This window comes from Paraburkholderia phosphatilytica, from assembly GCF_003443895.1.
GTDB classification, from domain to species: domain Bacteria; phylum Pseudomonadota; class Gammaproteobacteria; order Burkholderiales; family Burkholderiaceae; genus Paraburkholderia; species Paraburkholderia phosphatilytica.
Map to the genome: position 1 here is coordinate 1 of NZ_QQOA01000005.1, position 55637 is coordinate 55637.

At 65.4% G+C, this 55637-nt stretch carries 56 protein-coding genes and 1 tRNA gene (1 of these 57 running past the window's edge); 31 read left to right on the top strand and 26 right to left on the bottom strand.

Annotation, left to right across the window (positions count from 1 at the left end):
- The first annotated feature begins 252 nt into the window (after positions 1-252).
- Positions 253-579: a hypothetical protein gene (locus DVS29_RS06935; RefSeq protein ID WP_118179708.1), complete on the top strand. Its 327-nt coding sequence runs from the start codon at positions 253-255 to the stop codon at positions 577-579.
- Between the two features lie 125 nt (positions 580-704).
- Here the strand turns inward: DVS29_RS06935 and DVS29_RS06940 are convergent, their stop codons facing one another.
- From DVS29_RS06940 to DVS29_RS06960, 5 genes are all read right to left on the bottom strand, one after another.
- Positions 705-938, bottom strand: a complete 234-nt coding sequence (locus tag DVS29_RS06940) for a (2Fe-2S)-binding protein (RefSeq protein ID WP_118179709.1) — start codon at positions 936-938, stop codon at positions 705-707.
- Positions 939-1128: 190 nt separating this feature from the next.
- The gene (gene murI / locus DVS29_RS06945) at positions 1129-2007 is read right to left on the bottom strand and encodes a glutamate racemase (RefSeq protein ID WP_118179710.1); all 879 of its coding nucleotides are present in this window, start codon (positions 2005-2007) and stop codon (positions 1129-1131) included.
- A gap of 60 nt (positions 2008-2067) precedes the next feature.
- Positions 2068-2547, bottom strand: coding sequence for a bacterioferritin (gene bfr / locus DVS29_RS06950; RefSeq protein ID WP_118179711.1), 480 nt, complete (start codon positions 2545-2547; stop codon positions 2068-2070).
- 240 nt (positions 2548-2787) lie between these two features.
- Positions 2788-4323, bottom strand: coding sequence for a fumarate hydratase (locus DVS29_RS06955; RefSeq protein ID WP_118179712.1), 1536 nt, complete (start codon positions 4321-4323; stop codon positions 2788-2790).
- Between the two features lie 51 nt (positions 4324-4374).
- Positions 4375-4980, bottom strand: coding sequence for a TIGR00645 family protein (locus DVS29_RS06960; protein WP_118179714.1), 606 nt, complete (start codon positions 4978-4980; stop codon positions 4375-4377).
- Between DVS29_RS06960 and DVS29_RS37235 the strand changes: the two genes are divergently transcribed.
- Positions 4910-5200 carry a hypothetical protein gene (locus tag DVS29_RS37235; protein WP_164707857.1) on the top strand — a complete coding sequence of 97 codons (291 nt, stop codon included), beginning with the start codon at positions 4910-4912 and terminating at the stop codon, positions 5198-5200. The two genes, DVS29_RS06960 and DVS29_RS37235, sit on opposite strands and share 71 nt — an antisense overlap.
- Here the strand turns inward: DVS29_RS37235 and DVS29_RS37240 are convergent.
- On the bottom strand, positions 5128-5292 hold the full coding sequence (locus DVS29_RS37240; RefSeq protein ID WP_164707858.1) for a hypothetical protein: 165 nt from the start codon (positions 5290-5292) through the stop codon (positions 5128-5130). The two genes, DVS29_RS37235 and DVS29_RS37240, sit on opposite strands and share 73 nt — an antisense overlap.
- Before the next feature lie 388 nt (positions 5293-5680).
- On the opposite strand from DVS29_RS37240, the gene acs reads away from it, so the two are divergent.
- The 6 genes from acs (at position 5681) to DVS29_RS36825 (ending at position 11399) form a co-directional block, all read left to right on the top strand.
- Positions 5681-7663: an acetate--CoA ligase gene (gene acs, locus DVS29_RS06970; protein ID WP_118179716.1), complete on the top strand. Its 1983-nt coding sequence runs from the start codon at positions 5681-5683 to the stop codon at positions 7661-7663.
- A 103-nt stretch (positions 7664-7766) separates the two neighbouring features.
- On the top strand, positions 7767-8123 hold the full coding sequence (locus tag DVS29_RS06975; RefSeq protein ID WP_118179717.1) for a DUF4212 domain-containing protein: 357 nt from the start codon (positions 7767-7769) through the stop codon (positions 8121-8123).
- Between the two features lie 21 nt (positions 8124-8144).
- Positions 8145-10181, top strand: a complete 2037-nt coding sequence (locus DVS29_RS06980; RefSeq protein WP_118179719.1) for a sodium:solute symporter family protein — start codon at positions 8145-8147, stop codon at positions 10179-10181.
- A gap of 94 nt (positions 10182-10275) precedes the next feature.
- Positions 10276-10366: transfer RNA gene (locus DVS29_RS06985), tRNA-Ser, on the top strand.
- A gap of 102 nt (positions 10367-10468) precedes the next feature.
- Complete coding sequence (locus DVS29_RS06990) at positions 10469-10825, top strand: hypothetical protein (RefSeq protein ID WP_118179720.1); 357 nt, start codon at positions 10469-10471, stop codon at positions 10823-10825.
- A gap of 103 nt (positions 10826-10928) precedes the next feature.
- Positions 10929-11399 (top strand): hypothetical protein, encoded by a 471-nt coding sequence (locus DVS29_RS36825; RefSeq protein ID WP_124800606.1) that lies wholly within the window; start codon positions 10929-10931, stop codon positions 11397-11399.
- An 82-nt stretch (positions 11400-11481) separates the two neighbouring features.
- Here the strand turns inward: DVS29_RS36825 and DVS29_RS06995 are convergent, their stop codons facing one another.
- The 5 genes from DVS29_RS06995 to DVS29_RS07015 form a co-directional block, all read right to left on the bottom strand.
- Positions 11482-11736: a hypothetical protein gene (locus tag DVS29_RS06995; RefSeq protein WP_118179721.1), complete on the bottom strand. Its 255-nt coding sequence runs from the start codon at positions 11734-11736 to the stop codon at positions 11482-11484.
- Entirely contained in the window at positions 11729-11971 is a 243-nt protein-coding gene (locus DVS29_RS07000) for a hypothetical protein (RefSeq protein ID WP_118179722.1), read from the bottom strand. The genes DVS29_RS06995 and DVS29_RS07000 overlap by 8 nt, the downstream gene beginning before the upstream one ends.
- Positions 11964-12191, bottom strand: coding sequence for a hypothetical protein (locus DVS29_RS07005; RefSeq protein WP_124800607.1), 228 nt, complete (start codon positions 12189-12191; stop codon positions 11964-11966). Before DVS29_RS07005 ends, DVS29_RS07000 begins: the two co-directional genes overlap by 8 nt.
- A 194-nt stretch (positions 12192-12385) precedes the next feature.
- Entirely contained in the window at positions 12386-12832 is a 447-nt protein-coding gene (locus DVS29_RS07010; RefSeq protein WP_118179725.1) for a hypothetical protein, read from the bottom strand.
- Between the two features lie 102 nt (positions 12833-12934).
- A complete protein-coding gene (locus DVS29_RS07015; protein ID WP_118179726.1) occupies positions 12935-13150 on the bottom strand; it encodes a hypothetical protein in 216 nt (71 codons plus the stop codon).
- Positions 13151-13249: 99 nt separating this feature from the next.
- Between DVS29_RS07015 and DVS29_RS07020 the strand changes: the two genes are divergently transcribed.
- From DVS29_RS07020 to DVS29_RS07030, 3 genes are all read left to right on the top strand, one after another.
- The gene (locus DVS29_RS07020; protein ID WP_118179727.1) at positions 13250-13489 is read left to right on the top strand and encodes an Arc family DNA-binding protein; all 240 of its coding nucleotides are present in this window, start codon (positions 13250-13252) and stop codon (positions 13487-13489) included.
- A gap of 66 nt (positions 13490-13555) precedes the next feature.
- The gene (locus DVS29_RS07025; protein WP_118179728.1) at positions 13556-13834 is read left to right on the top strand and encodes a type II toxin-antitoxin system RelE/ParE family toxin; all 279 of its coding nucleotides are present in this window, start codon (positions 13556-13558) and stop codon (positions 13832-13834) included.
- A gap of 37 nt (positions 13835-13871) precedes the next feature.
- Complete coding sequence (locus DVS29_RS07030) at positions 13872-14174, top strand: HigA family addiction module antitoxin (protein WP_118179729.1); 303 nt, start codon at positions 13872-13874, stop codon at positions 14172-14174.
- A gap of 333 nt (positions 14175-14507) precedes the next feature.
- Here DVS29_RS07030 and DVS29_RS07035 read toward each other — a convergent pair whose 3' ends face one another.
- The 5 genes from DVS29_RS07035 to DVS29_RS07055 all read right to left on the bottom strand — a co-directional run bounded on the left by DVS29_RS07035 (position 14508) and on the right by DVS29_RS07055 (position 16678).
- Positions 14508-14867 carry a DUF2280 domain-containing protein gene (locus tag DVS29_RS07035; protein ID WP_118179730.1) on the bottom strand — a complete coding sequence of 120 codons (360 nt, stop codon included), beginning with the start codon at positions 14865-14867 and terminating at the stop codon, positions 14508-14510.
- Between the two features lie 22 nt (positions 14868-14889).
- Complete coding sequence (locus DVS29_RS07040; RefSeq protein WP_118179731.1) at positions 14890-15084, bottom strand: hypothetical protein; 195 nt, start codon at positions 15082-15084, stop codon at positions 14890-14892.
- Positions 15068-15475 carry a DUF5681 domain-containing protein gene (locus tag DVS29_RS07045; RefSeq protein ID WP_124800608.1) on the bottom strand — a complete coding sequence of 136 codons (408 nt, stop codon included), beginning with the start codon at positions 15473-15475 and terminating at the stop codon, positions 15068-15070. The genes DVS29_RS07040 and DVS29_RS07045 overlap by 17 nt, the downstream gene beginning before the upstream one ends.
- A complete protein-coding gene (locus DVS29_RS07050) occupies positions 15462-16124 on the bottom strand; it encodes a hypothetical protein (RefSeq protein WP_118179733.1) in 663 nt (220 codons plus the stop codon). Before DVS29_RS07050 ends, DVS29_RS07045 begins: the two co-directional genes overlap by 14 nt.
- A gap of 92 nt (positions 16125-16216) precedes the next feature.
- Positions 16217-16678 (bottom strand): hypothetical protein, encoded by a 462-nt coding sequence (locus DVS29_RS07055; RefSeq protein ID WP_118179734.1) that lies wholly within the window; start codon positions 16676-16678, stop codon positions 16217-16219.
- A 112-nt stretch (positions 16679-16790) separates the two neighbouring features.
- Here DVS29_RS07055 and DVS29_RS07060 point away from each other — a divergent pair, with 112 nt between their 5' ends.
- Both DVS29_RS07060 and DVS29_RS07065 read left to right on the top strand, forming a co-directional pair.
- Complete coding sequence (locus DVS29_RS07060) at positions 16791-17117, top strand: hypothetical protein (RefSeq protein ID WP_124800609.1); 327 nt, start codon at positions 16791-16793, stop codon at positions 17115-17117.
- A gap of 318 nt (positions 17118-17435) precedes the next feature.
- Positions 17436-18272: an alpha/beta hydrolase gene (locus DVS29_RS07065; RefSeq protein ID WP_118179736.1), complete on the top strand. Its 837-nt coding sequence runs from the start codon at positions 17436-17438 to the stop codon at positions 18270-18272.
- 8 nt (positions 18273-18280) lie between these two features.
- On the opposite strand, the gene DVS29_RS36830 is transcribed toward DVS29_RS07065, so the two are convergent.
- The 4 genes from DVS29_RS36830 to DVS29_RS07085 all read right to left on the bottom strand — a co-directional run bounded on the left by DVS29_RS36830 (position 18281) and on the right by DVS29_RS07085 (position 21855).
- Positions 18281-18562 (bottom strand): hypothetical protein, encoded by a 282-nt coding sequence (locus tag DVS29_RS36830; protein WP_124800610.1) that lies wholly within the window; start codon positions 18560-18562, stop codon positions 18281-18283.
- Positions 18563-18711: 149 nt separating this feature from the next.
- Positions 18712-19032 carry a DUF4148 domain-containing protein gene (locus tag DVS29_RS07075; RefSeq protein WP_118179738.1) on the bottom strand — a complete coding sequence of 107 codons (321 nt, stop codon included), beginning with the start codon at positions 19030-19032 and terminating at the stop codon, positions 18712-18714.
- A 58-nt stretch (positions 19033-19090) separates the two neighbouring features.
- Positions 19091-20776 (bottom strand): ATP-dependent DNA ligase, encoded by a 1686-nt coding sequence (locus DVS29_RS07080; RefSeq protein ID WP_118179739.1) that lies wholly within the window; start codon positions 20774-20776, stop codon positions 19091-19093.
- Positions 20773-21855, bottom strand: coding sequence for a ligase-associated DNA damage response exonuclease (locus tag DVS29_RS07085; protein WP_240655498.1), 1083 nt, complete (start codon positions 21853-21855; stop codon positions 20773-20775). The genes DVS29_RS07080 and DVS29_RS07085 overlap by 4 nt, the downstream gene beginning before the upstream one ends.
- Positions 21856-22027: 172 nt before the next feature.
- On the opposite strand from DVS29_RS07085, the gene DVS29_RS07090 reads away from it, so the two are divergent.
- The 3 genes from DVS29_RS07090 to DVS29_RS07100 all read left to right on the top strand — a co-directional run bounded on the left by DVS29_RS07090 (position 22028) and on the right by DVS29_RS07100 (position 25258).
- The gene (locus DVS29_RS07090) at positions 22028-22594 is read left to right on the top strand and encodes a DUF3005 domain-containing protein (RefSeq protein ID WP_118179741.1); all 567 of its coding nucleotides are present in this window, start codon (positions 22028-22030) and stop codon (positions 22592-22594) included.
- A gap of 478 nt (positions 22595-23072) precedes the next feature.
- Positions 23073-23867: a type IV pili methyl-accepting chemotaxis transducer N-terminal domain-containing protein gene (locus DVS29_RS07095; RefSeq protein WP_118179742.1), complete on the top strand. Its 795-nt coding sequence runs from the start codon at positions 23073-23075 to the stop codon at positions 23865-23867.
- Positions 23864-25258 (top strand): MFS transporter, encoded by a 1395-nt coding sequence (locus DVS29_RS07100; protein ID WP_118179743.1) that lies wholly within the window; start codon positions 23864-23866, stop codon positions 25256-25258. The genes DVS29_RS07095 and DVS29_RS07100 overlap by 4 nt, the downstream gene beginning before the upstream one ends.
- Positions 25259-25282: 24 nt before the next feature.
- Here DVS29_RS07100 and mdtD read toward each other — a convergent pair whose 3' ends face one another.
- On the bottom strand, positions 25283-26683 hold the full coding sequence (gene mdtD / locus DVS29_RS07105) for a multidrug transporter subunit MdtD (protein WP_118179901.1): 1401 nt from the start codon (positions 26681-26683) through the stop codon (positions 25283-25285).
- Between the two features lie 104 nt (positions 26684-26787).
- On the opposite strand from mdtD, the gene DVS29_RS07110 reads away from it, so the two are divergent.
- Together DVS29_RS07110 and DVS29_RS07115 are read left to right on the top strand one after the other, a co-directional pair.
- A complete protein-coding gene (locus tag DVS29_RS07110; RefSeq protein ID WP_118179744.1) occupies positions 26788-27648 on the top strand; it encodes a LysR family transcriptional regulator in 861 nt (286 codons plus the stop codon).
- Between the two features lie 229 nt (positions 27649-27877).
- Positions 27878-30229 (top strand): EAL domain-containing protein, encoded by a 2352-nt coding sequence (locus DVS29_RS07115; protein WP_118179745.1) that lies wholly within the window; start codon positions 27878-27880, stop codon positions 30227-30229.
- A gap of 102 nt (positions 30230-30331) precedes the next feature.
- Here DVS29_RS07115 and DVS29_RS07120 read toward each other — a convergent pair whose 3' ends face one another.
- A complete protein-coding gene (locus tag DVS29_RS07120) occupies positions 30332-30652 on the bottom strand; it encodes a hypothetical protein (protein ID WP_118179746.1) in 321 nt (106 codons plus the stop codon).
- Positions 30653-30969: 317 nt separating this feature from the next.
- Here DVS29_RS07120 and DVS29_RS07125 point away from each other — a divergent pair, with 317 nt between their 5' ends.
- Entirely contained in the window at positions 30970-31197 is a 228-nt protein-coding gene (locus DVS29_RS07125; protein WP_118179747.1) for a hypothetical protein, read from the top strand.
- A gap of 153 nt (positions 31198-31350) precedes the next feature.
- Positions 31351-31533: a CsbD family protein gene (locus DVS29_RS07130; RefSeq protein ID WP_118179748.1), complete on the top strand. Its 183-nt coding sequence runs from the start codon at positions 31351-31353 to the stop codon at positions 31531-31533.
- Between the two features lie 444 nt (positions 31534-31977).
- On the opposite strand, the gene DVS29_RS07135 is transcribed toward DVS29_RS07130, so the two are convergent.
- Both DVS29_RS07135 and DVS29_RS36835 read right to left on the bottom strand, forming a co-directional pair.
- Entirely contained in the window at positions 31978-32781 is an 804-nt protein-coding gene (locus DVS29_RS07135) for a bestrophin-like domain (protein ID WP_118179902.1), read from the bottom strand.
- Between the two features lie 259 nt (positions 32782-33040).
- Positions 33041-33268, bottom strand: coding sequence for a hypothetical protein (locus DVS29_RS36835; protein ID WP_124800611.1), 228 nt, complete (start codon positions 33266-33268; stop codon positions 33041-33043).
- Positions 33269-33529: 261 nt separating this feature from the next.
- Between DVS29_RS36835 and DVS29_RS07140 the strand changes: the two genes are divergently transcribed.
- Positions 33530-35002, top strand: a complete 1473-nt coding sequence (locus DVS29_RS07140; RefSeq protein ID WP_118179749.1) for a circularly permuted type 2 ATP-grasp protein — start codon at positions 33530-33532, stop codon at positions 35000-35002.
- Positions 35003-35089: 87 nt separating this feature from the next.
- Entirely contained in the window at positions 35090-36151 is a 1062-nt protein-coding gene (locus DVS29_RS07145) for an alpha-E domain-containing protein (RefSeq protein WP_118179750.1), read from the top strand.
- Here DVS29_RS07145 and DVS29_RS07150 read toward each other — a convergent pair.
- Complete coding sequence (locus DVS29_RS07150; protein WP_240655507.1) at positions 36148-37410, bottom strand: zinc-binding metallopeptidase family protein; 1263 nt, start codon at positions 37408-37410, stop codon at positions 36148-36150. The genes DVS29_RS07145 and DVS29_RS07150 overlap by 4 nt on opposite strands.
- 245 nt (positions 37411-37655) lie before the next feature.
- Here DVS29_RS07150 and DVS29_RS07160 point away from each other — a divergent pair, with 245 nt between their 5' ends.
- From DVS29_RS07160 to DVS29_RS07170, 3 genes are read left to right on the top strand one after another with little or no spacing between them, the layout of a single operon-like run.
- Positions 37656-41222, top strand: coding sequence for a transglutaminase family protein (locus tag DVS29_RS07160; protein ID WP_118179903.1), 3567 nt, complete (start codon positions 37656-37658; stop codon positions 41220-41222).
- A 41-nt stretch (positions 41223-41263) separates the two neighbouring features.
- Complete coding sequence (locus DVS29_RS07165; RefSeq protein WP_118179751.1) at positions 41264-43888, top strand: circularly permuted type 2 ATP-grasp protein; 2625 nt, start codon at positions 41264-41266, stop codon at positions 43886-43888.
- A complete protein-coding gene (locus DVS29_RS07170; protein ID WP_118179752.1) occupies positions 43885-44802 on the top strand; it encodes a transglutaminase family protein in 918 nt (305 codons plus the stop codon). The genes DVS29_RS07165 and DVS29_RS07170 overlap by 4 nt, the downstream gene beginning before the upstream one ends.
- 147 nt (positions 44803-44949) lie before the next feature.
- Here DVS29_RS07170 and DVS29_RS07175 read toward each other — a convergent pair whose 3' ends face one another.
- Positions 44950-45111 carry a DUF1328 family protein gene (locus tag DVS29_RS07175; protein WP_118179753.1) on the bottom strand — a complete coding sequence of 54 codons (162 nt, stop codon included), beginning with the start codon at positions 45109-45111 and terminating at the stop codon, positions 44950-44952.
- 1262 nt (positions 45112-46373) lie between these two features.
- On the opposite strand from DVS29_RS07175, the gene DVS29_RS07180 reads away from it, so the two are divergent.
- The 6 genes from DVS29_RS07180 to DVS29_RS07205 all read left to right on the top strand — a co-directional run.
- Entirely contained in the window at positions 46374-49067 is a 2694-nt protein-coding gene (locus tag DVS29_RS07180; protein WP_118179904.1) for a bifunctional glycoside hydrolase/polysaccharide deacetylase family protein, read from the top strand.
- Positions 49068-49104: 37 nt separating this feature from the next.
- On the top strand, positions 49105-50076 hold the full coding sequence (locus DVS29_RS07185) for a hypothetical protein (RefSeq protein WP_205962412.1): 972 nt from the start codon (positions 49105-49107) through the stop codon (positions 50074-50076).
- Positions 50060-53314 (top strand): tetratricopeptide repeat protein, encoded by a 3255-nt coding sequence (locus tag DVS29_RS07190; RefSeq protein WP_240655499.1) that lies wholly within the window; start codon positions 50060-50062, stop codon positions 53312-53314. The genes DVS29_RS07185 and DVS29_RS07190 overlap by 17 nt, the downstream gene beginning before the upstream one ends.
- A gap of 102 nt (positions 53315-53416) precedes the next feature.
- Entirely contained in the window at positions 53417-53959 is a 543-nt protein-coding gene (locus tag DVS29_RS07195) for a penicillin-binding protein activator LpoB (protein ID WP_118179754.1), read from the top strand.
- Positions 53960-54022: 63 nt separating this feature from the next.
- Positions 54023-55453: a PelD GGDEF domain-containing protein gene (locus tag DVS29_RS07200; protein ID WP_118179755.1), complete on the top strand. Its 1431-nt coding sequence runs from the start codon at positions 54023-54025 to the stop codon at positions 55451-55453.
- 55 nt (positions 55454-55508) lie between these two features.
- Positions 55509-55637: the beginning of a tetratricopeptide repeat protein gene (locus tag DVS29_RS07205; protein WP_118179906.1), read on the top strand. Its footprint extends 876 nt past the window's final position; only the first 129 of its 1005 coding nucleotides appear in the window; the start codon lies at positions 55509-55511; its stop codon lies beyond the right edge, outside the window.

Here is a 55637-nt window from a genome sequence, read left to right on the forward strand (position 1 = left end):
CGGAGCGGGCGGAGCCGGCGGTGGCGGCGCGGGCGTCGTGATCGCGTTCGGCGACGGCGCGGCGGCAGGCGGCAGCTCGCGCACCACGGGCTTCGGCGTCGGGCGCGGCTTGGGTTTTGCGTGCTGCTGCGGGGGCGTCGGCGTGGGCGGCGTGGGTGTCGACTGAACGGTGACCGGCGCGGCCACGGGCGTGGGGCTCAGCAGCTCGGCCGTGATCGTGCGGGATTCAGGTGCGACGGGCGGACGCTCCGGATGCGCGAGGAACACGGCCGCCAGCAACGCGACGTGAGCAAGCGCGACGGCCGTCACAGCGACCCCGGTGCGGCGCGTCAGGCGATGGTCTGGGTGCGGCTCGAAGCCGTCTGGAATGGATTGCGTAGCGTGCATATCAGCGTCGACGGACAGCAGCGGACACGGCGGCGACGCGATGCGTCGCCGGCCGCGTCGCGCGACTGGACGTCAAGTTCGGAAAATCAGCAGGGAGATACAGAGGGTCGTCACGAATCCAATCAGCAGTTCCATCTCGGGCTCCTCGAGGAGAAAGAAGGTTGCTGGCTGGCCTCGCGGCTGGCTTGCTGACGGCAGGGAACGCAGCGCCGCGGAATGCGGCGCACGTGCGCGGTGCTACAACGAAATCGGGACGGCGGGCGGTTCGCTACGGATGGAGGCGGAACCGCGTCGCCGGTTGAAGGCGCGGATGCCGCTCAGGCGGCCTGGCGCGCGTAGAACGTCAGCGGTACCGCCTGGCCTTGCTCGACGCCGCAGTGGCTCGCGCAGACGCCGCTCTCGGCCATGAGTTCGCGCACGGTGGCCTCGCACTTGCCGCAGCAGGTGGCGACGCCGAGCTCGAACTGAAGCTCGTCGAACGAATCGACGCCTTCGTCGATCGCGGCCCGGATTTTCCGGTCGGACACGGACTTGCACACGCAGACGATCATGGCTGAAAGCAATAGCTAACGTTAATGCGAATTATTATCATTTTATCGCGAAGACTTGGCAAGCCTATTCACGATCAATTTTTGTAACAAAACCAGCCTGTTAGCGTGGGTTTTGTGGGGCGGGATGGGAGACGGCGGCGGGGCGGGGCACGACGCGCTCCGGAGCGTTACGCAGCAAGACGCCGAAGCATCAGGCCGCGGCGGAATCCTCAAGCGCGAGCGTGCGCCGGGACGGGATCGTCACCTGTTCGACCGGCGCGTCCAGATGCAGCAGCGTGGCCGCGAGCTGGCGCAGATGCGCGCCGTCGCTGGTCGAGCAGAAGCGGGGCATGAGCGCATCGGCGGCACGACCGGGACGCGCGCGCAGGCCGCGCTCGTCGAGCACGCGTTCGAGCTGCCGCGCGATCGCGACGCTGGTGTCGATCAGCGTCAGCCGGTCGCCGACGATCGAGCGGATCGTGGCGTCCAGAAACGGGTAGTGCGTGCAGCCGAGCACGAGCGTATCGGCGCCGGCGTCGAGCATCGGTTGCAGATAGCCTTCGAGTAGCGCGCGGAGTTCGGGCGAATCGATGTCGCAGCGTTCCACCGCCTGCACGAGCCCGTGGCCGGGCTGTAGAAGGAAGTGGCAGTCGGCGGCGTGGCGGTCGAGCAGCGACTGGAAGCGGCCGCTGCGCAGTGTGACCTGGGTGGCGAGCACGCCGGCCACGCGCGTCGCCGATTGCAGCGACGCGGGCTTCACGCCGGGTTCGACGCCGATCAGCGGAATGGGCAGCCGCGCCCGCACCTGTTCGATGGACTGCGCGGTCGCCGTATTGCACGCCACCACCAGCGCCTTCACGCCTTGCGCCACGAGCCACTCGCCAATCGCGAGCGTGCGGTCGACGATGAAGTCGTCGTCGCGCTCGCCGTACGGCGCGTAGCGCGAGTCCGCTGCATAGATGACCGCTTCGTCAGGCAATTGCGCACGTACCGCGCGCAGTACGGAGAGGCCGCCCAGGCCGGAATCGAACACGCCGACCGGGGCATCGTTCCAGCCGGTCGGCGCGGTCACGGGCGTGAGGTCAGTCATGTACGAAGATCGAGATGGATCGAAGGATTGGCGTGGGCGCCGGGTGGAAGCCGGGTGGAATTACGACTCGATCGAGGTCATGCCCGACTGCTGGTAATTCTGGATGCCGACCTTGTCGATCAGGTCGAGCTGGGTTTCCAGCCAGTCGATGTGTTCTTCGGTGTCGTCGAGAATCTTCACGAAAATTTCGCGCGAGATGAAATCGCGCACCGACTCGCAATAGGCGATCGCTTCCTTGCACGTGGCCTGGGAGATCGTCTCGAGCTTCAGGTCGCACTCGAGAATCTCTTTCGTTTCCTCACCGATGAAGAGCTTGTGCAGGTCCTGAAGATTCGGCAGACCGTCCAGCATGAAAATGCGTTCAATCAGCAGGTCCGCGTGCTTCATCTCGCCGATCGATTCGTCGTACTCATGCTTGCCGAGCTTGTCGAGGCCCCAGTGGCGATACATGCGCGCATGCAAAAAATACTGGTTGATGGCCGTGAGCTCGTTCTTCAGCTGCGCGTTCAGATATTCGATGACCTTCTTGTCGCCTTGCATGGCTGTTCCTTGTGAGGGTTCTTATTCAACCCTGAACAATAAACGTCGCTCGATGAAAAGCCAAGAATTGAGACACTTTCGTATGCGATTCTCAATTCGTTTGCGAAAAGCGCCTTGTTTAGCCCGGCTTTTCATGTGCGACGTGTGAGCGACGAAGTGCGCGATGCGGTGTTCGTTGCCCGCGCCCCTTTCTCGCTTTCGTGGGAAGGAAGCACGGGCACCGGCACGATCGATGCGGAATCAGGCCGTCGCGACCGGAATCTTGCCGATCTTCGCCTGCCATTCCTTCGGGCCGGTCTGATGCACGGACGTGCCGTGCGAATCGACCGCGACCGTCACCGGCATGTCGCGCACGTCGAACTCGTAGATCGCTTCCATGCCGAGGTCCTCGAACGCGAGCACCTTCGCGCTGCGAATCGCCTTCGACACGAGGTAAGCCGCGCCGCCCACCGCCATCAGATACGCGGCCTTGTGTTTCTTGATCGCCTCGATCGCGACCGGGCCGCGCTCAGCCTTGCCGATCATCGAGATGAGGCCTGTCTGCGCGAGCATCGTCTCGGTGAACTTGTCCATGCGCGTCGACGTGGTCGGGCCCGCAGGGCCGACGGCTTCGTCACGCACCGGATCGACCGGGCCGACGTAGTAGATCACGCGGTTCGTGAAATCTACCGGCAGCTTCTCGCCCTTGGCGAGCATGTCGGCGATGCGCTTGTGCGCAGCGTCGCGGCCCGTCAGCATCTTGCCCGACAGCAGCAGCGTCTGGCCCGGCGTCCACGATGCGACTTCTTCCGGCGTCAGCGTATCGAGATCGACGCGCTTGCTGGTTTCCGTGTTCGGCTCCCACTGCACTTTCGGCCATGCGTCGAGTGAAGGCGCTTCGAGCTTCGCGACGCCCGAGCCGTCGAGCGTGAAGTGCGCGTGGCGGGTGGCCGCGCAGTTCGGGATGATCGCGATCGGCTTGCTTGCCGCGTGCGTCGGCGCCGCCATGATCTTCACGTCGAGCACCGTCGACAGACCGCCGAGACCCTGCGCGCCGATGCCGAGCGCGTTGACCTTCTCGTGCAGCTCGACACGCAGTTCTTCGATCCAGTCCTGCGGACCGCGCGCGATGACGTCCTGGATGTCGATCGGGTCCATCAGCGATTCCTTCGCCATCAGCATCGCCTTTTCAGCGGTGCCGCCGATGCCGATGCCGAGCATGCCCGGCGGGCACCAGCCGGCGCCCATCGTCGGCACGGTCTTCAGCACCCAGTCGACGATCGAATCCGACGGGTTCAGCATCGCGAACTTCGACTTGTTCTCCGAGCCGCCGCCCTTCGCCGCGACCTGCACGTCGATCTTGTCGCCCGGCACGATCTCGTAGTGGATCACGGCCGGCGTGTTGTCCTTCGTGTTCTTGCGCGCGCCTTCGGGCGGGCTCACGATCGACGCGCGCAGCACGTTGTCCGGGTTCAGATAACCGCGGCGCACGCCTTCGTTGATCATGTCGGTGACCGACATTGTCGCGCTGCCGTTCTCACTTGCCCAGCGCACGTCCATGCCCACCTTCACGAACACCGTGACGATGCCGGTGTCCTGGCAGATCGGACGCTTGCCTTCGGCGCACATGCGGCTGTTGGTCAGGATCTGCGCGATCGCATCTTTCGCGGCCGGGCTCTCTTCGAGCTCGTACGCGCGGCCGAGCGCCTGGATGTAGTCGAGCGGATGGTAGTAGCTGATGTACTGCAGCGAATCCGCGATGCTCTGGATCAGGTCTTCCTGTTTGATGACGGTCATGGCTGGCTCTGTGGGGACGGTGCTTGGGATCGGACCAGGTGAAGCGAACGGTCAGTCCTGCACGCTGGTAGTGGGTAAGGGAGAAACGCGGCCCGCTTCGCGTGCGGGCTCATGAAAATGTTCGGGATGCGTGTGGGTGGTCAGGCGGTCGATCCAGGCCATCACGAGCGCGGAGAGCAGGAACGTACCGTGGATGATGACCTGCCACATCACCGCATGCGCGGAATGCTGGTCCGGGTTGATGAAGGTCTTCAGCAGATTGATCGACGAGATGCTGATGAGCGCCATCGAAAGCTTCACCTTCAGCACGCCCGCGTTCACATGGTCGAGCCACTCGGGCTCGTCGGGATGGCCTTCGATGCCGAGACGCGACACGAAGGTCTCATAGCCGCCGATGATCACCATGATCAGCAGGTTCGAGATCATCACCACGTCGATCAGGCCCAGCACGATCAGCATCACGTTCGTCTCGTCGAGCGTCATCGATGCGCTCACGAGATGCGCGACCTCCTTCACGAACAGCACCACGTAGACCGCCTGCGCGACGATCAGGCCGAGATAGAGCGGCACCTGGAGCCAGCGGCTCATGAAGATCAGGGAAGGCAGCGGCCGCATTGCGCGGCGACGCGTAGTGGCGGTGTTGGGGCGCAAGGACATGATCGATGGCGTTGACGAAGGAGGCGCCATCGGCACAGCGCGGCGGCGCGCCGCAGCCGTTCGGGCGGGCAGGCTGCCGGGAGAAGCGCAGCGGCAGGCCGGCGGACGGCTGGATGGGGCGCGCCCGGGCGGGCTGAGCCGGGCGCGTTATTGTACAGCGTCGCACCGCAACATCGCGCCGAAGGCGGCAGGCCGCGCGGCTTCACGGCGTCGCCCATGAAGATGCGGCGTCGCGAGCAACCGCTTCGCGAACGGGCGGACGCTCGCCGCCGCCAGCAGATCGACGACGCTCGCGACGAGTTCAGTTAGCATGATGGAATCGGTTTGTTCGAACGTCTGTGCGGCGCAGGCAACTTCGAGCAGCAGCGAATGGCCTGGCGCTTTGCCGCGACCCATGCGCACATGCGTGAAAACACCGAGCCGGTACGTAAGTGGCCGGTAAGTTGCGGCGCTTATCGTCGCACGGTATGAAGGCCCGCCTTGCTTCGCGCGTGCAGCTGAATGCCACGGCACAGGCGCATGATTTGCTCGCCGTGCGAGTGTCACAGAGGTGGCACAGGCCGGGCCAAGGGTTGGAGACACGCGCCGCCGGGCCAGAGACAGGCGACAGGCCGCGCGAACAATCACCGCGTCTCATGGACAAGCGTCATGAGCGCGCGGGCACGGGATTCAAGGTTCCATCTTCACCAAGGGGTAGTCGATGTCTGCGATTGAATCGGTTCTTCACGAACACCGCGTATTTCCTCCTTCCGCCGACATCACGGCGCAGGCCACGGTTTCGGGCATGGATGCGTACCGCGCGCTCGTCGCGGAAGCGGAACGCGATTACGAAGGCTTCTGGGCGCGACTCGCGCGCGAAACGCTGACGTGGAAGAAGCCTTTCACGAATGTGCTCGACGAATCGAAGGCGCCGTTCTACACGTGGTTCGAGGACGGCGAACTCAACGCGTCGTACAACAGCCTCGACCGTCACGTCGAAGCCGGCAATGGCGGCCGCGTCGCGGTGATCTTCGAAGCCGACGACGGCACCGTCACCAACGTCACCTATCAGGACCTGCTCGCGCGCGTATCGCGCTTCGCGAACGCGCTGAAGAAGCGCGGCGTGAAGAAGGGCGATCGCGTGGTGATCTACATGCCGATGTCGGTCGAAGGCATCGTCGCGATGCAGGCCTGCGCGCGTATCGGCGCAACGCACTCGGTGGTGTTCGGCGGGTTCTCGTCGAAGTCGCTGAACGAGCGGCTCGTCGACGTCGGCGCGGTCGCGCTCGTCACGGCTGACGAACAGATGCGCGGCGGCAAGGCGCTGCCGCTCAAGAACATCGCCGACGAAGCGCTCGCGATGGGCGGCTGCGAAGCGGTGAAAAGCGTGATCGTCTACCAGCGCACGGGCGGCAAGGTGAGCTGGAACGAAGGGCGCGACCTGTGGATGCACGAAGTTGTCGCGAACGAATCCGATACCTGCGCGCCCGAGTGGGTGAGCGCCGAGCATCCGCTCTTCATCCTGTACACGTCGGGCTCCACCGGCAAACCGAAGGGCGTGCAGCACAGCACCGGCGGCTATCTGCTGTGGTGCGCGCAGACCATGAAGTGGACCTTCGACTGGAAACAGAACGACGTGTTCTGGTGTACCGCGGACATCGGCTGGATCACGGGCCACAGCTACATCACGTACGGTCCGCTCGCGCTCGGCGCCACCCAGGTCGTGTTCGAAGGCGTGCCGACCTATCCGAATGCCGGCCGCTTCTGGGACATGATCGGCAAGCACAAGGTCACGCTGTTCTACACCGCGCCGACCGCGATCCGCTCGCTGATCAAGGCCGCGGAAGCCGATGCGAAGGTGCACCCGAAGAGCTACGACCTGTCGTCGCTGCGCGTGATCGGCACCGTCGGCGAGCCGATCAATCCGGAAGCGTGGGTCTGGTATTACGACAACGTCGGCGGCAAGCGCTGCCCGATCGTCGATACGTGGTGGCAAACGGAGACGGGCGGCCACATGATCACGCCGCTGCCGGGCGCGACGCCGCTCGTGCCGGGCTCGTGCACGCTGCCGCTGCCGGGCATTATGGCAGCGGTCGTCGATGAAACCGGGCAGGACGTGCCGAACGGGCAGGGCGGCATTCTCGTGATCAAGCGTCCGTGGCCGTCGATGCTGCGCACTGTGTGGGGCGACCCCGAGCGCTTCAAGAAGAGCTACTTCCCGCCGGAACTGGGCGGCAAGCTGTACCTCGCCGGCGACGGCACCGTGCGCGACAAGGACACCGGCTACTTCACGATCATGGGTCGGATCGACGACGTGCTGAACGTGTCGGGTCACCGGCTCGGCACGATGGAGATCGAGTCGGCGCTGGTCGCGAATCCGATCGTCGCGGAAGCGGCGGTGGTGGGCCGGCCGGACGAGACGACCGGCGAAGCCGTGTGTGCGTTCGTCGTGCTGAAGCGCGCGCGTCCGGAAGGCGACGAAGCCGCGAAGATCGCGAACGAACTGCGTGCATGGGTCGGCAAGGAAATCGGGCCGATCGCGAAGCCGAAGGACATCCGCTTCGGCGACAACCTGCCGAAAACGCGTTCCGGCAAGATCATGCGCCGCCTGCTGCGATCGCTCGCGAAGGGCGAGGAGATCACGCAGGACGTGTCGACGCTGGAGAACCCGGCGATCCTCGAACAGCTCGGCGAGTCGCGCTGAGCCTGGCCTGACCTGGCCGCAGGCAGTCGCAAGTAGTCGCACCGAAAGCCGTTGCGCGGACAATCCCAATTGTCTGCGCAGCGGCTTTTTGCTACATAGGCGCATGGCCGCGCCACGACACACCACCCACACTCCGCCGATCAACCCCGTACCCGAACCCCCGCCGGTCTCGGAGGCGATGGCGCGCGCGCATCGACGCTACTGGCGCTTCAACGTCACGCTGATCGGCGTGCTGATGACGATCGGCTTCGCGGTGTCGTTCGTCGTGCCGCTGATGGCGCGCCGGCTCGCGTCCGTACGCTTCGCCGGCTTCAGCCTGCCGTTCTATCTCGGCGCGCAGGGCGCGATCCTGATCTACGTCGCGTTGATTGTCGCGTATATGGTGCTGATGCAGCGCGCCGACCGCGAACTGCAGCGCGCGTTCGAAGCTGATGCGGTTGCTCGCCGCGCAGCGCGCTAGAGAGAGGCGCTCGCGCAACCGATGAAGCTCACCAACCGGCTGATCCTCTCCTACGCGTTCTATACGCTCGGCTTCCTGTTCTTCATCTATGTGCTGTGGCGCATCGAGCTGAGCACCGGGCCGGGTACGTGGATCGGCTACGTGTTCCTGTTCGTGCCGATCGCGGTCTATGCGGTGATCGGACTGCTGTCGCGCACGTCGGATCTCGTCGAGTACTACGTGGCGGGGCGGCGCGTGCCGTCCGCGTTCAACGGCATGGCGACCGCGGCGGACTGGCTCTCGGCCGCGTCGTTCATCGGTCTCGCCGGGTCGCTGTACGCAACCGGCTACGACGGCCTCGCGTACATGATGGGCTGGACGGGCGGCTACTGCCTCGTCGCGTTCCTGCTCGCGCCATACGTGCGCAAGCTCGCGCGCTACACGATTCCGGATTTTCTCGGCACGCGCTTCTCGAGCAATCTGGTGCGCGCGATCGCCGTGCTCGCCGCGATCCTGTGTTCGTTCGTGTATCTCGTCGCGCAGATCCAGGGCGTGGGGTTGATCGCGACGCGCTTCATCGGCGTCGACTTTTCGATCGGAATCTTCTGCGGGCTGGCCGGGATACTCGTGTGTTCGTTCCTCGGCGGGATGCGGGCAGTGACGTGGACTCAGGTCGCGCAATACATCATCCTGATCTCCGCGATCCTGATTCCGGTGTCGATGATCGCGCATCGCGACGGACTCGGCTGGGTGCCGCAGTTCACGTACGGGCGACTGATGGAACGAGTCGAGACGCTCGAACAGCAGGTGCGCGTCGCGCCCGACGAGCAGCGCGTGCGCGACTACTACCGTCAGCAAGCCATGGCCATGCAGGCGCAGATCGATGCGTTGCCGCGGTCGTATGCGGAAGGCAAGCGCGCGCTGGTCGAACAGATCGCCGATCTGCGCCGGCACAACCTCGCGCTGCGCGAGATCGACGAGAAAGAGCGCGACCTCGCGAGCTATCCGCGCGATGCCGCGGCCGCGCGAATTGTGTGGAGCCAGCAACGCGACGAGTTGATGGAGCGCGCGTCGGCGCCGGTGCCGATGCACGAGCCGTTTCCCGCGAACGATGACAGCGGCGCGCACGCCGATGACGACCGCCGTCTGCACGAGCGCAATTTCCTGTCGCTGCTGCTGTGTCTGTCGCTCGGTACCGCGAGCCTGCCGCATATCCTGACGCGCTACAACACGACGACATCCGTAGCGTCGGCGAGGCGTTCGGTCGGCTGGACGCTGTTCTTCGTCGCGCTGTTCTATGTGACCGTGCCGGTGCTGGCGGTGCTGATCAAGTACGAGATCCTCACGAACGTGGTGGGCCACCACATCGACGCGTTACCGCAGTGGGTGACGCAGTGGCGGCGCATCGAGCCGGTCATGTTCAATATCGGCGACATCAACCATGACAACATCGTGCGCTGGAGTGCGATCCAGATGCAGCCGGATATGGTCGTGCTCGCCGCGCCCGAGATCGCGGGGCTGCCGTACGTGATGTCGGGGCTGATCGCGGCGGGCGCGCTGGCGGCGGCGCTCTCCACCGCGGACGGCTTGCTGCTGACGATCGCGAACGCGCTGTCGCACGACGTGTACTACCACATGGTCGATCGGGAAGCGTCGAGCCAGCGGCGCGTGACGTTGTCCAAGATTTTGCTGCTGGGGGTGGCGCTGTTCGCGTCGTACGTGGCGTCGCTGAATACGGGGAACATCCTGTTTCTGGTGGGCGCGGCGTTTTCACTGGCGGCGTCGAGTCTTTTTCCCGTGCTCGTGCTTGGCGTTTTCTGGAAGCGCACGACGCGACTCGGCGCGGTGTGCGGGATGGTCGCGGGGCTGTCGGTGTGCGTGTACTACATCGTCGCGACGTATCCGTTCTTCACGCAGTTGACGGGGTTTTCGGGGGCGCGGTGGTTCGGTATCGAGCCGATTAGTTCGGGTGTGTTTGGGGTGCCGGCGGGGTTTGTTGTAGCGGTGGTGGTGAGTCTGTTCGATCGGAAGCCGGATGCTTATACGCGGGCGTTGGTGGATTACATTCGGCATCCGTGAGGGGCATCGTTGGCGCTGACTGGTCGTTCGCGGGTTGTTCCCTTCGACGAACACTGGCCGCGCACGCGAGGAGTGCGCTATAATGCGCGGCTCCGGAGAGATGGATGAGCGGTTTAAGTCGCACGCCTGGAAAGCGTGTATAGGTTAATAGCCTATCGGGGGTTCGAATCCCCCTCTCTCCGCCAGGACGCCTTGCGCGACAATGCTTACAGCCACACGCTGAAACGCTACCCGCCAAACAGCCCGCCTAAAAAGAAACGTCATATTTCTGCCTCCGGAGGCATGAAATGCCAAGTTACATCGTGACGCCCAGAGTCGTTCTGCACAAGGACGATGCGCGCACCAAAGAGCATTCCCCAGACGCCAAAGAATACGAAACTCTCCACATCGAAATGCATCGGCGTGGCTATCGCCGCTTCTTCGAGAACCGCAACGACAAAAAGCTCAAATTGCCACCAGGCGAATACGTGATCGATGACCTGGATGCAGAAGACGGCGCAGACGCTCGAGAAAAGGCTATGACCAAGGCGAAAGCCGCAGCGACGATGGCCACCTCGGAAAAGCGATTCAGCGTCTATATCACGGGAGGCGGCGGTGTCCGTGGTACTCATCTTGAAATGATCGACGAGGATCCAGACGCGTGAGCACGCCACGGTAGTATCCTATCGGTTCTCCATGCGCCCGCTTCGGTGCGCCAGTCTTGCCCCGGTCAACTCTTCGTGCCGGGGCTTTTCTTTGAGCCATCCCATGGTCAGCCGAGCCCGCGCACCTCGTGTTTCGCCAGTCAGTGAATTGCAATCGCTACGCGACAAGGTGCATCGCCTTGAGACCGATCTATTCGTCGCTCGTGATGCGCTCATCTATCTCCTCGACGCTCGCGACCTACTCAGCGGCTTCTATGGCATCAGAGATCGGTCGCAATTGCGCGAATGGCGGGAAGCGACGGCAACGAAGGTCATTGAGGCCGCTTGGGTGCGGCCTGGCGAAGAGATGGGGGACGCACGCTGGCCGCGGGCACTGTGCCCGCTTTGCCGGCAAGGCGCGGACGCCAGAAGGGACGTAAGGGGATTCGCGGTCCCCAACGGACTGCGACGTCATTTGCTGGGCGAACTCAACTCGCGCCAATGTCCCGTCTTCGGCGCTGCCGAAGGAATGGCCCGGAGCCGCATCGAGAACGCCGAGAGCGGAAAATGGACCCCGAGCTGGAGCTCTGTTTGACGGGTTTATGGCGGGATGGAGTACGCCGTCGGCGCATACCCCTCGATGGTTCTATGTCGGCGGCGGAGAAGCGCTCCGCCCGTCATGCGGCCGGGCGCAACTCGGCTTCGTTCGCCGCCATTCTCACCAGCGCGTTGTCGACGCGGTTCGACATGTTCTGCGCGATCTCAAGCCCGATCGTCGCCAGACCCGATATGGTGTCGACGTTGTGCGACTCGTCGGCGAGTCGATCGATAGCCTGCAGCAGGCTCACCAGCCGATTGAACGCATCCAGCGCGGCGTCGCAAGTCTGATGGCCGACGCGCAGTGATTCGTCGAGGGTTTTGGGCTTACCCATGGCCGTCCTCCAGTCGCGCCACGCCAACCATTGCGCGCAGCGCGTAGATTTCGACCGTGAGGCACTGGGCGTGCGCCTTCGCGATCGCGGATTGCGCAACCAGTTCAGCAAACGGTGCAGAACGCCGATGGACGCGCGCCGCGGCGCCGCAGCGATCGACCGTCAACCACAGCAAGTTGCGGCGACGCTCGAGGTGCTCGATCCGCCGGCGCACGTCGATCAGCGGCTCAGGCATGTTCGGACTCGCTGACTTCGGCCGATCCAGTTTTCTTCGAGCGAGGCCGCGTGGCGGCAACTTGCGCAGCGATCGCCAGCGTAGACACTTCGCTGGCGTTCTCGCTCGGCGAGATCCGGAATGCCGTTGCATTACTCCACGCTAGTTGCATGATTTCTTCGGAAAGGTCTGATGCGAGCCATAGGAGAGTGTGCTGAATCTCGTCGGCGAAGGTGAACATACCTGCTCCCACGTCACCGGTGCCTTTCATGAGGGACAGCAAGGATTCGAGTTGGTCTGCTTTGCAGACCAGACGGTCTGCAACGCTGTCGTGCGGAAAGAAAACCCGGAGGCCGTCTTCGACCTCTTCGTATTCAGGGCGTTGGATCCTGATTGCACCATATGGGTTTGTGAAGGAAAGTCGGCCAGTGACAGTCAGACCGTCTCGACAGGCACTTCTTTCTTGGCGCCGTTCTGTTTGAGCGCCGCAGCAGCCTGTGCAGCGATCGCCAGATCCGCAGCCGGACTTGATTGAGGGGTGCCCTCTTTTTCCAGAGCGCGTTCGTTTGCCCACTTTGCCAAACACGCGACTTCGTCCACCAGCATTTGAGACGCCGTCTCGCCAAGCGACAACAAGCCCATGACAGTGCGGTCGGAAAGTGGAGGCTCGATGGGCTCGTCGGGATCGCAATCTCGTGCGTATTCCTTTTGCACCTCGTTCGTCTGCGCGATTTTGAATATCTGCTCGAGGCCTTCGGCAATCTTCTTTGTGCGTTCGAGCAGCGTCACAAATGGGTACGCTGGGATTGCTTGCACCGATGCGTGGCGGACTTCGTCGGAAAAGACCCTGTAGTCAGAGTCCAAGAAATTGCGCTGATCCATTGTTTCCTCCATCAATTCGTATAACTAATTAGTGTCAGAAGCACATCGCTATCTGGCAGGCGTGTTTACGGCTTGAGAGGTTGAATCCTGAGGTTGACGCTGTTACGCAGTGCCGCGACCGGAACCCATGCGCGCCACGGCAGCGGCCGCGAGCAGCGCCGCGCCAGTAATGTCGAGCGCGTCCATGTAGGTCGGCGCCAATGCGGCCCGGCGGAGCGCGTCGCGCGTGATTTCGTGGATCAGGTTGGTGTTGACGCCGCCGGCGCGCACGTTACCAGGAGACTTGCGCGGCGCCGCTGCTTGGATCGCGGTGCTCATGGAACTCTCCCTGTGAAGGGGCCGAACCGCTTCGGCCATGAGTTCAATGTAGCAAAGTGCTACGTTTAATGCAAGCACTTTGCTACATATAATCTGGGCATGACCAGTGACGACCTCCAAACCAATCTGCGGCTGCCGGCCGCTCTCAAGGCGAAGCTGCAGCGCGCCGCCGAAACAAACAAGCGATCGATGAACGCTGAGGTGGTCGCGCGGCTCGATGACAGCTTCGACTCGCCACCCGCGGCCGCGACGCCCGTCGACGACCGCACTCTCGACCTGTTCGCAGAGAAGGTCGGTCAGGTGCTCGACGAGCGCGACAAGCGACGCGCGAAGCGCTGAATGGTCCGGCAACGGGGTGATAGTAACGCTTGACGTTATTAACGAGACTCGTTAATATCATGCTCCATGATCTCTTCATTCAAATGCCGCGACACCCAGGCGCTCTTCGAAGGCAAGAGGGTTCGCCGCTTCGTCAACTTCGAGTCGGTAGCAATGCGCAAGCTCCAGCAGCTGCACGCGGCGGCTGATCTGGAATTCCTGCGAATTCCCCCCGGCAACCGGCTCGAACCGCTTGAGGGTGACCGGAAAGGGCAGCACAGCATCCGGATCAACCAACAGTGGCGGATTTGCTTCAAGTTCGCCAATGGCATTGCGACCGAGGTCGAGATCACCGACTACCACTAAAGCGGGGCTTCCCGCTGTGCTCTCAATGGAGTGAGATATGGCACGCGAAATTCCGCTGGCGACGCCGGGAGAAATCCTTGCGCTCGACTGGCTCGAACCTATGGGCATCACGCAGTACGCGCTCGCGAAGGCGATCGACGTGCCGGCGCGGCGCATCAATGAAATCGTGAAGGGAGACCGCTCGATCACGGCAGACACCGCGGTGCGCCTAGGCGCGTTCTTCGGAACGGACCCCCAAAGCTGGATGAACCTGCAGACGCACTTCGACACTGAGATGGCGAAGGAAAAAATCGGTGCCGACAAAATCGAGGAAATCCGGCAGCACGCGCACGCAGCTTGATTGAGCCGTTGGTGGGCAGGATGGCGGGCTGCCGGCGCGTGTGGGTTTCTCCGCCCCGTCCCGCAAAAATCACGGCGGACTATCGATCCACCAGCGACAAGACTAGGCGCACCTCATGTGATAGCATTTTCGTGCGGCGGCGGTCTTCGTAGCGATGCGCGTTTGCAGGATGCTACATCCTGCGTGTGACGTGCGGGACGAGGAAGGCGTCGACATCCTGCCTGGATGTGAGGGCGCCGTGATCACCTATCTCGCCGAACGTCATAGGAACGCGGGAGACTAGTCCCTAAACCCCGCGGGTCGCGACTGGCCTGCGGGGTTTTCCCTTTGTGGCTATCCGCATTCACGCGCGGCCAGCTCGAGCAAGTACATCACCAACCGGTCGTTCCCTGCATTTCTAGCCTTGTCGACGATGCGCTGCAGCGCTCGTAGTCGAAACGCGCGATGTGCAATCCCGATGTTCGCAAGTTCCTTTTGATACCGAGCTCGAGTCGCCCAGAAGATGGTCCGATATTTGGCGCTCAACCGCGCGCCGGCGGTCTTGGTAGGGTCGTACTGTTCGACGCACTGCGGGCTCACATCCAGCCCGAACTCTACCTTGACGGCTCGTCTTACCATGGTGGGCGTGTCACCGCACGCCAACGCCTGCGTGATAAAGGTTTTGACCGGATTAGAGAGCTTGTGTCGTTTCATGATTCATCAAGGCACCGTACAACTAACCGGGCAGTTTGGAGTCACTGGAGGCCGCCCCATAAAAGCTCTCCAGCGTCCGCGTGTTGAACTCGCGCCGCGGAATCCGCTGTGGTTTGGCCGTCGGGTCACCGTAGAAATGCTCGATCGGCATCACCTCGACGAAGTCGCCAGGGATGACGGCTTCGAGGTTCTCGACACGCCTAGTCAGACTGCGCATTTGCCGCCTCCAGTGCCTTGATGCGGGCTTCCAGTTCCGTTGTCTCGACGATGCGCGCCAAAGCCCCTAGCGCCGCCGTCATCGCATTTGCCTGCGTCGGCGACAACTCGCCGCTTGCCGCCGCTCGAATAATCGCCTCTCCCTGATCCGCGAGCGTCCCCTCCGGCAGCGCGAACGCCACCTTGCTGTCTTCGGCTCGCAAGGGCGGCAGTGCTCGTTCGAGCAGGATCCGTATCGACTGCATGTCTCCACCGCGGGCCGACTCGATCAGGGTATCAATCATGGTCGGGAGTTCCTTGGCGATGCGCTGACGCAGCCCGTTCGCAGTGTTCTTCGCGCCGCGTGGCCGTCCCTTCGGATTGCCTGACTGGCCAGCACTAAACTTCGGCATCTGTTTCTTCTCTGCAAATATCAGCAATAGCAGGCTTCGCGTTTCGCGGGGTTGGTCCGATCTTCCATTCCCGCTCCGTGCAGTCGGCGACGATCCGGTCGAACACTTCCGCCGCCGGCGGGAAAGTAAAATTTGAAGTTCGACTTTCGGCATCACCTCCAGCCTCGCCCATCACGATCCCGCCGCCACAGAGGTGAGCGCCGGTCCGGTGAGAGGCTGCGTGCCGTCGATCGCCGAGCAGATGATGTCCGTGTACCATTCCCGTCCCCTTGTGTCGCCAACGTGCTGCACAGCCAGAACCTTGTACGACCCGGTTGGGCTCAGGCTCGGGATGCGGTCGTTGACTGCCGTGTACTGTTGGTTGAATTGCGCGAGCTGGATCGTGCTGTTGTCGAGCGAGATGGGGCTCGCGAGCTTGATGTTCGGATTTAGCAGGCAGCGCAACGATGATCCCCTCGAGCGTCTGCGTGGGCATCCCGATCATGCCGGTGTTTTGATTGATGACGACCCATTCCAGCGTGGGATCGGCTTCGAAGATCCGATCGGAGAGCTCGGCAGCTGTGACGCGGTCGTAAATGCCGTACGTCACGCCGCGGCTATCCTCGACGATCCAGAAACTGTCTTTGCCGTTCGAACACTGCTGATCCATGGCGCCCCTTTGGTGGAGTGGTTGGTGGGTAACGGCGTCCGCCGGGCATAGCGTGACTGCTGCGCAGGCCTGTCGGGCGGACCATCCCTCCGCTATGCGATCGTCACCGTGTTCGCCGGCAGTGTGGTCGACTGTCCCGCGATGACCGACTTGCACGCGTAGACGAAGTCCCGAACCGCCGCGGCGAAGTCCGTGAAATTGGCCTCGCTGAAGCCATTCAGCGCGCCGGCCTCGGTCGGGTAATTGAACGCTGTGACGCCGCCCGGGAATCCCTTGCCAGCGTTCAGGCTCGTTTCTACCGCAATGATGTCCATTTGGCTCAATTGATCGACCGCATACGTGCCGTTGAGCGAGGGAGTGCCGTTGCTGGTAATGGCGAGACCTGCCGCGAGCAGAGCGGAGGCCTGCTGTGCAAGCTGCTGCGCAGCCGTCAGCACAATGGCAGTTGCAATTTGCGCAAACTGCTGAGCGCTAATTTCGGAGGCTGCGGCGGGAGCTTGCGCGGGGTCATCGAAACCCGCAACGTCGCCGCTCGGTAGTTGGTAGAAGTTCATAGTCGATCCTCAAGCGAGACGTTTGACAACGATTCGGCCAGTCAGCGGGAACGTTGCCGAGGAGATCGTGCCGAGCGACGTCCAGGCTGTCGTCGTGTCTCCGGGACCATGAGTGCTCGCCGTTGCCTGCCAGTGCGACGAGATATATTCCGTGATGAGCTGCCAGTTTGCCGAAGAAGTGCCAGCCAACTGGTTGGAAATCGAAAGGATGGACTTGCAGATAGTTTTGGTAGATATCGTGTTGCGCACCAGCCGGGGGTCGCTATATGCCAATACGAAGCTGTTCGCAAAACCGCTGCTCGATACCGGAGTCGATGCGTTGGAAAACAGCATCGAATACTCGAACATGTTCGTGATGGACGAATTGTTCGGGAGCAGGTTGACCTGCGCCGAGCCTCCAGTGCTTCCCGCCAAAAGGAAATCAATCTCGTACAGCTGATTATCTCCGCACGCGATATGAAGAGGCACCGCGGTAGCTGACGTAATGTCAATGTATGCGCTTTCGCCCGGCGCGAGGGTGAGATCGGACGACGCGCTGCTATACTGAGTTGTGTCTGCCCGCACGAGGAAAACTTAAGGAAACCTATTCTTTCTGAAAATTCGACCGCTACTGTGGGAAAGGCGAATCGGAAACGCTTCGGAACAGGCACTCGTCTCGTCGTAGCTCAAAGAATTTCGTCTTCGTGCGTTCGCAATTTCGAACGATAATCTGCCAAGCTCGCTACCTCGACACACGTTCGAAGACAGGGGATCACAGATGGACACGCTAAGGCACCTGAACAGCAAAGGCCGCACATCTTTCCTCGCGAAGCACGCCATCGCGCTGGCCCTGACGCTCTCGCTCGGCATCACGCATGCCACTGCCGGCGAACTACTCAAGCTCCCCACCCGCAACGGCGCAACATCGGACGCCTATCTCGACTCCTCGTCGACAACACCACCTTGGGTCATCGTCCTCTTCGCAGGCGACGATGGCGCGATGAATCTCACGGACAGCGGCCCGACAAGGCTAAAAGGCAACTTCCTGATCCGCACCGCTTCGTACTGGACGCAATCAGGCGACGCCACCGCAATCTTCGATGCGCCATCAGACAACGCGAGCGGCATGAACGACGTATTCCGCCTGAGCGCCGACGGCGCGCAAGACATCGCGGTAGTCGTCGCTGAACTGCGCAAACGCTATCCCAACGCGAAAGTCGCGTTGATCGGCACGAGTCGCGGCACGATCTCAGTGGGCAACGTGCTGAAGCGCAACCCTGCGCTAGCGGATGCATACGTGCTGACGTCTCCGGTCACGAACGCCGGAGGAGGGCAGGCAGGTCTGTCGGGACTCAGTTGGGAAGGCAACAAGGCGCGAGTGCTGATGCTGTCGAACGAGCATGATGGCTGCTTCGTATCGCCATTCAGCGGCGCAAAGCGCGTTGCGAATTCGAACGGCTTCGACTTCGTCGCAGTGTCCAGTTCGGAAGGCGGTGGCAGCAGAAAAGCAGAGTGCGGCGCGAATTCACCGCATGGCTACCTCGGCATCGAGCAGCAGGTGCTGGATACGATCAACGGCTGGTTGAACGGGAAGCCCGTTGCCGCGCAGCCGTGAGTCGAAGGTTAAGCATGGCGATCACGCAGCGCTTCTTGCGAGCTCCAGCACGGGAGTCCGCGACCGCTCGTCTCATACTCCTCAATCAGCGTTCCGAGCATCTGCACCAATGGCGCGAGTTCACCGGCTTCATCTGCGCCACCAGCATCGAGCAGACCATTGAGCACCTGCACGGCATGAGCGTATTCGTCCGCGGTGGAAATGGCATGCAGCGGGACTTTGGACATGAGCGCCTTCAGATGGCAGACCAGTTCCCGAACTTCGTCTTCAGTAAAAATTGTGGCTTCCATTTGTCGAGTTCTTTTGCTTAACCGATGCAAGTTGCACGGCGCCCGCTGCAACTAGAAGCGAACACTTGCGCGCGAGGATCACCCATATCGAGAAATCATATCAAGCGATCCCCGCGCAACGCGCAATGTACGACGGACGAACACAGCCCCTACTGACTCGCCCCCTGCCCAACCCCCGCCTTCTTCTCCGCGTTCTGCAGATTCTGCGGATAGTTCGGGTCATTACGCGACGGCGAATAACCATTCGCCTCAAGCTTCTTCAACTCGGCGTTCTTCTTCGCGCGCGCCTGTTTTCGTGCAGCCTTGCGTTCCGCCTTGGTCGTTTTCGGTCGCGGTGTCGAAGCGGCCTGTTCGACCGCTGCGTCGCCGGTATTCGTGTTGCTCTGTGCGTAGACCGGCACCGTCATGCTGCCGGCCACGAGCGTGACCGACGCCACCAATACAGCCAGCTTTGCCGAAGGATGTGTCATTGTCGATCTCCTGTTGAACCACGGTTGAACAGCAGCGCGCTGCGATGATCCATCCGCCTCACGCCTCGATAAACCCTTTCAACATGGCAAGCGAATCGGCGTCCTCGATCCGCTTGTCGGTGCGCCAGCGCAGCATGCGCGGGAAGCGCACCGCAACGCCCGACTTGTGTCGCGGGCTCGCCTGTATCCCTTCGAAACCGATCTCGAACACGAGCGTCGGCGTGACGCTGCGCACCGGTCCAAACTTCTCGACCGTCGTGCGCCGCACGATCGCATCCACCTGGTTCATCTCGTCATCGGTGAGTCCTGAGTACGCTTTCGCGAACGGCACGAGCGTCCTCACGCCGTCCGATTCGTCCCACACCGCGAACGTGAAGTCCGTATAGAGGCTCGCGCGCCGTCCGTGCCCGCGTTGCGCGTAGACGAGCACCGCGTCGACCGCATACGGATCGATCTTCCATTTCCACCACGTACCCGATGCCTTCGTGCGGCCGACGCCATAGCACGACGCGCGCTCCTTCAGCATCAAGCCTTCGACGCCGCGCGCACGGCTCTCGTCCCGTATCGCGGCGAGCGTGTCCCAGTCGCTTGCTTCGACGAGCGGCGACACGCGCAACGCTTCGCGTCCCGGCACACCGCCGCCAACGGACGAAGCAAGCGCATCGAGCCGCGCGCGACGCTCAGCCAGCGGCGTCATGCGCAGATCGATACCGTCTGCCTCCAGAAGATCATAGGCCAGCAAAGTGGATGGCGAATCCGCAAGCACCTTCTTCGTCAGCGTCTTGCGCGTGATGCGTGGCTGCAGCCGCGCGAATGGCAATGGCCGGTCCGCATCGGGCTGCCACGCGAGAATCTCGCCATCGATCACCGTGCCATCGCGCAGCGCATGACCGAGCGCGACGACTTCCGGAAAACGCTCGGTGATCAGGTCCTCACCGCGCGACCAGATCCATACCTGTCCCGCGCGCTTCACGAGCTGCGCGCGGATGCCATCCCATTTCCATTCTATGAGCCAGTCCGTCGGATCGCCGAGCGTTCTGGTCTCCGCCTGCAACGGATGCGCGAGAAAGAACGGGTAGGGCAGGCCGGCATCACGCGAATCGCCGGGTGTAGCGAGTAGCGATTGTGCTGCGTCGTCATTGTTGCCGTTCGCTTCTGCGGCTACGAGCTTCACATAGCGTTCCGCGCTCGGCGAAAGCCGCGAGTCGGTCCAGCCGACCATCCGCTGCGCAATCACGCGATGATCGACGCCGGCCACTTCAGCCAGTGCACGCACCACGAGCTGCTTCGCGACGCCGACACGAAACCCGCCGCCAATCAGTTTCGTCAGCAGAAAGCGGCCGCTCCAGTCGAGTTCGTCCCAGTACGCGATGAGCCGCTCACGCAAGATGTCGGGGCTCGCGCCGCGCATCGGCAGCACGCGTTCCTCGATCCATTGCGTGAGACCGAGTTCGGATTCGCGCGTTGCAGGCGGCAGGATGTGCGCGATCGTTTCCGCGAGATCGCCCACCGCTTGATACGACTCGTCGAAGAGCCAGTCGGGCAGACCCGCGCGTTCGCTCGCGGTCGCGATCAGGAGCCGCGTTGGAACGGACTGGCGCGGCTTGCCGCCCGCCAGAAAATACGACGCCCACGCGGCATCTTCCGGCGCGGCCTGCGAGAAGTAAGCAATCAGCGCGGCGAGTTTGTCGCGCGTGGATGTGGTTGCATCGAGCGCGGTATAGAGCGCGGCGAAGCGTCTCATCGCGACGTGTCCGTTGCGTTCGCGTTCGCTTCTGCATCGCTCACGGGTTCTTCGGATGCGGTTGCATCACGCGAATCAAGCTCTTCATCACCATAGTCCGTCGCGAACGAACCCGAATCGAAGCCGCGCTCGCGCAACCAGCGCACGAGTGGCTCCACTTGACCATGCGTGACGATCACGCGACTCGCGCCGCTCGCATCGATCGCCTGCTGTAGTGCGGGCCAGTCCGCGTGATCCGACAGCACGAAGCCGCGATCGACACCGCGCCGCCGACGTGTACCGCGCAACCGCATCCACCCCGACGCGAACGCATCGCTATATTCGCCGACGCGCCGCAGCCACGGCGTGCCCTGCGCGGAGGGCGGCGCGACGATCAGCGCCTGGCGGAACATGGCTTTATCTTTCGGCGCGATGTCGTTGACGCGCTGCGTCGGCGGCAATGCAATACCTGCTGCGCGATACACATCGTTGAGCGTCTCTACCGCGCCGTGACAGAAGATCGGGCCGATCGCCGCATCGATGCTCGCAAGCACGCGTTGCGCCTTGCCGAGCGTGTAGCAGAACAGCACGGACGCGCGTCCTTCGGCAGCATTGCGACGCCACCACGAATCGACGTCGTCGAATAGCGTTTGCGGCGGATCCCAGCGATAGATCGGCAGACCGAACGTCGATTCGGTGATGAAGGTGTCGCAGCGTACGGGCTCGAATGCATCGCAGGTCGGATCGCTCGCGAGCTTGTAGTCGCCCGACGCGACCCACACGCGGCCGCGGTGCTCGACGCGAATCTGCGCCGAACCCAGCACGTGCCCCGCGGGATGCAGCGAAACCGTTGTCTCGCCGATCGTCAGCCGTTCGCCGTAGCGCACCGTTTGCAGCGTGATGTCCGGCAGCCGCGAGCGCAGAATGCCCGCGCCCGCGTGTGCCGCGAGATAGTGCCCATGACCGGCGCGCACGTGATCGGAATGCGCGTGCGTGATGACCGCCGCGTCCACCGGTTTCCATGGGTCGATATAGAAGCCGCCCGGCGGACAGTACAGACCCTCGGGACGCGCGACGATCAGGTCTTCGTGGCTGTTCAATGCCTCGCTCCGTGCGGCCGCTTCGTGGAAATCGCTTGCGAACCCATTCAATTCGACATGGCAATCGACGTGCCCGACACATGACGCGGCTTTGCGACGCATCGCGGGGAGTGGGAACGGCCATTGCGGCGCTACACAGTATCCGTCAACGAGTGATCAAGGACATCTGACCATGCAAAACGCCCAGTCGAACCCGACCCAGTCGCAGCAGAACGAGATGGCGGCGAAGAGCCCCGCGAAGACGCCGGCCACGGGCGGCGCCGGGCCGGACGTGAAAACCCAGGCGCGCGAGTTCAGCGCGCCCGCAAAGGCACAAACGGGCCAAACGATCGCGGGGAAGCAACCCGCGCCGTTGCCAATCGTGCAGCCAGGAGCCGGCGCGGAAGCGTCGGGCGATCCGGTGCGTCGCGCGGCGCAGCGCATCGTGTCGGTCGACGTCGCGAACAGCGGCGCGTCGGACAGCAGCATCGACACCGACGGCAAGGGCCTCGAAGCCGCGCGCGAAGCGTCGGGCTGGACCGACAACGTCGTGACGTCGGAGGCGACCGGCGACAACGCCATCGCCACGCCCGACGAAGGCCTTGGCGGCTTCGACAGCCGGGTCGGCGGCAACCTGCCGGGCATCGCGGCGCGTCCGGGCTGGCGCGTGCGCAGCCACGGCGCGGTCTACGTCGAACGCCTGAACGGCGGCCGCGCGGAACTGCTGATCAGCTTTGAAGAGACCAGCGAAACGCACTAAAGCCGCACTAAAGCGCCGCACACGCGTGGTGCGATGCACCACGCCGCTGCACCAACTGACGACGCCGCGCACAGCGGCGGCGTAGGGCCTCCGGTGCGCTTTCAGAAAGCACGCGCCACACAGCAAGGGCCGCGAAAACGCGTCCGCCGGGTTCGCTTACAACCCTGAAAACGACGCCCAACAAGCGTCCGGCGCCACCTGAGCGCGGTCAAGGCAAGCCTGAAAACACCCCGCGCAGCCCATCGCCCGCACGAATGGCATACCTATTGCATTGCACCACGCCGAGGTCAAGGGCGACCTCGTAGCAGCGCATCTATTGTCTGCCGCCGTTCGGGCGGCTACGGGACAACGGCGTCCCGAACGGCGTGCCACGTGTCGAGCGATCGACGCGCGGTGCCGTTCGGGACGCTTTTTTTTGCGCGCCGCGAGCGTACCTGGACCACCCGCAATGCAATCGATGCTTCATTCGAAGGGACCCATGACTTCGCTTCGCCAACCTGCCGCATCCGTAACGTCGCCAGCTGCGGTGACGGGCCAGATCATCGGTGAACTGATCAATCTGGCGGGCCGTCAGCGCATGCTGTCGCAACGGCTGGTGCTGCACGTGCTGCTGGCTGCGCATGGCGATGCGGCGGCGCTCAAGATCGCGCGCGACTGTCTCGCCACGTTCACGACCGCGCACGCGGACCTCGTGAACGGCAACGATCGTCTGCCCGGCACCTTCTCCGCGGCGCTGCGCGAGCTGTATCTGGGTGCGCGCGGCGCCGATGCGCGCGTGCACCGCTTCATTGCGCTCGCGAACGATGCGATCGCGGCGCTCGAAGGCCTGCGCGCTGTGACACACGACGATGCGCGCATTACCGCGCTCGTCGGCGAAGCGACGCCGTTTCTCGACGTGCTGCAAGAGATCACGCTCGCGTACCAGCACGAGCTGCGCGATGTCGAAGCCGCGACCCAGCGTCGTCAGAACGATATCGCCGAGCGGCTCGGGCGCATCTCGATGCAGGCCAACATCGTCGCGATGAACGCGCGCGTATCCGCTGCGCGCGCCGGTGATTACGGCCGCGAATTCGCGGTGATCACGACGGTGCTCGCCGACATCATCAAGGAAATGGACCAGCTGATTCACAGCGTCGTCGACGAACGCGGCGGCAAGCGCGCGGGCGCATCGGCCGCATCGGCCGCGCAGCACGCACATCGGCAGCGCAACACCACCGAACCCTCAAACACCCGCATGACCTTCACGACCTCGCCCTTCGAGAGACACCTATGACGACCCTGCTGAATTCGCTGAAGAGCGGCAACTGGCGCGCGCTGCTCGCGTGCTTCCTGTACTTCGACACGGGCTTCACCGTGTGGGTGATGTTCGGCCCGCTCGCGCCGTTCATTCACAAGGACATCGCGATGTCGCCGGCGCAGCTCGGCTTTCTCGTCGCGGTGCCGGTGCTGGCCGCGGCCATCCTGCGCGTGACGCTCGGCAATCTCTATCAGGCCTACGACGGCCGCCGCGTCGCGCTGATGGGCGTCGCGCTGTCGGCGATTCCGTCGGTCGTGCTGCTGCTGTCGCCGGCTGCGCCGTCGTACACGCTGCTGCTGGTGCTAGGCGTGTTTCTCGGCGTCGGCGGCGCGAGCTTCGCGGTCGCGCTGCCGATGGCGGGCAGCAACTATCCGCCGAAAGTGCAGGGCCTCGTGCTCGGGCTCGCCGCGGCCGGCAACATCGGCGCGGTGCTCGACGGCTTCATGTTCCCAGGGATTGCCGATCATTTCGGCTGGGCGCGCGCGGCTGGCGCTGCGCTGCCGCTGCTCGGCATCGCCGCGCTCGCGCTGTACTTCTGGGCGCACGATCTGGGCGTGAAGTCGGGCAGCGCACCGCGCGCGCTCGGCAGTTTCCTGATCACGCTGGGCGGACTGCTGGTGCTCGTGCTTGCGGTGCACGGGGGCGTGTTCGGTGCAGGGAAGACGGGCGTGCTGCTGTTGCCGCTGCTCGGCGCGCTGCTCGCGATCGCCGTGCTGCCCGCGCACTATCGCAGTGTGCTGACCGAAGGCGATACGTGGGTCGTGATGCTCGTGTACAGCATCACGTTCGGCGGCTTCGTCGGCATGTCGTCGTACGTGACGACGCTGCTGATCTCGCTCTATCAGATGCCGAAGCTCGAAGCGGGTCTCTTCATGTCGCTGCTCGCGTTCATCGGCGCGCTGGTGCGCCCGATCGGCGGCCTCGTCGCCGATCGCATCTCCGGTGTTCGCGCGCTCGTGCTGCTGCTTGCGGCGATCGCCGCGTGCGATTTCCTGTTCGCGATCTGGATGCCGCCGCTCGGCGCGGGCATCGCAATCCTGGTGATCACGTATCTGTGCTTCGGCCTCGGCAACGGCGCGACGTTCCAGCTCGTGCCGCAGCGCTGGAAGGGCAGGACCGGGCTGATGTCGGGCATCGTCGGCGCCGCGGGCGGCATCGGCGGCTTCTATCTGCCGGTGATCATGGGGATAGCGAAGGAAAGCACCGGTAGCTACCAGATGGGCTTCGCGACCTTTGGCGGTATCGCGACGCTCGCGTTCGCGCTCGTCGTGCTGCATCGCACGCGCTGGCTCGAATGGGCGCTGCCGAAAGAAACGCTGGTGCCCGCCGCCGCGCCGCAACGCGCCGGCATGTCCGCGGACGTGTGATCGTCTGAACGTTCGAGCGGAGCGTTAGCGCCCTGCAGCCGCCGGTGAAGTACGCCGTACCGGTTGCTGCGGGGGTTCCGTATCGAGCTTGCGGAACACGAGCGCCGATATCAGCGTGATCACGCCGACGCAGATGAACGCGAGCCGGAAGCCGGTCGCAGCCGATCCACCGTGCGGCGTGAACAGATTGACGAGCCCGCCGCCGATCGATACGCCCAGGCCGATCGCGAGCATCTGCACCATCGAAAACAGACTGTTGCCGCTGCCGGCGTCTTCGCTGGTGAGGCCCTTCAGCGTGACGCTGTTCATCGCCGCGAACTGCATCGAGTTCGCGCCGCCGAAAATCGCCAGCACGGCGATCTCGAGCACGAGCGGCGTGCCCGCGGAAAACAGCGCGAACGCCACGATCGAACCGCCAACGATCAGCGTATTCACAAGCAGGAACATCTCGTAGCCGAAGCGGTGAATCAGCGGCGCGATCCAGCGCTTCGTAACAGTGCCGGCGATGGCCGCAGGCAGCATCATCATGCCCGAGTGCAGCGGCGAATAGCCGAGCTGCAGCTGCAACAGCAGCGGCACGAGAAACGGCACCGCGCTGGAGCCGACCCGGCACACCAGGTTACCGATCAGCCCCACGCTGAAGTTCGGCTCACGAAACAGGCCGAGCCGGAACAGCGGATTCGCCTTGCGGCGCGCGTAGGGGATGTACAGCAGCGCGGCCGCTACGCCGAGCACGAACAGGAACACGGACCACGCTTCGCGATGCGTGTGCATCGGCGCGTCGATCGCGAGTGAACACGCGACCATGCACGCCGACAGCAGCCCGCAGCCGATCCAGTCGAACGGCGGCGCGGCGCCGCCATGCGAGCGCGGCAGAAAACGCAGCACCGCTAGCATGCCAACGGCGCCGATCGGCACGTTGATCAGGAAGATCCAGTGCCATGTCGCTTCCTCGACGAACCAGCCGCCGAGCGTCGGGCCGAGAATCGGGCCCACCTGGCCGGCAATCGAGATCATCGCGAGCGCGGATACGTACGCGTCGCCGCTGACGGCGCGTAGCACCGCGAGCCGCCCGATCGGCAGCAGCATCGAGCCGCCGACGCCCTGCAGCACGCGCGCCACCACCAGTTGCGGCAGCGTATGCGCGTTCGCGCAGCAGATCGAGCCGAGCACGAACAGCAGGATCGACGCGAAGTACACGCGCCGCGTGCCGAAGCGGTCCGCGAGCCAGCCGGATGCCGGCGTGAGCAGGGCCATCGTCAGCGTGTACGCGACGACGACCGGCTGCATCTGCAGCGGCGATACGTCGAGGCTGTGGGCGATGGAGGGTAGCGCGGTGTTGACGATCGTCGTGTCGAGGGCTTGCATGAAGAAGCCGGTCGCGACGATCCACAACAATGCGGTCTGGGTGGAATCTCGATTCATCTTGAGGCGGTGCGGGGACCTCATCATCATAGTGTCATGATCCGCTATCGGGAACCCCACCAGGTGCGTTGACTGTTATCGCCATTGGCGATAACAATGCAGGCATGCTCAATCCCGTCTGGCTCCGCTCCTTCGCTACCGTCGCGGCGTGTCACAGCTTCACCGAAGCGGCGCGCCAGCTCGGCCTCACGCAGTCGAGCGTTAGCGAACACGTGCGCCGGCTCGAAGAGAACGTCGGCCGGCGTCTTTTCAAGCGCGATACGCATTCGCTCGCGATTACCGCGGACGGCGAAGCGATGCTCGCGCACGCAAGCCTGATCCTGCAGGCGATGACCCGTGCGGAATCGCAGTTTCGCGGGCCGCGGCTGAAAGGCCGCGTACGCCTCGGTTCCTCCGACGACGTCGCGCTCGGCCCGCTGCCCAGCGTGCTCGCCGCGTTCCGCAACGCGCATCCGGACGTCGAGCTCGAAATCACGATCGGCATGACCGGCCGCCTGTATGAACTGCTCGACGCGGGCTCGATCGATCTGTTCGTCGGCAAGCGGCGGCTCGGCGACCGGCGCGGCGTGCCGCTCTTCACCGCGCGGCTCGAATGGCTCGCCACCGTCGGCACGCTCGTCGATCCGCAGCAGCCGTTGCCGCTGATTCTCGTCGCGGAGCCGAGCGTGACGCGCGCGGTCGTGCTCGACGCGCTCGCCGAAGCGGGCTTCCGCTGGCAGATCGTCTGCACGAGCAGCAGCCATGCCGGCTGTATTGCCGCGGCGCGCGGCGGGCTCGGCATCACCGCGCGGCCGCAGTACCTCGCCGCGCGCGGCCTCGTGCCGCCCATCAACGCAAACGAGCTGCCCGCGCTGCCGGACGTCGAATTCATCGCGATGGCCGGCAAACGGCTGAGCCGTCCGGCCGGCACCTTGCTGCGTTTGCTGCAGGACAGCGATCTGCGCGGCGCGTGGGTCGGCGAATAACCGCACCTGATGTCACGTAGTGGCGCGTAAAGGCGCATCGCAAAGCTTTCGCGCGCCACATTGACCACATACCAGGATTTCGACCGCGATTGAAGCGGTGTCTCGTTGCGCCCGCATATAAATTTGATTCATGATGCCTGGCGCGACTTAACCTTTCGTGACCGGGGCCGATATACAAAGGCTGCGCGTTTGTCCTCCCTGTCCCATCTCGCGGATTTCACCCGTCGATATGCTTTCTCCGTTAGCCCATCACGCGGCCACCGTGGAGTTCAACCGCCGTTTTCACAAACGGTCGCTCGAGCATCAGCGTCCGCTGTCGCGTTTCACGATGGCGTTCACGGTGCTCGCCTATCTGCTGTTCGTGCTGGCGCGCGAGCTGGTGAGCGGGCCGGCCCTGCCGCTCGGCTGGCGTCTCGCGTGCGCGGTGGTGCTGGCGCTGCTGGTCCTCGCCATTCCTTACACGCGCACGACGCTGCAGTTCGGCTGCGTCGGTTTCGCGTACACGCTGATGCTGCAGCTCGGCCTCGCGCTGAACGTGGTCGGCGTCAATGCGCCGCTGTTGTGGGCGCTGCCGGCCGCGGTGCTGATTCCGGTCTGTGCGGGGCCGCTGTGGCTGACGCCCACGCATTTCTTCGTCGGCACGGCACTGTTCTGCGCCGCGGGTTTGCCGCTCGTATTAGGTATCGAGCCGACGCGCGACGTGCGCGTGGTCGGCTGGATGTGGCTGATGATCTCGCTGCCGACCGCCGCGGTGTTCCACTTCGGCTTCTACTGGTTCCGGCGCAACCATTTCCGCCTCGAAGATCGCCTCGCGCGACTCGCCGCCACCGATCCGCTGACCGGCCTGCGCAACCGCCGCGCGTTCATGGAGCAGGCGGACGAGCGGCTTGCCGGAATCGGCCATGATGGCGCGCGCGGTGCGCTGCCGATGAGCGCGATTTTCGTCGACATCGATCACTTCAAGTCGCTGAACGACCGCTTCGGCCACGCGGCCGGCGACCAGACGCTGCAGGACGTCGCCCGTGCGCTGACGAAGCACGCAGGCCCGCAGGACAGCGTCAGCCGGATCGGCGGCGAAGAGTTCGCGCTGCTGCGCGAAACCGATCTGCAGGGTGCGGTCGACTTCGCCGAGGAACTGCGCGCCGCGATCGGCACGATCCCGCGGCCGGACGGCATGCTCGCCGCGAGCTTCGGCGTGGCCGAGCATCGCCGCGGCGACAGCATCATGACGCTGCTCGATCGCGCCGACACCGCGCTGCTGCGCGCGAAGCACTCAGGGCGCAACCGCGTGTGCGCCGAACGCGAGATCGTCGCGGGACCGCGGGTGCCGGTCGCATCGCCGGCGGGCGCACAGCACGCGGATATCACGCAGCCGCTCCGTCAGCAATGGGCGGAATACTGGCTCACGTCGCATTTCCAGCCGCTCTACAGCCTGTCGCACCAGAAACAGGTCGGTTTCGAGGCGCTGCTGCGCGGCGAACTCGCGGACGGCACCCGCGTGCCGCCCGCGATCCTGTTCGCGCAGAAGACGTTCAGCAACGAAGGTGCGCTCGACCGCGCGAGCCACGGCCTGCATCTCGGCAACGCGCGGCGGCTCGTGCCCGACGATGCGTGGGTGTTCGTCAACATCCTGCCGGCCAGCTTCATCGCGCACGACTACGCGGACGAACTCGCGCGCGTCGCGCAGGAGGCCGGCATCGCGCCGCAGCGGATCGTGCTGGAGCTGCTGGAATCGCACGGCGGCAGCGTCGACGAAATGTCCCGCGCGGCGCAGCAGTTTCGCGAGCACGGCTTCCTGATCGCGGTCGACGACTTCGGCGCCGGCCATTCGAATCTCGATCGCCTGTTCCGCATCCGCCCCGATCTCGTCAAGCTCGACGGCGAACTGATCCGCGCGACGAGCCCCGGCGCGCGCAAGCCGGTGCTGCCGAAGCTCGTGTCGCTGCTGCATCACGCAGGCATGCTGGTGGTGGTGGAAGGCGTGGAGACGAACGAGGAACTGGTGCTCGCGGTGGAGTCGAACGTCGACTTCGCGCAGGGCTATCTGCTCGGACGGCCGGAAGCGACGGTGCCGTCGCCGAAGGAGGCCGAAGCGCGCATCGACCATGCGTTCGATGCGATCGCACAGGGCCGCATGCGTCAGCACGCCACCTTCGAGGCGCAGGTGCAGAGCTATCGCAAGGCGCTGATCGCGGCGGCGAACGGGCTCGCGAACCAGGCGCTGCCAGGCGAAGCCTTCGCGACGCTCTGCGCGCTGCCGCATTGCATCAGCTGCTTCATCCTCGACCCGACCGGACGGCAGATCGGACCGGATATCGCGGGCGCGGCGGCTACGCTGGCTGGCACGTCGCTGCATCCGGTCGCGGATCCGGCCGAAGCGCGCTGGGACCATCGGCCGTATTTCCGCAACGCGGTGCTGCGTCCCGGCGTGCCGGTCACGAGCGCGCCGTACCTGTCGCTTGCGAGCGGCCGGCCGTGCGTCGCCGTGACGATGGCGATCGAACTCGCCGGCGCGCGTCGCGTGATCGGCACCGAGCTCGACTGGTCGAAGCCGGATCTGCCGTGGCCCGCGGGCGAGTGAACTGCGTTGGCCACGGTGGTGTTAATGCCTGGCCACTGCGGCGTGGTCACTGTGGCCAGGTCACCGCGGCCCGGCCACTGCGGCGTGGTCACCGCGTCGATGTCACTGCATCGCCGCCGGCGGCGCGCTGCGCACGCCGGCGAGCGCCGATCCATAACCGCCCGATTCCGCGTTGTTCGGCAGACCGTTGACGAGCTGCGCACGCGGATCGACGGGATTCAGGTTCATCTCGCCGGCCTGGCGGTTGCCGTGGGTCGGATATTCGCTGCCGATCGGCGCGTTCGGCATCAGCGTCGGGCTGTTGGCGGGTGTGGACAGATCGTCGGCGGGCGACGGGCCCATGCCTTGTGCGTGAGCCTGCGCGAACGCCGCGCAGAGCGACAGCGCGAGCGCGCCGCGAACGATGGTGTGCAACGTCTTCATGATTCACTCCTCGGCGCGTCGGGGCACGCGCAGTTGACCGGAAGGGCCTCGATCGAGTCTAGACCTGCAGGCCCGGCCTCGCTGTGAGATGGGCAGGCGGCCGGGGACTCCTGCACAGATACGTTCGGTTTGCGCCGGGGGATGCATCGCCGTGAAGTCGAGGACACGGGTCGCTCTCGATTGTGCGGGCGCTGCGAAGCGCGCTATAAACATCGGCAGATCGGGGCGTCGACCACGCCCGGTACGATCACGCGCCGCGCACGACGCAGCGCGCCACTCATGAGACAACGGCGACCGAGACGCCGGGGAGACACGGCATGACACCGGAAAAAATGCTCGCGCTGTTCGAGCGGCATTACCTGGCGGGCAAGACCAACGCCGAAGTCGAGTACACGTGCGCGGGTTTCGCGTCATGGCTCGCAGGGGCGTGGGAGCGGCTCGGCGAAGACGAACGCGCGGTGCTGACGGGCGTCGGCGCGACGCTCTGGCGCGAGGGCTACGAGCGCAGCAACAGCAACCGGAGCGCGACGAAAGATCTGTGGTGAGCGGCTGGCCATGACGTGTGCTGCTGCGAGATCGTTGCGGCCCGGCAACGCGAATATCCGTTGAAACGCATGCTCAGGCACACCGGATGCGCGAACGAAGAGGCCCGCGCACATGCGCGGTCGTGACTTCGAGCCACTTTCAAGGAGCCGCTCATGAACAAGGATCAGGTGAAGGGCGTTGGAAAACAGGTGAAGGGCAAGGCCAACGAGATGGCCGGCAAGATGACCGGCGACAAGGCCCAGGAACTGAAGGGCGACCTCCAGCAAGGCGCCGGCAAGGTGCAGAAGGCCTACGGCGACGGCAAGGAAGAGGCGAAGAAGGAACGGCATCACTAACCGTTGACGGTCTTCGGACCGTCGATCGCCGGTGGATGCGGATCATGCCTCTTCGTGTCCGCCGGCCCGCCGAATACAACGATTTTTCCGCCACGCCAAAAACGCATCGGGCATACAGGAAAACCACGATTGGCGGGTTCGCAACCCGCGGCTAGGATGTAACCAAACGTAACGAGGTTTCGTCAGGCTTTTACAACCACAACGAAAACCATCGACGGGGTATCACCAGCAGAACCGGACCAACAAGCAGTCAACAGCAGTACCAGTACGACGAACAATGACTACGGGGACCACTAGACGGGGCCACGCAGGGGATCCGACGTACAGGATGACGCGGCGACCACGCCGCGCATAGGATGGATGGCCGCAGTGCGAACTGCCGTCATCCATTTTTTTTGCCTGCTGTTTTTGCCTGCATTCGGTGGCCGAATTCAGTGGCCGAATTCAGCGGCTCAAATGCACGAGCGCATCGCGCATCGGTTCGCTCGACACGACGATCGGCCCGGTGAACGGCGTATCCAGATCCACGATCACATAGACGGCCGACGCTATGGAAAGCGCGCCGAGCGTGATCATCACCAGCGCAAGCGCATTGCGCGGCGCGATCAGCCCGAAGCTCAGAAAGATCACGATCAGCCAGAACGCGAGCGTCACGAAGAACGGCTTCGAGATCGTGCTGTGCGCTTCCTCGATCAGCTTCCAGCGTTCCTGCACCAGCCGGTCGAAGCGCGCGATGCATTCCTGCAGCAAACCCGCGTGATACGGATCGGCCGGCTTGATCTGCCGCAGCTTCAGCTGCATCGCGTCCAGCAGATCGCCGAGCGAGGTGTTCTCGAGTTCGTTGCGCATGCTGTCCGGACCCACGCGGTGCGGATAGTAATCCCCGGCGGGCGGCGGCTCGTCGGTCCACGTCGAGGCGATCGCGGCCGCGGTGTACGCGCGCAGCGCGGCGCGCGCGCCGGCCGCATCGTCGCCGTAGTTGCGCAGGCTCGTGTCGAGCTGGATCAGGTCGGCGGCATACGTGCGAAAGTCGTTGCCAACGGTATCGAAGCCATTCTTCGCGGACGCCGTCATCAGGCCCAGCACCAGCGCCGCGAACGTCACCAGCATCGTGATCACGAGCTGGATCAGCTGGACAGTCTCGTGCGCCTTGTGCTCCTCCGGCAGCAGCGGACGCACCAGCACGCCGAGCGCGGTGCCGCCCAGCAGCAGGAAGAACACGAGCAGCGCGGAGCCGATCTCGAACATGCCCATCCCGTCAGGACCCTCGATGCCGCTTTAGACGACGGTCAGCGGCGACAGTGCGCATTGTTCTGCGGCGCGCGCCGCGTCGCAACACTGTCAAACCCTCATCCAGTGCACGCGGGTGCGCGACGCGCACAGCGCTGGTGCATCGCGGGGCACCGAGTTGACACTCATGGACGCGCGGCGCCGGACGTGATCCACTGTGATGCGGCTTCCAGCCGGGCTTTGCGTGGGCGGCGACGCGTTTCGCGACATCGTCGTTTCATCGCGCGCTGGCATGCTCATCGGCATGGAAGTTGCATTGGGGCAGTAACGCCTGGTTGATCTGTTTTCGCCGTGGCGGCCGCGCTTCGCAGGTGCTCTGGACGACCGTCCCGTGGCACCGGTCGGCGCGATCGCGCGACGCATTGCAGCAGCATGCACTCGCCTTGCGCCGGTTTGCGGCGGCGGCATCGGCATGCACGCGTTCAGGATCGGGCGATGAAGTCATGACTGGCCGTCTTCTGGCAGTGCGGACTATTCGTGCTACCCGAGGCCTTGCCCGAACCGAACCGCGTATGTTGATTTACCCCGTCGATCCGCCCGGCAGCGAAGGGCAGGTGTGAGGGCAGCCACGCGAGTTTCAGCGACGTGTCTGCGCAGGCTGTTGCGAGCGAACCGATAGCGGTTGCAGTGGAATCGTTATCCAGGCGCAACCCGCGGGCGCAACCCGGCGGCCACGCTGGCGTGCACATCACATGGGATACCGGTTATGACGCAAGCTTTCTTCAACGAGATGTTCGAGCGCTCCGATCTCACCGCTGCCGGCGTGCCGTGCGGCGAGTTCCCGCAGGCGGGCGCGCCGCGATCCCACTATCACGACTTCTTCGCGTGGCTAAGCGCGCAGAGCGAGCAGCGCATCCGCAACAAGCGCGCCGAAGCCGACCTGAACTTTCGCCGCGTCGGCATCACGTTCGCGGTGTACGGCGCGAAGGACGAGACGGGCGTCGGCACCGAGCGCACCATTCCGTTCGACGTGATTCCGCGCATCTTCCCCGCGCACGAATGGCAGGCGCTCGAACGCGGGCTGCGGCAGCGCGTGAACGCGCTGAACCTGTTCATCAAAGACATCTATCACGAGCAGAACATCGTGAAGGCCGGCGTGATTCCGGCCGAGCAGGTGCTGAACAACGCGCAGTACCGGCCCGAGATGCAGGGCGTGAAGGTTGCGCGCGACATCTACGCGCATATCGCCGGCATCGATATCGTCCGCGCGGGCGAGGGCGAGTTCTACGTGCTCGAAGACAACCTGCGGGTGCCGTCGGGCGTGTCGTACATGCTCGAGAACCGCAAGATGATGATGCGGCTCTTCCCCGAGCTGTTCGCGCGCAACCGCATCGCGCCGGTCGCGCATTACCCCGACCTGCTGCTCGATACGCTGCGCGCCGCTGCGCCCGCGGGCGTCGACAATCCGACCATCGTCGTGCTCACGCCGGGCATGTACAACTCGGCGTACTTCGAGCACGCGTTCCTCGCGCAGCAGATGGGCATCGAGCTGGTGGAAGGCCACGATCTGTTCGTCGATGGTGACTATCTGTACATGCGCACCACGCAGGGGCCGCAGCGCGTCGACGTGATCTATCGCCGCGTGGACGACGACTTCCTCGATCCGCAGGTGTTTCGCGCGGACTCGGCGCTCGGCGCGGCCGGCATGATCTCGGTCTATCGCAAGGGCAACGTGACGCTGTGCAACGCGGTCGGCACCGGCGTCGCCGACGACAAGTCGATCTACCCGTACGTGCCCGACATGGTGAAGTTCTACCTCAGCGAAGAGCCGATCCTGAACAACGTGCCGACGTACATGTGCCGCAAGGCCGACGACCTGCAATACACGCTCGACCACCTTCCCGAGCTCGTCGTGAAGGAGACGCATGGCGCGGGCGGTTACGGCATGCTGGTCGGGCCGGCGTCGACGAAGGCGGAGATCGAGGCGTTCCGCGCGGCGCTCGTCGCGAATCCGGACAAGTACATCGCGCAGCCCACGCTGTCGCTGTCCACCTGTCCGACCTACGTCGAAGCGGGCATCGCGCCGCGTCACATCGACCTGCGGCCGTTCGTGCTGTCGGGCCACGAGGTGAGGATGGTGCCGGGCGGACTCACGCGCGTCGCATTGCGCGAAGGGTCGCTCGTCGTCAACTCGTCGCAGGGCGGCGGCACCAAGGACACCTGGGTCATCGAGCGCTGAGTTCGCACGGCGCTTTCGAAGCGCTTCGCGAACCGCCGCGATGATCGAGGCCACGCATACCAATCAGACCGTCATTCAGGAGTCGCCATGCTGAGCCGTACCGCCGACCATCTGTTCTGGATGGCCCGCTATACCGAGCGCGCGGAAAACACCGCGCGGATGCTCGACGCCAACTATCAGATGTCGCTCCTGCCGCAATCGGACGAGTACGCGGAAGCCGGCTGGCGCGCGATGCTGTCCATCTCCGAGCTGACCACGTTCTACGCGTCGGTGAAGAGCGGCATGAAGAGCCGCGACGTGATCGACTTCATGTCGCGCGAACAGACCAATCTGTCTTCGATCGCGAGCTGCCTGCGCGCCGCGCGTGAGAACGCGCGTGCCGTGCGCGGCTCGATCAACACCGAGCTGTGGGAAACCATCAACACGACGTGGCTCGACTCGCAGCGTTCGCTGGGCGAAGGCATTCTCGAACGCGATCCGGCCGAGTTCTTCGAGTGGGTGAAGTTCCGTTCGCATCTGTCGCGTGGCGTGCAACTGGGCACGATGGCGAAAGACGAAGCGTTCTACTTCATGCGCGTGGGCACTTTCATCGAACGCGCGGACAACACCGCGCGGATTCTGGACGTGAAGTTCGAGATGCTCGAACAGGGCGACGACGTGCCCGCCGAATCGCTTGACTACTATCACTGGTCCGCGGTGCTGCGTTCGGTGTCGGGCTTCGAGATCTATCGCAAGACCTACCGCGACGTGATCACGCCGGAACGGGTCGCCGCGCTGCTGATTCTCAACCGCGACTGGCCGCGTTCGCTCGCGGCGAGCATGGAAGAGGTCCAGCAGATCGTCGCGCGCGTGAGCCGCGGCCGCTCGGTGCGTGCGGAACGTCTTGCGGAACGCCTGAGCACCGAACTGCGCGACGGCAGCGTCCGCGAGATTCTGCGCGGCGGCCTGCATGCGTACCTGAACGAGTTCCTCGCGCGCGTGAACGAACTGGCGAGCACGATCAGCCAGGACTTCCTGCTGCCGATCGCGCCGGAGCCGGAAGCCGCGCAGACGCAGACGCAAACGCAGGACGGCGTTGGCCAGACGCAATCGCAGAACGGCATGAGCCAATCGCAGACACAAACGCAGACGCCATCGACGGCGCCCTAGCGTTTCGCGCCGGCATGCGTGAGCACGCGATGCACGAAGCGCAGCTTGTCGATGACGGGCGGCGCGAGCGTGAACGGGTAGCCGTCCTGCATGCCGAGGCTACGGTTCAGGCTGTTGAGCACGTAGGTGAGCGGAAACCAGCGCTTCATCAGGTTATCGAAGCTGGCTTCCTCGACAGGCGTCTGATCGGTCAGCGTCGGCTCGTGCGGCGTATCCGGCACGAGCGCGAGACCGCACGACGCAGCCGTATCGAGCGTATCGACCATATGCAGGTAATGAGCCCACGTTTCGGCCCAGTCCTCCCACGGGTGCATCGTCGCGTACGCGCTGACGTATTGCAGCGCCCAGTCGGGCGGCGCGCCCGTTTCGTAGTGCCGCGCGAGCGCCTCGCCGTAATCGGCGCGCTCGTCGCCGAACTGCCTGCGGAACGGTTCGAGCCAGCGGGTGCCCGCGATCAGGCGGTCGAAGTAGTAATGGCCGACCTCATGTCGGAAGTGGCCGAGCAGCGTGCGGTACGGCTCGCCCAGTTCCGAGCGGGTCTTCTCGCGCTGCGCGTCGTCGGCTTCGACCACATTCAGCGTGACGACGCCGTCCGCGTGACCCGTCATCACATGTTCGCCATCGGGCGTGTTTTCGAGGAAGTCGAACTGCAGACCGTGCTCGGGATCCTCCGCGCGCGATTCCACCGGCAGGCCGAGCGCGAACAGCGTGTACAGCAGCCTGCGCTTCGCCGTCTCGAGCCGGTACCAGTAGAGGCGGTTTTTGCCCAGGTCTTTTCCAGCGTCGTTGCCGGACTCGTCGCTGGCGTCGAGATTCGGGATCGTGCGCGTCAGCTGACACGCGCGGCACAGCGTGGCGTCATCGTCGGCGGGGATCATCCAGTTGCAGACGTTTTCGACCGCGTAGTTGTGGCACTGCCGATACGCGGCGGCGGGCGCGTCAGGGTGCAGGCTCGTCCAGCGTGGCGTGGGCGGGCTGAGTGGCGGGCTGCTGGTGTCGGGCGTGGCTTCGGCGGTGGTTTCGTCTGCGTTGTTGGCGACGGCGGGCGGGGAATCGGGCGGGGCGTTGTTGCTTGCGTCGGCCGCATGGTTCGCATCGTTCGCGGAATTCACGGAATTCGCGGCTTCAACGGGCGCGGGTTCGAACGCGCTGATCTCGCCCAGCTCCGGCACGTAGCCGAGCAGCGCGCCGCATCTCTCGCACTGGATGTTCTCGAAAAACACGAGGTTGTCGCAGCGGTTGCAGTGAAAGGTCTTCATCGCGTCGTCGCTTCGCAGAAAGGTGAGTGCGCTCGTGCGGTGTGCAATGCGCGCCATGTCCGCCGCACGCGCGGCGTGCACGCGAACCGCAAACTTCATGCCGCGCAGTGCGTGCGTCACGGGCAGTGCGCGTCTGATCGTACGCATCGATCGTGTCACGCGGCGCATCCATCGCGAAGCACGAACGTCCAGTCCAGTTTCCGTTTTCCAGCGGCGTTCGCGCCGTTTCATTCGAGGAGTGCAGTGTGTCCATCCGCGTCGCATTGAACCACGTCACGCATTACCACTACGACCGCCTGACCGGACTCGGGCCGCAGGTGGTCCGGCTGCGCCCGGCGCCGCATTGCCGCACGCCGATCCTGTCGTACTCGATGCGCGTCGAGCCGGAGCAGCACTTCATCAACTGGCAGCAGGACGCATTCGCGAACTATCAGGCGCGCCTCGTGATTCCCGAGCCGACCCGCGAGTTCAAGGTCACTGTCGACCTCGTCGCGGAGATGGCGGTCTACAACCCGTTCGACTTCTTTCTCGAACCGTACGCCGAAGCATTCCCGTTTGCCTATCCGGACGAACTCGCGCACGAACTCGCGCCGTATCTCGTCAAGCGCGAGATGACGCCGCGCTTCAAGGCCTTCGTGGACAGCATCGACCGTTCGCCGAAAGCGACGATCGACTTTCTCGTCGAACTGAACCAGCGGCTGCAACACGACATCCGCTACCTGATCCGGATGGAGCCGGGCGTGCAGACGCCGGAAGAGACGCTTGAAAACGCGTCCGGCTCGTGCCGCGATTCGGGCTGGCTGCTCGTCGAAACGCTGCGTCAGCTCGGCCTCGCCGCGCGCTTCGTGTCGGGTTATCTGCTGCAACTCGCACCGGATACGAAATCGCTCGATGGCCCGAGCGGCACCGAAGTCGATTTCACCGACCTGCACGCGTGGTGCGAAGTCTATCTGCCGGGCGCCGGCTGGATCGGTTTCGATCCGACCTCGGGGCTGCTCGCGGGCGAGGGCCACATTCCGGTTGCGTGCACGCCGGAGCCGGGCAGCGCCGCGCCGATCGCGGGCGCGCTCGACGAATGCGAAGTCGAATTCGCGCACACGATGACGATCACGCGCGTGCTGGAAACGCCGCGCGTCACGAAGCCGTACACGGAAGAGGACTGGGCGAACGTCGTCGCGATGGGCCATCAGGTGGATGCGGATCTGCGGGCGATGGACGTGCGCCTGACGATGGGCGGCGAGCCGACCTACGTGTCCGTGCGCGACCGCGACGCAGCCGAGTGGAACACCGACGCGCTCGGCCCGACCAAACGCGGCTACGCAGTCGCGCTGATGGACAAGCTGCGCTCGCGCTATGGCGCGAACGGCTTCCTGCATATCGGCCAGGGCAAGTGGTATCCGGGCGAGCAGCTGCCGCGCTGGGCGCTGTCGCTGTTCTGGCGCGCGGACGGCGAGGCGTGCTGGCATGATCCGAAGCTGTTCGCGGACGAGCGCGACCCCGGCAGCTACACGTCGGAAGACGCGCAGCGCTTCATCACGCATCTGGCGGGCAAGCTCGCGCTGGACCCGGGCTTCGTGCAGCCGGGTTACGAAGACACGTGGTACTACCTGTGGCGCGAGCGCCGTCTGCCGGTGAACGTCGATCCGTTCGATTCGCGTCTCGACGACGAACTCGAACGTGTGCGGCTGCGCCGCGTGTTCGATGCGGGTCTGCCTTCGGTGACGGGCTACGTGCTGCCGCTCGGGCGAGAAGCGAACGTGGCGATGCAGCCCGCCCGCTGGGTCAGCGGCCCGTGGTTCTTCCGCGACGAGCGCATGTACCTGATTCCCGGCGATTCGCCGATGGGTTACCGGCTGCCGCTCGATTCGCTGCCGTGGGTCACGAAGACCGACTACCCGTACCAGCACGCGCACGATCCGTTCGCGCCGCCGGCGCCGCTGCGCAGCGCGTCCGAACTGCGGATGCAGTACGCGAACGACGAGGCGCTCGGCGTGGTTGGCGAAGAGGCGGGCGTATCGCGGGAGTACGCGGTGGCACGCGCGGGCGCGGGCGCCGTGGCGCTCGCGGAAGGCGGCAACGGCGATGACGGCGGCGTCGGCACGGCGCTCGGTAGCGAAACGGGCACCGGCAACGCAGCCGAACGCGCGTCATCGTCCCGCGACAGCACCACCTGGACACCACCTCGGCGCGGCGAATCCGCGGCGAACATCACCCGCACCGCGCTGTGCGTCGAGGCGCGCGACCCGGCGCGCGCGGCCGGCCCGAAGGTCGAGGCCGACTCGTTCGGCAGCGGCAAGAAGCTGCTGCACGTGTTCATGCCGCCGCTCACCGAGCTCGACGACTACCTCGACCTGCTCGCCGCCGTCGAAGCGACGGCCGCCGAGCTGAAGATGCAGGTGATCGTCGAAGGCTATCCGCCGCCGCGCGACCCGCGCCTGAAGATGCTGCAGGTGACGCCCGACCCCGGCGTGATCGAGGTGAACATCCATCCCGCGTCGAACTGGGACGAGCTCGTCGATCACACCGAATACCTGTACCAGTCCGCGCACGAGTCGTATCTGTGCCCCGAGAAGTTCATGCTCGACGGGCGGCACACCGGCACCGGCGGCGGCAACCACTTCGTGCTGGGCGGCGCGACGCCCGCGGACAGCCCGTTCCTGCGCCGTCCCGATCTGCTCGCGAGCCTGATCGGCTACTGGCTCAATCACCCGTCGCTGTCGTACCTGTTTTCAGGGCTTTTCATCGGGCCGACGAGCCAGGCGCCGCGCGCCGACGAAGCGCGCAACGACCAGATCTACGAGCTCGAAATCGCGTTCGGCGAACTGCAGCGCCAGCTCGATCTGCTGGGCGGCGTGAGTGCCGCGCGAGGCGACAACGCGCGCGTGCAGCCTTGGCTGATCGACCGGATCCTGCGCAACCTGCTGATCGACGTCACCGGCAACACGCATCGCGCCGAGTTCTGCATCGACAAGCTGTATTCGCCCGATGGCCCGACCGGACGTCTTGGCCTGCTGGAGCTGCGAGGCTTCGAAATGCCGCCGCATGCGCGCATGAGCCTCGTGCAGCAGCTGCTGCTGCGCGCACTCGTCGCGACGTTCTGGAACAAGCCGCACACGAAGCGCCTGACGCGCTGGGGCACCGAACTGCACGATCGCTTCCTGCTCGGCACCTTCGTGCAGATGGATTTCGACGACGTGCTCGCCGATCTGCGCGAAGCCGGCTATGCGTTCGATCCGGCCTGGTTCGCGCCGCACTTCGAGTTCCGCTTCCCGCACGTCGGCGAGCTGCACACGCAAGGCATGTCGCTGACGCTGCGCAACGCGCTCGAACCGTGGCACGTGATGGGCGAAGAGGGCGCGGCGGGCACCACGGTGCGCTATGTCGATTCGTCGGTGGAGCGGCTGGAGGTGCGCGTGCTCGGCCTCAACGACAACCGTCACGTGGTGACCGTGAACGGCGTGCCGTTGCCGCTGCAGCCCACCGGACGCGTGAGCGAGGCGGTGGCCGGCGTGCGCTATCGCGCGTGGACCCAGCCGTCGTCGCTGCATCCGACGATCGGCGCGCACGCGCCGCTCACCGTCGATATCGTCGACACATGGACCGGCCGTTCGATCGGCGGATGCCAGTATCATGTCGCTCATCCGGGCGGGCGCAATTACCAGACCTTCCCGGTCAATGCCTATGAAGCCGAGAGCCGGCGCCGCGCGCGCTTCTTCACGACCGGCCACACGCCTGGGGCCGTGAAGGTCGGAGACGCGGAGCGCAGCCTGGAGTTTCCGTTCACGCTGGACCTGCGCCGCGCGGTTTCATGAACCCGACCCAACGCCGCACTGCTTTGAGGTAAGACCGCATCTTGGCTTTCCAGTCGATCCTGCCGTTCGATGCCGGCAACGCGCAGTCCGAAGCGCTCGCCGAAGCCCATGCGGAGGCGCTCGCGCTCGCGCGCGCATTGCCGGCGCGTCCGGGTCATCGGGACGAGCTGCGCGATGCGTCGGGCGCGCTGCGCGAGCCGTGGCGGCGCTTCTTCGCGCTGCTCGGCGAGGAAGGCATCTCGAGCCTCGATGCGCGGCTCGCGTCGGTCGCGCAGCAGGTGCGCGACAACGACATCACCTACAACGTCTACGCGGACAACGGCGAGGCGCGCCCGTGGGCGCTCGATCTGCTGCCGTTCCTGATCGACGAGCACGAGTGGACCGAGATCGCGCGCGGCGTCGCGCAGCGCGCGCGCCTCATCAACGCGATCGTCGCGGACGTGTACGGTCCGCAGTCCCTGCTCGAACGTGGGCTGCTGCCGCCCGCGCTGGTGTTCGGCCACCCCGGCTATCTGCGGCCGGTGAAGGGCTATGCGCCGCCGAACGGCCAGTATCTGCAGATCGTCGCGACGGACCTTGCGCGTGCGCCGGACGGTCAGTGGACCGTGCTGTCGCATCGCACGGATGCACCGTCGGGGCTCGGCTACGCGCTCGAAAACCGGCTGATCGTATCGAACCTGTTCGCCGAGCCGTTCCGCGCGATGCGCGTGTCGCGGCTCGCGCCCGCGTATTCGGAACTGATCGCGACACTCGCGCAGGCCGCGCGCGAAACGATGCGCGACGGCGAGGACGACGCGCGGCGCGCATCGCCGCACATCGCGCTGCTCACGCCGGGCCCGTTCAGCGAAACCTATTTCGAGCACGTGTTCCTTGCGCGCTACCTCGGCGTGACGATCGTCGAAGGCAAGGACCTGACGGTACGCGACGACAAGCTGTATCTGAAGACGCTCGGCGGCCTCGAACGCGTGCATGCGCTGCTGCGGCGTCTCGACGACGTGTTCTGCGATCCGGTCGAACTGCGAGCCGATTCCACGCTCGGCGTGCCGGGTCTCTTGCAGGTAATGCGCGCGGGTAACGTGATGGTGTCGAACGTGCCGGGCGCGGGCTTCGCGGAATCGCCGGCGTTGCACGGCTTTCTGCCCGGGATTTCGGAGGCGCTGCTCGGCGAGCCGCTCGCGCTGCCCGCGGTGCCCACCTGGTGGTGCGGCGAGAAGGCCGCGCGCGACGAAGCGTTTGCTCAGCTGTCCGATGCATTCCTGATGTCGACGTGGCCGGGCCAGCACGCGGACGCGCCGCCGGGCGTGCCGGGCGGCCTGCAGAAGCTGTCGATCTGGCGCGAACGGATCGAACGCGCGCCCGACGTGTTCACGATCCAGCAGCCGCTGCGCTATTCGATCGCACCGCGCTATATCGACGGTGCGCTCGGTGGCGCGATCGGCGGCCGGCCGTCGGTGTTACGCGTGTACGCGATCGCCGGTGTGGACGGCTTCTGGAGCGTGATGCCCGGTGCGTTCACGCGGCTTGCGGCCGAGCGCCGCGCGACGGTTTCGATGCAGTTCGGCGGCAGCAGCGCGGACACGTGGGTGCTGTCGAGCCAGGCGGAGCAGCCGTTCTCGCTGCTGCCCACGCCGCTCAAAGCCGGCGACCTTGCGCGCAATCACCGCACCGTGTCGAGCCGCGCGGCGGAGAACCTGTTCTGGGCAGGCCGCTATGGCGAGCGCGCGGAGAACAACGTGCGTCTCGCGCGACTGATCCTCGGCTCGCTCGATGGCACCGATGCCGACGACGACATGTTCGCGACCTACACCGAACTCGCGGCGCAGTGCGGACTGATTCCGTCGATCGATACGCTCGCGCGCAGCACGCCGCAGGCGTTCGAGCGCGTGCTGGTGGCCGGGATGCACGAGAACGGCGGCGGCGCGAGCATCGGCCAGAATCTCGCGAGCCAGGCGCGCGCGTGCGGCGAGATACGCGGCCGCTTCGCGAGCGACCACTGGCGCACGATTCTCGCGAGCCGCAACGACTTTCGCGACGCGTCCGCGCGCATCGCGGCGGGAGGCAACCCCGCGCGCTACGACCGCGTCGCGCTGCTCGATGCGCTCGAACACCTGGCCACGCAGCTGTCCGCGATCAGCGGCGCGCAGGGCGACCGCATGACGCGCGACGAAGCGTGGCGGCTGCTGTTCGTCGGCCGTCACATCGAACGCGTCGCAACGATGACGACGTTCCTGCGCGTGGTGGCCGAGACCGGCACGCTGACCACGCCCGCGGGCTTCGACCTGCTGCTGCAGCTGTTCGACAGCACGCTCACGTACCGCTCGCTGTATCCAGGCCGCTTCGAGGTGCTGCCGCTCGTCGATACGATCGTCGTCGATCCGACCAATCCGCGCGGGCTGTATGGTGTCTACCAGCGGCTGCGCCAGAAGCTCGACGAGATCGCCGCGGTGGCCGGCAGCGCGCGGCGCATGCCGTTCGCGGAACTGATGCCGCCCGTCGATACGCTGCCCACGCTCGACGTGCTGTGCGAGACCGGCGACGAGGGTCGGCACATCGAGCTCATCCAGTTGTGCGAGCGGCTCGGCAACACGATGATCGCGGCTTCGAACGAGGTGAGCAGCCGCTACTTCAGCCACGCGAACACGCTCGCCGCGCAGGTGTCGTCATGACGGAACCGATCGCGCCCACGCCCGCGCACGCGAAGCCCACGGTGCTGTCCGTGTCGCATCGCACCACTTATCAATATTCGACGCCGGTCGAAACCGCGCAGCATCTCGCGACCATCCGGCCGCTCGCGAGCCCGTGGCAGCGCATCGTCAATCACACCGAGTGCATCGAGCCGGAGCCGTCGTACCTGACGAGCCGTTTCGACGCATTCGGCAACGACGTGCTGTATTTCGCGCTCGACACGCCGCACGAGCGGCTGCAGATGACCTGCGAGACGACCGTGCGCCTGACGCCGCGCTGGGTCGATCTCGATCCGCTCGCGACGCCCGCGTGGGAAACCGTCGCGCAGGCGCTGCGGTTTCACGTGGGCGGCGTCTTCGCGCCCGAATCGGAATTCTGCTTCGCATCGCCGAACGTCACGCTGAAGCCTTCGCTGCGTGCGTACGCGCTGGAAAGTTTCAAGCCGGACCGGCCGCTCGTGGACGGCGCGATCGACCTGATGCACCGCATTCACGCGGATTTCGCGTACAAGCCGACCGCAACGGCCTTCGATACGCCGGCCGAGCGCGCGTTCGAGCTGAAGAGCGGCGTGTGCCAGGATTTCGCGCAGGTGATGATTGGCTGTCTGCGCGCGATCGGGCTGCCGGCGCGCTACGTGAGCGGCTATCTGCGCAACGATCCGCCGCCGGGACAGCCGCGGCTGATCGGCGCGGATGCGTCGCATGCGTGGGTGTCGGTGCATTGCCCGGAGATCGGCTGGATCGATCTCGATCCGACCAACGACGTGCTCGCCGACCTCGACCACGTGACGCTCGCCACCGGGCGCGACTACAGCGACGTGTCCTTGCTGCGCGGGATGATTCTGGGCGGCGGCGCGCACCAGGTCGACGTCGCGGTGAGCGTATTCGCGCTGTAGTACGCCGCGCCGTCCGGCAAATCCTGCAAGCCGCTGAAGCGCCGCAGCGGCGATCCTTCCAGTCGCGTTACCTCGAACAGCACAAGAAAACGGGCCGCGCGGCAATGCGCGGCCCGGCACGTCGGTGCGAGCAAGCCAGTCAGCGGATCACCGTCGGACGACGCCCATCAGCAGGGTCACGAGGAAGATCACGATAAAGATGAAGAACAGCACCTTCGCGATCTCGGCGGCACCGGCCGCGATGCCGCCGAAGCCGAACACCGCGGCGATGATCGCGATGATGAAGAAGATGACAGCGTAGCGAAGCATGAAACCCTCCCTTCCTGATTGGCTGAACCGGCTGGGGAGCCGGGTTGAGACCGGCGATCGCGGGTCGCCGCCGTGCTGACCGGTTGAGCAACGCGTGTGCCCGTGAACCGTCGGTCCGCCGTTGTAAGACAAGGTAAGAGGGAGGCAGGGAGCAAGGTTCGCGTCAATCGGGATTCAAACGGGCCTCCGCACGTTTCAAACGCGCCGTATCCATTGAATGGGCATTTGTGTGGGCCAGCGAACACTCGTGCATAAATGCGCACTTGCATTTCTAATTGCGGGGTCGAACCGGAAAATCGATTCAGTAAAAATCGCATCCTGTCTCTACCCGAAATCAGGTAGCCAAACGTTTGCATCGAGTCGGCATTCTGTTAGTTAATGTCTGACGATTCGCATATTGCGACCCCGATTTGCTCAATACATTCTGATGCGCGATTGCAACGCTGCGCAATTCCCCATTGACAGCGAAAAACCCCGCGAGAGTGGCCACTAGCGCGGACAGCCGCACGGGCTGGGGCAGGGCAGGCCGTGTGGAAGTTGCTCGCGCAAACGTTGTCGCGAGAAGCGCATGATGCGGGTGTTTTGCGCTTCACTACCTGGGTTGTCTGAAATTTATTTAACAAATATGCCCCTTTTTAAGATTGCTCAGTTAAAATCGCGTCGCTTCAGAAATTGGCCGGCCGCTGTGGTGGTTAATGACAGATGTTCGGCATTCGTTTGGACCGTTATCCAGCGCATCGCGCTTTGGATCACGGTCATGGAGCCGGGCTGACGGAGATTCGTATCGAGATGCGGATTGGTGTCGGTCCCCGGCACAGGCAATCCGCGACGACCGACATCATGTTTTTCGAACTCCTGCCGTTATTACCAGCGAAGCCCGAGCCTTACGACTCTTCCCTGCCGGCGCGACCGTGTCGATCACACGCCACGCCGGCCGACCATCGAGCGAGCCGTCGGTAACACGGGCGGAGCGCGCGGCGAGCCACGGGTTCGTCATCGCAGCCGGCGCACGCAGGCCGGCAACAACAATCATCGGGATATCCGGCGCTGACCCGCCTGCTGGGCGGCGCCAGAAACACCGGCCTTGCACGCGCGTTTCAGACGTCGGCGCGGGCAGGCGGGTTGAGAGGCATACGTTGAATATGAACAAACGGGGAGAGCCGCTGCGCGCAACGACGCAGACGGCTCCGGGGAAGACCATCGGCAACGCCGCGCGGGCAGGGCTCGCGCTGGCGGCGGCGCTCGCGTTCGGCTCGGCCTCGATGGCCGCCGCCGCGCAGTCCGCGCCTGTGGCCGCCCCTACCGCGAAGGCCGACGTACATCCGAACGTCGCGTTCTACGACGGCGCGCATCCGCCGCTCGGCGAACTGCAGGCGTTCGACGCCGTCGTCACCGATCCTGCCAGCGGCTTCGACCCCGTCTCGCATCCGCTCGCGCACACCGTCTGGATCGCGCGCCTGCCGAAAGACGTGTCGTCCGATCTCGTCGCGCAGCAGATCGAACCGCTGTGGCGCCGCGGCTACCGTGGCTTCCTGCTCGACATGCCGGCCGCGATCGCCGCCGCCGACGCGATCCACGCCGCCCATCCCGATGCCCGTCTGATCGTCGCCGGTCCTGACGCGTTGCAGGCCGCGCAGCCGCATGCCGCCGAGCTGTACGCGGTGGTCGGCGCGTCGCTCGTGCGCAGTTTCGCCGACAACGAACAGGTGCCGCACGAAGTCACCGCCAGCGAGCGCGCCGCGCGCGTCGCCGCCGCGCAGGCCTTCATGCAGCAGACCCACGTGCCGGTGCTGTCGATCGAATTCTGCGGCCAGACCGACCGCGCGTGCGCGCGCTCGACGGCCGCGCAGGTGGTCGGGACCGGCGTCACGCCGTACGTGACCGACACGGCGCGCGACGTGGTCGGCATCGGCGCGATCGAAGTGCTGCCGCGCAAGATCCTGATCGTGCAGGACCCGGCTGCGGGCCTGCCGCTCGACGAAACGCCGGGCGTGCGCGATCTCGAGACGCCGCTCAACTATCTCGGCTACGACGTCGAGTTCGCGGACGCGAACGGCGATCTGCCCGACGACATCACGCCGGACCGCTACGCGGGCGTCGTTTCGTGGTTCGAGGGCAACGATCTGCGCGATGCCGCACGCTGGCGCGAGTGGGTCGATGCGCGCATCAACGCGCACGTGCCGGTCGCGTTCATGGGCCAGTTCGGTTTCGACGCGGCGGAAGACGAAGGCGCGGCGCTCGACCTGCAGGCGGTGCCGGGGCCGTTCACCGAAGCCGTGCAGACCGTGTCGCGCGACCCGATGATCGGCTTCGAGATCGATCCGAAGCTTGGTCCGCGCGACCTCACGGGCGTGCAGGTCGGCGCATCGAGCAAGTCGCTCTTGCGCGTGAAGTCAGGCAACGCGACGCTCGATCAGGTCGCGATCACGCCGTGGGGCGGCTACGCGATGAGCCCGTACACGGTGGTGTCGCTGAACGGCATCGGCCAGGAGCGCTGGGCGCTGCAGCCGATCGCGTTCCTGTCGCAGGCGCTGCGCCTGCAGCAGATGCCGAGCCCGAACGTGACGACCGAAAACGGCCGGCGCCTCTTCATGACGCACGTGGACGGCGACGGCTTCGCGTCGCGCGCCGAATTCCCCGGCGTCGACTATTCCGGCGAAGCGCTGTACCAGCAGATCTTCACGCGCTACAAGCTGCCGATGACGCTGTCGGTGATCGAAGGCGAAGTGGGACCAAAGGGTCTCTATCCGCAGATCTCGCCGCGGCTCGAAGAGATCGCGCGCCAGATGTTCGCGCTGCCGTACGTCGAGATCGGCACGCATACGTATTCGCACCCGTTCGAATGGGAGCAGGTGGACGCGAAGACCGGCGAGCGCATCGATCGCGGTGGCGGCGACACCGCGTTCTCGCTGAACATTCCGAACTACAGGTTCAACATCGACCGCGAGATCACCGGCTCTAGCGACTACATCAACTCGCGTCTCGCGCCTCCGGGCAAGAAGACCGTGATCCTGCAGTGGCCGGGCAACTGCGAGCCGCCCGCGATCGTCGTGCGCAAGGTGTACGCGGCCGGCCTCGACAACATCAACGGCGGCGACACGGTTATCACGAAGAGCGCGAACAGCTGGACCAACATCGCGCCGATCGGCGTCGACAAGGGACCGGGCGCGTATCAGGTGTATGCGCCGAACCAGGACGAGAACGTCTACACGAACGACTGGCTCGGGCCGTTCTACGGCTTCACGCGCGTGCTGGAAACCTTCCAGCTGACCGACGAGCCGCGCCGCTTCAAGCCGATCGACATCTACTACCACATGTACAGCGGTACGAAGGTCGCGTCGCTGCGCGCGCTGCAGCAGATCTTCGACGCGGTGCTGAAAGAACCGGTGCTGCCGGTGCGCGTGACCGACTACGTGCACAAGGTGTACGACTGGCGCTCGTTCGCGGTGGCGCGTGAAGTGATGCCGCAAGGCACGCCGCAGGCACAGCCGGGCGCGGCGGCACAGCCCGGCACCAACACCGCCGCGAGCCGCTGGATCGTGCGTGGCGACGGCCAGGTGCGCGAACTGCGCTGGCCGCAGGGCGCGCCCGATCTGCGCACGTCGCCGGGCGTGACGGGCTATTCGGCCGGACCGGACGGCACCTACGTGCATATCAACAATGGCGCCGCGACGGTGTCGTTCGATGCGGGCAGCGCGTCGAACACGCTGCCGTACATCGCCGAGGCGAACGGTTACGTGCGCCGCTTTGAGCGCACGACGAACGGTCTGTCGTTCGAATTCGGCGGCTACTACCAGCCGTTCGTGAAGATCGCGAACGCGCAGTCGTGCCGCGTGACGGTGGACGGCAAGCCCGTCGCCGCGCAGCACGACGGCGCGACGCTGCGCTTCGATACGCCGGCTTCGGCCGACCTGCAGATCCACTATCAGCCCGTCGAGATCAGCTGTGAGCGATAACGTGACCGCGCGGGGGACCGCCCAACGTCCCCGCATCGTGCCCGCCTGGATCGTGCTGCTCGTCGCGGCGGTGATCCTGCTCGCGATGTTCGCCGTGTCGCCGCGTGGGCGCCTGCGGCAGCGGATCGCGTCGGTCGGTGCGCCGAGCGATCTTTCGGCTGCGTATCTCGAGGCGTGGTCGAAGTCGCAGCCCGACAACGAGGAGTTCCTCACGCTGCTCGGCGCGCAGTACGCGTACCTCGGCCGCATCGACGACGCGGAGCGCGTCGCGACGCGCATGGACGCGCTCGGCACCGACAACATGCGCCGCGCCGCGACGATGCTGCGGCTTTCGGTGGCGGAGCAGCGCACCTTCGCGATCCCCGAGGACGATCCGCGCCGTGAGGCCGCGCTCGACGCGCTGCGCACAAAGCTCGAAGCCGCCGCGACGCTCACATGGGCGCCGAAGGATCTCGAGTGGCTCGCGCAGCACGCCGTGGCGGTGGGCCTGCCGCAGCTCGCGCTGCAGCTGTACACGAAGCTGTCGAAGGGCGATGCCGACGGACGTCAGCGCTGGGATACGCAGATCACGCGTTACGCGCTGCAGGTGGGCGACTATCGCGCCGCTGCCGATGCATGGTTCCGCCAGCAGGCGGCCGCACGCACGCTCGACGAACAGCGGCGCTGCTTCATCGAGGGTGTGCGCACGCTGCAGTCGGGCAACCTGCTGAACGACGCGCTCGCCGCGGCCGATCAGCACGTCGGCGCGCTCGCCAACGATCCGGCCACGATCGTCGAACTGCTCACCATCGCGCGCGCGGCCGACCGGCCCGATCGCGTCGACTACTACGCGAAGATGCTCGCGCGCTTCGTGATGGGGACGCCTGCCGCGCCTGCTCCTGCTGCATCGGCACCTGGCGCATCGGCTCCCGCCTCCGCGTCGGCACCGATGGCATCGGCCGCGCCCCGTCGCTTCGAATCGCATTCTGACTACGCTTATATGGACGTGCCCGGTGTCGAACTACGCTGACTCTCCGTTCGCGCGCAGTCGCGACGACCTGACAGATAGCGAAGCGCGTCCGGCGCTGTCGTATGCCGTCGCGCGGGCGCACGGCGACGCGGTGCGGGCACGCCGTGGCGCGACGTGGCGGCGCGTGCCGCACCTGATCCGCATGGCCGCGAGCGTCGCGGTGTCGGCGATGGCGCCGCTGCACGCGGTCGCTGCCAGCGCGCCGGCCGCCGCATCCGCGAATGTCGCGGCGAGCGCACCCGTGGCGTCGTCGGCAGTGGCGGCACTTGCTGCCGCGAGCGCGGCGAAGCCGGCTACGGCGAACGGCGCGAGCACGGCGGCGGCAACGTCGGCTGCGCCGGCAACTGCAACCGCCGGCACGTCGCCCGAGAAGATGGCGGACCTCGTCTATCAGTCGTTCGTCGAATCGGGCGATCTCGCGAACGCGCAGAAGATCGCCGAAGAGCAGGTGCGGCGCGACCCGCGCTCCGCCGTGTGGACGAAGCGTCTCGCGCAGGTGGCCGAGTGGCAGAGCAACGGCCCGCTCGCGCTGAAGTCCTGGCTCGACTACGCCGATCTGTCGAACGACCCGGTTGCGTGGAGCAACGTGCTGCGCATCGCACCGATGCTCGACGACGACAACGCGTATCTGGCTGCGCTCACGCACGCCGCGCGCGCGAATCCGGACGACCTGAAGACCGTCGACAACGTGACCGCGACGTACGAACGCCTGGGCCGCCCCGACGACGGCCTCACGTTCCTGCGTTCGCTGCCGCGCGACCGCAACGAGGACGCGATCGACCAGCGCATCGGCGCGCTCGCCGAACGCGCGGGTCACGACGATCAGGCGCTCGCCGCATATCGAGCGGTACAGGCGCGCCATCCGACCGACCCGAACGCCGCGCTGCGCACGGCGAGCGTGCTGTACCGGCAGGGCGACTATCGCGCGTCGCTCGCCGCGTTGCAGACCGCGCGCCACGGCGCGAAAGATAAAGACACCGAGTTCTGGCGCGACTACGCGGAACTCGCGCGCCTCTTGCAGCGCGACGACGACGCGAACGAAGCGTATCGCCATCTGCTCGTGAGCGGCGACACGACGCCGGAAGACCTCGGCGACATGACGTACTTCTACGACCCGTATCCGATCGATGCGGGCCGCGTGGCCGAACTGCGCTACCGCCGCGATCACACGCCGCGCGCGCTGCAGGACGCGATCTATTACTACACCGATGCGCAGGCGCTCGACCGCGTCGCGGCGCTGATCGCGAGCCTCACGCCGGACGAGCGCCGCGCGGCCGAAATGGCGCCGGGCGTGCTGGGCGTGCGCGCCGAGTACTACCGGCTCACCGATCAGCCCGATCTCGCGCTCGCGGACCTGAAGCGCGCGATCAATCTGCCCGGCGCGACGTCCGACCTGCGCGCGGCGTACCTGTGGATGCTGGTCGACTACGGTACCGACGCCGAACTGAACGCGACGCTCCGGCGTTGGCGCGGTAACGAGGACCAGAGCTCCGCGCTGTGGGAACCGTTCGCGGCGGCCGAGATGCGCATGAACCGCCCGGTGCGCGCGCTCTCCTACCTGCATCGGCAGGCGGCCGTGATGTCGCGCGATCCGCTGTGGCTGCTGACCTATGCGGACGCGCAGGAAATGTCGGGCCGGCCCGATCTCGCGTGGACGATCCGTCACAAGGTGTGGCTGCAGATGCAGCAGGACGAAGCGGAACTCGCGAAGCTGCACGATGCGCCGCGCTCCGCGTTCCGCGGCCGCGCGGGGCAGGACGCCGAGACTCGCGCCGATCTGCGCGCGCGCCGCGTCGCGCTGGCCGGAGACTTCGCGCCCGCCGACGAATCCGCGGCACTGCTGAACGATCTGCTGTCGGGTCCGCAGTCTTCGACCGATACGATCGCCTATGCTCGCCGCACGCTGCTCGGCACCGCGAAGGGTCTGCCCGGCGGCGCGCCGATGGCGGGCACCGACAAGCCGCAGCCGAACCGTCTGCGCGAAGCGGTCGCGAAGGAAGTGGCGATCGCGTGGGCGCTGTCGCACGAGGCCAATCCGCTCGCGAAGCGCTGGCTCGCGCAGCAGTACGCGGCGCACCTCGCGCAGCCCGCCGACGCGCGCCTGACGATCGCGCTCGCCGAGCACGACAACGCGACCATCGAAAAGTTGCTCGCGCAGGAACGCTCGCGCCTGCCGCTTTACGACCGCATCGATGCGACGCTGGCGGTGGACCGGCTCGGCCGCGCGCAGCAGCTCGCGTTCGACGGTCTCGATGGTGCGCCGGACGACACCGAGCTGCACACGCGCCTCGCGGAAGCCGCGTTCGAGCTGCCCGAGTCGATCGATACGAGCGTGACGAACTACGTCGAGCATCCGCTCGATTATGTCGAACAGACGGTGTCGGGCAGCCGCCGGATCGCGGACCAGTACCTGATCGGCGTCGAGGCCGTGCAGCACTTCCAGCATTCGACGGACATCACGCAGCTCGTGAACGTGCCGTCGGTGGATCGCTGGGCCGACGTCTACATCAAGCGGCAGACGCTCGACACCTCGTTCACCGTGACGGCGGGCCGGCGCGACGCGATGACCGCGTTCAACACGCTGCAGTTCGCGCTGGAAACGGGCCGCAACTCGGACATCCAGTTCTCGCTGCACGCGGGTCGCGACCAGGTGGCGGACGAGAACCAGGCGCTGCTCGTCGGCGGCATGAAGGACAACGTGGTGAGCGAAGTGACGTGGCGCGTGACGCCGCGCATCTCGATTCAGGGCAGCGTGGAAGGCGACCGTTTCTACAGCCAGTCGCGCAGCTATCTGGGCAGCGGCGTGCTGACGAGCGGCGAGATCGAGTACCGGATCCGCACCGACTACCCGGACTACACGCTGCGCCTCGTCGGCGAGCATGGCAGCTACGGCGCGAGCGGCGGGGTGGATCCGCTGATGTCGCGTCTCGTGCCGACCGCCGACCAGCCCGCGCTCGCCACCGACTTCCTGCCGCCCACGTTTTCGCAGTACGGGCTCTTCTTCGGCTTCGGTAACGAGAATCGCGACCGTTATACGCATGAGTGGCGGCCGTTCCTCGACGTCGGGATCGTGCACGACTCGATCCAGGGCTGGGGACCGGACGTGACGGTGGGCGCAGCCGGCAGCGTGTTCGGCAACGATCACCTGATGATTTTCTTCGAGCACGAGTCGGTCTCGCGGGTGGGCACGGGTACGCCCATCACCGTGATCGGCGCGCGCTACAACTGGTATTACTGACCCCGTTGAATAACGGGGAGCCAGGGCGCCTGGCTTGGCAGCGGCGCTACACGTATTCGATTCAGACACAACCAGGGCGACACACTTGAGGAGTATTTCGCAATGAAAGGGACGGCAGGTTTGATCAAATGGTCCGCGGCGCTCGCGGCGTCCGTGATGGTGCTGGGCGCGTGCGGCTCGATCCGGCAGACGGCGACGCCGTCGCTCGCAGCGGACGACTCGGTCGCGATCGCGTCGATCGCGAACTTCACCGAAACGCCGGCGGCCGGCAGCAGCGCCGCGGCGCTCGCGGCCAACACGCTGCGCGCGAACGGCCTGAAGGACGTGCGCGTCGCGCCGGCCGACAAGAACGAGAGCGCGCTGTTCGACACGGCGCAGCGCGAAGACGCGCAGAAGAAACTCGCATGGGCGCGCGGCCAGCACGTGAAGTATCTGCTGACGGGCGCGGTCGAAGAATGGCGTTACAAGGTCGGCGTGGATGGCGAGCCGGTGGCGGGCGTAACCTTCGAACTGGTGGACGTCGCATCGGGTCAGACCGTATGGAGCGCCACCGGCACGAAGAGCGGCTGGAGCCGTTCGAGCCTCGCCAGCGTCGCATCGTCGCTGATCGGCGGGCTGCTCGCGCCGCTGCATCCGCACGCCTGATCGCCATCGTGCCCCTATGGTGCCGCTGTCATCCGTGCCTGTAACTGTCTTGAGGAGCTGGTCGTGAATACCGTCCCCGCGCAACCTGGCGCGAACGCATCGAAACCGCGCTACGCCAATCCGTTCGGCCACCTCGGCGCGGTCCGCCGCCTCGTGGCGCCGGCGGTCGCACGGCCGTTCGCGGTCGTCGAAACGGTCGTGTTCATGCTCGTCGTGCTCGCGATCAGCTGGGCCTTCAATCACGACGATCCGCTGCTGCTGCGCTCGGGCTACCCGTGGCTGTGGTTCGCGCCGCTCGTGGTCGCGCTGCGCTACGGCACGCTGCTCGGGCTGCTGGCGAGCGTGATGATGATCGGCACGTGGCAGGTGTTCGCGGGCGCGGCCGGCGCTGCGTGGCCCGTGCTGTACTTCACGGGCGGCGTGCTGCAGACCATCGTGGCCGGCCACTTCGGCGACACGTGGGCGAGCCGCACGGTGCGCGCATCGGCGATCAACGACTACCTGAACGACCGGCTTGTCGCGATCACCAACACGCACTATCTGATGCGCCTGTCGCACGAGCGGCTCGAGAAAGACCTGCTGTCGAAGCCGACCACGCTGCGCGATTCGATCACCGAGCTGCGCCGGCTGTCCGTCGCGCACGGTCTCGAGACGCCGGTGGGCGCGCATGACGCCGATGCGGACGTCGACCCGCAGCGCGAGATGCCGGGCGCGCAGGAGCTGCTGCAGTTCGTCGCGCAGGCCTGCCAGATCGAAGTGGCGGGGCTCTTCGCGGTGCACGGCGGCAGGGTGGAGCGCGAAGCGCTCGCGCGTCTCGGCGACGCGTTCGATCTCGATCCGCACGACGAGCTCGTGAAGCGCGTGCTCGAGACGATGGCCGTCTCGCACGTGAAGAGCGAAGACCGGCCGGTCGCGAACTCGAAGCTGCTGGTGTGCGCGCCGCTGATCGCCGCGGACGGGCAACTGCTCGCGCTGCTCGCGATCCGCCGCATGCCGTTCCTGTCGCTGAACTTCGACAACCTGCAGCTGCTGCTCGTGCTGCTCGGCTATTACGCCGACGGCGTCGAGCACTCGCAGCAGGTGCGCGACATCCTCGAACAGGTGCAGGGCTGCCCGTACGAATTCGCGCTCGACATGAGCCGTCTCACGCGTCTGCAGCGCACGTCGGGCATCGCGTCGTCGCTCGTCGCGCTCACGTTCCCGCGCGACGAATCCGGCGACTCGTTCTTCGAGCACGTGATGCGGCGCCGCCGTTCGCTCGACCTGATGTGGCCGATGAAGACGGCCACGCATTCGGTTCTCGTGAACCTGATGCCCGCGACCGACGAAACCGGCGTGGATGGTTACCTCGCGCGGATCGAGGCGAGCCTCGACGCGCAGTTCAACCTGGACCTGGAAGGCGCGCGCGTCGGCGTGCACACGCTGCACATCGGCGGCATGGAGCCGGGCCCGGCGCTTCAGCGTCTCCTCAAGCGAAGCGGCGTCGATGTCTAGGCTCATGACTCCTTCCCGGCCGCTCTACGGCAACCGGCAGGCCGGCGCGATCGGCATGCTGGTGGAACTGCTCGCGCTCGTCGGCATCGTGCTCGTCGCGTGGTTGCAGTGGCTGGTGCTGCGGCACTTTCTGGAGGACGCCGGCGGCATCGATCCGCTGTTGCCGGTGTTCGCGGTCGACGTG

What these genes read in the sequence shown, in the direction of transcription:
- DVS29_RS06935 (WP_118179708.1), top strand. Translation starts at nt 253, where the DNA reads ATGCGCGAGGAACACGGCCGCCAGCAACGCGACGTGAGCAAGCGCGAC.
- DVS29_RS06940 (WP_118179709.1), bottom strand. Translation starts at nt 938, where the DNA reads ATGATCGTCTGCGTGTGCAAGTCCGTGTCCGACCGGAAAATCCGGGCC.
- murI (WP_118179710.1), bottom strand. Translation starts at nt 2,007, where the DNA reads ATGACTGACCTCACGCCCGTGACCGCGCCGACCGGCTGGAACGATGCC.
- bfr (WP_118179711.1), bottom strand. Translation starts at nt 2,547, where the DNA reads ATGCAAGGCGACAAGAAGGTCATCGAATATCTGAACGCGCAGCTGAAG.
- DVS29_RS06955 (WP_118179712.1), bottom strand. Translation starts at nt 4,323, where the DNA reads ATGACCGTCATCAAACAGGAAGACCTGATCCAGAGCATCGCGGATTCG.
- DVS29_RS37235 (WP_164707857.1), top strand. Translation starts at nt 4,910, where the DNA reads ATGAAGATCAGGGAAGGCAGCGGCCGCATTGCGCGGCGACGCGTAGTG.
- DVS29_RS06960 (WP_118179714.1), bottom strand. Translation starts at nt 4,980, where the DNA reads ATGTCCTTGCGCCCCAACACCGCCACTACGCGTCGCCGCGCAATGCGG.
- DVS29_RS37240 (WP_164707858.1), bottom strand. Translation starts at nt 5,292, where the DNA reads ATGCTAACTGAACTCGTCGCGAGCGTCGTCGATCTGCTGGCGGCGGCG.
- acs (WP_118179716.1), top strand. Translation starts at nt 5,681, where the DNA reads ATGTCTGCGATTGAATCGGTTCTTCACGAACACCGCGTATTTCCTCCT.
- DVS29_RS06975 (WP_118179717.1), top strand. Translation starts at nt 7,767, where the DNA reads ATGGCCGCGCCACGACACACCACCCACACTCCGCCGATCAACCCCGTA.
- DVS29_RS06980 (WP_118179719.1), top strand. Translation starts at nt 8,145, where the DNA reads ATGAAGCTCACCAACCGGCTGATCCTCTCCTACGCGTTCTATACGCTC.
- DVS29_RS06990 (WP_118179720.1), top strand. Translation starts at nt 10,469, where the DNA reads ATGCCAAGTTACATCGTGACGCCCAGAGTCGTTCTGCACAAGGACGAT.
- DVS29_RS36825 (WP_124800606.1), top strand. Translation starts at nt 10,929, where the DNA reads ATGGTCAGCCGAGCCCGCGCACCTCGTGTTTCGCCAGTCAGTGAATTG.
- DVS29_RS06995 (WP_118179721.1), bottom strand. Translation starts at nt 11,736, where the DNA reads ATGGGTAAGCCCAAAACCCTCGACGAATCACTGCGCGTCGGCCATCAG.
- DVS29_RS07000 (WP_118179722.1), bottom strand. Translation starts at nt 11,971, where the DNA reads ATGCCTGAGCCGCTGATCGACGTGCGCCGGCGGATCGAGCACCTCGAG.
- DVS29_RS07005 (WP_124800607.1), bottom strand. Translation starts at nt 12,191, where the DNA reads ATGTTCACCTTCGCCGACGAGATTCAGCACACTCTCCTATGGCTCGCA.
- DVS29_RS07010 (WP_118179725.1), bottom strand. Translation starts at nt 12,832, where the DNA reads ATGGATCAGCGCAATTTCTTGGACTCTGACTACAGGGTCTTTTCCGAC.
- DVS29_RS07015 (WP_118179726.1), bottom strand. Translation starts at nt 13,150, where the DNA reads ATGAGCACCGCGATCCAAGCAGCGGCGCCGCGCAAGTCTCCTGGTAAC.
- DVS29_RS07020 (WP_118179727.1), top strand. Translation starts at nt 13,250, where the DNA reads ATGACCAGTGACGACCTCCAAACCAATCTGCGGCTGCCGGCCGCTCTC.
- DVS29_RS07025 (WP_118179728.1), top strand. Translation starts at nt 13,556, where the DNA reads ATGATCTCTTCATTCAAATGCCGCGACACCCAGGCGCTCTTCGAAGGC.
- DVS29_RS07030 (WP_118179729.1), top strand. Translation starts at nt 13,872, where the DNA reads ATGGCACGCGAAATTCCGCTGGCGACGCCGGGAGAAATCCTTGCGCTC.
- DVS29_RS07035 (WP_118179730.1), bottom strand. Translation starts at nt 14,867, where the DNA reads ATGAAACGACACAAGCTCTCTAATCCGGTCAAAACCTTTATCACGCAG.
- DVS29_RS07040 (WP_118179731.1), bottom strand. Translation starts at nt 15,084, where the DNA reads ATGCGCAGTCTGACTAGGCGTGTCGAGAACCTCGAAGCCGTCATCCCT.
- DVS29_RS07045 (WP_124800608.1), bottom strand. Translation starts at nt 15,475, where the DNA reads ATGCCGAAGTTTAGTGCTGGCCAGTCAGGCAATCCGAAGGGACGGCCA.
- DVS29_RS07050 (WP_118179733.1), bottom strand. Translation starts at nt 16,124, where the DNA reads ATGGATCAGCAGTGTTCGAACGGCAAAGACAGTTTCTGGATCGTCGAG.
- DVS29_RS07055 (WP_118179734.1), bottom strand. Translation starts at nt 16,678, where the DNA reads ATGAACTTCTACCAACTACCGAGCGGCGACGTTGCGGGTTTCGATGAC.
- DVS29_RS07065 (WP_118179736.1), top strand. Translation starts at nt 17,436, where the DNA reads ATGGACACGCTAAGGCACCTGAACAGCAAAGGCCGCACATCTTTCCTC.
- DVS29_RS36830 (WP_124800610.1), bottom strand. Translation starts at nt 18,562, where the DNA reads ATGGAAGCCACAATTTTTACTGAAGACGAAGTTCGGGAACTGGTCTGC.
- DVS29_RS07075 (WP_118179738.1), bottom strand. Translation starts at nt 19,032, where the DNA reads ATGACACATCCTTCGGCAAAGCTGGCTGTATTGGTGGCGTCGGTCACG.
- DVS29_RS07080 (WP_118179739.1), bottom strand. Translation starts at nt 20,776, where the DNA reads ATGAGACGCTTCGCCGCGCTCTATACCGCGCTCGATGCAACCACATCC.
- DVS29_RS07090 (WP_118179741.1), top strand. Translation starts at nt 22,028, where the DNA reads ATGCAAAACGCCCAGTCGAACCCGACCCAGTCGCAGCAGAACGAGATG.
- DVS29_RS07095 (WP_118179742.1), top strand. Translation starts at nt 23,073, where the DNA reads ATGACTTCGCTTCGCCAACCTGCCGCATCCGTAACGTCGCCAGCTGCG.
- DVS29_RS07100 (WP_118179743.1), top strand. Translation starts at nt 23,864, where the DNA reads ATGACGACCCTGCTGAATTCGCTGAAGAGCGGCAACTGGCGCGCGCTG.
- mdtD (WP_118179901.1), bottom strand. Translation starts at nt 26,683, where the DNA reads ATGAATCGAGATTCCACCCAGACCGCATTGTTGTGGATCGTCGCGACC.
- DVS29_RS07110 (WP_118179744.1), top strand. Translation starts at nt 26,788, where the DNA reads ATGCTCAATCCCGTCTGGCTCCGCTCCTTCGCTACCGTCGCGGCGTGT.
- DVS29_RS07115 (WP_118179745.1), top strand. Translation starts at nt 27,878, where the DNA reads ATGCTTTCTCCGTTAGCCCATCACGCGGCCACCGTGGAGTTCAACCGC.
- DVS29_RS07120 (WP_118179746.1), bottom strand. Translation starts at nt 30,652, where the DNA reads ATGAAGACGTTGCACACCATCGTTCGCGGCGCGCTCGCGCTGTCGCTC.
- DVS29_RS07125 (WP_118179747.1), top strand. Translation starts at nt 30,970, where the DNA reads ATGACACCGGAAAAAATGCTCGCGCTGTTCGAGCGGCATTACCTGGCG.
- DVS29_RS07130 (WP_118179748.1), top strand. Translation starts at nt 31,351, where the DNA reads ATGAACAAGGATCAGGTGAAGGGCGTTGGAAAACAGGTGAAGGGCAAG.
- DVS29_RS07135 (WP_118179902.1), bottom strand. Translation starts at nt 32,781, where the DNA reads ATGTTCGAGATCGGCTCCGCGCTGCTCGTGTTCTTCCTGCTGCTGGGC.
- DVS29_RS36835 (WP_124800611.1), bottom strand. Translation starts at nt 33,268, where the DNA reads ATGACTTCATCGCCCGATCCTGAACGCGTGCATGCCGATGCCGCCGCC.
- DVS29_RS07140 (WP_118179749.1), top strand. Translation starts at nt 33,530, where the DNA reads ATGACGCAAGCTTTCTTCAACGAGATGTTCGAGCGCTCCGATCTCACC.
- DVS29_RS07145 (WP_118179750.1), top strand. Translation starts at nt 35,090, where the DNA reads ATGCTGAGCCGTACCGCCGACCATCTGTTCTGGATGGCCCGCTATACC.
- DVS29_RS07150 (WP_240655507.1), bottom strand. Translation starts at nt 37,410, where the DNA reads ATGAAGACCTTTCACTGCAACCGCTGCGACAACCTCGTGTTTTTCGAG.
- DVS29_RS07170 (WP_118179752.1), top strand. Translation starts at nt 43,885, where the DNA reads ATGACGGAACCGATCGCGCCCACGCCCGCGCACGCGAAGCCCACGGTG.
- DVS29_RS07175 (WP_118179753.1), bottom strand. Translation starts at nt 45,111, where the DNA reads ATGCTTCGCTACGCTGTCATCTTCTTCATCATCGCGATCATCGCCGCG.
- DVS29_RS07180 (WP_118179904.1), top strand. Translation starts at nt 46,374, where the DNA reads ATGGCCGCCGCCGCGCAGTCCGCGCCTGTGGCCGCCCCTACCGCGAAG.
- DVS29_RS07195 (WP_118179754.1), top strand. Translation starts at nt 53,417, where the DNA reads ATGAAAGGGACGGCAGGTTTGATCAAATGGTCCGCGGCGCTCGCGGCG.